At 66.1% G+C, this 55,322-nt stretch carries 52 protein-coding genes and 4 pseudogenes (2 of these 56 cut by a window edge); 23 read left to right on the forward strand and 33 right to left on the reverse strand.

Annotated features, from left to right (window positions below):
- Positions 1-2,587: the 3' portion of a double-strand break repair helicase AddA gene (gene addA, locus CLG85_RS04965; protein WP_260348520.1), read on the forward strand. It extends 788 nt beyond the left edge of the window; 2,587 of the gene's 3,375 nt are visible here — the last part of the coding sequence; the start codon falls outside the window, past its left edge; its stop codon occupies positions 2,585-2,587.
- 94 nt (positions 2,588-2,681) lie between these two features.
- A complete protein-coding gene (gene trxA, locus CLG85_RS04970; RefSeq protein ID WP_095881202.1) occupies positions 2,682-3,002 on the forward strand; it encodes a thioredoxin in 321 nt (106 codons plus the stop codon).
- A 73-nt stretch (positions 3,003-3,075) separates the two neighbouring features.
- Here trxA and CLG85_RS04975 read toward each other — a convergent pair whose 3' ends face one another.
- Together CLG85_RS04975 and CLG85_RS04980 are read right to left on the reverse strand one after the other, a co-directional pair.
- Positions 3,076-3,369 carry a hypothetical protein gene (locus tag CLG85_RS04975; RefSeq protein WP_260348522.1) on the reverse strand — a complete coding sequence of 98 codons (294 nt, stop codon included), beginning with the start codon at positions 3,367-3,369 and terminating at the stop codon, positions 3,076-3,078.
- Between the two features lie 88 nt (positions 3,370-3,457).
- Positions 3,458-4,054: pseudogene (locus tag CLG85_RS04980) on the reverse strand (phosphotransferase); the annotation flags it as partial.
- Between the two features lie 94 nt (positions 4,055-4,148).
- Between CLG85_RS04980 and hslV the strand changes: the two are divergent.
- The 3 genes from hslV (at position 4,149) to CLG85_RS04995 (ending at position 6,926) form a co-directional block, all read left to right on the forward strand.
- Positions 4,149-4,706: an ATP-dependent protease subunit HslV gene (hslV, locus tag CLG85_RS04985; RefSeq protein WP_095881204.1), complete on the forward strand. Its 558-nt coding sequence runs from the start codon at positions 4,149-4,151 to the stop codon at positions 4,704-4,706.
- 22 nt (positions 4,707-4,728) lie between these two features.
- Complete coding sequence (gene hslU / locus CLG85_RS04990; RefSeq protein WP_095881205.1) at positions 4,729-6,036, forward strand: ATP-dependent protease ATPase subunit HslU; 1,308 nt, start codon at positions 4,729-4,731, stop codon at positions 6,034-6,036.
- Between the two features lie 212 nt (positions 6,037-6,248).
- Positions 6,249-6,926: a D-lyxose/D-mannose family sugar isomerase gene (locus tag CLG85_RS04995; RefSeq protein WP_095881206.1), complete on the forward strand. Its 678-nt coding sequence runs from the start codon at positions 6,249-6,251 to the stop codon at positions 6,924-6,926.
- 18 nt (positions 6,927-6,944) lie between these two features.
- On the opposite strand, the gene CLG85_RS05000 is transcribed toward CLG85_RS04995, so the two are convergent.
- The 3 genes and pseudogenes from CLG85_RS05000 to pip form a co-directional block, all read right to left on the reverse strand.
- Positions 6,945-7,931 (reverse strand): ABC transporter substrate-binding protein, encoded by a 987-nt coding sequence (locus CLG85_RS05000; RefSeq protein ID WP_260348523.1) that lies wholly within the window; start codon positions 7,929-7,931, stop codon positions 6,945-6,947.
- An 83-nt stretch (positions 7,932-8,014) separates the two neighbouring features.
- Positions 8,015-8,254, reverse strand: a pseudogene (locus tag CLG85_RS05005) (ABC transporter substrate-binding protein); the annotation flags it as partial.
- Between the two features lie 336 nt (positions 8,255-8,590).
- Positions 8,591-9,589, reverse strand: coding sequence for a prolyl aminopeptidase (pip, locus tag CLG85_RS05010; RefSeq protein WP_095882490.1), 999 nt, complete (start codon positions 9,587-9,589; stop codon positions 8,591-8,593).
- Between the two features lie 51 nt (positions 9,590-9,640).
- On the opposite strand from pip, the gene ubiG reads away from it, so the two are divergent.
- Positions 9,641-10,381: a bifunctional 2-polyprenyl-6-hydroxyphenol methylase/3-demethylubiquinol 3-O-methyltransferase UbiG gene (gene ubiG / locus CLG85_RS05015; RefSeq protein ID WP_095882489.1), complete on the forward strand. Its 741-nt coding sequence runs from the start codon at positions 9,641-9,643 to the stop codon at positions 10,379-10,381.
- Positions 10,382-10,390: 9 nt separating this feature from the next.
- Here the strand turns inward: ubiG and CLG85_RS05020 are convergent, their stop codons facing one another.
- From CLG85_RS05020 to CLG85_RS05035, 4 genes are read right to left on the reverse strand one after another with little or no spacing between them, the layout of a single operon-like run.
- The gene (locus CLG85_RS05020) at positions 10,391-10,831 is read right to left on the reverse strand and encodes a MarR family winged helix-turn-helix transcriptional regulator (protein ID WP_092425730.1); all 441 of its coding nucleotides are present in this window, start codon (positions 10,829-10,831) and stop codon (positions 10,391-10,393) included.
- Positions 10,828-11,661, reverse strand: coding sequence for a carbon-nitrogen hydrolase family protein (locus CLG85_RS05025; RefSeq protein ID WP_095882488.1), 834 nt, complete (start codon positions 11,659-11,661; stop codon positions 10,828-10,830). The genes CLG85_RS05020 and CLG85_RS05025 overlap by 4 nt, the downstream gene beginning before the upstream one ends.
- A 12-nt stretch (positions 11,662-11,673) precedes the next feature.
- Positions 11,674-11,931, reverse strand: a complete 258-nt coding sequence (grxC, locus tag CLG85_RS05030) for a glutaredoxin 3 (protein ID WP_095882487.1) — start codon at positions 11,929-11,931, stop codon at positions 11,674-11,676.
- A 45-nt stretch (positions 11,932-11,976) separates the two neighbouring features.
- Entirely contained in the window at positions 11,977-12,708 is a 732-nt protein-coding gene (locus tag CLG85_RS05035; RefSeq protein ID WP_095882486.1) for a ComF family protein, read from the reverse strand.
- Positions 12,709-12,722: 14 nt separating this feature from the next.
- Between CLG85_RS05035 and CLG85_RS05040 the strand changes: the two genes are divergently transcribed.
- Entirely contained in the window at positions 12,723-13,595 is an 873-nt protein-coding gene (locus CLG85_RS05040) for a methyltransferase domain-containing protein (protein WP_095882485.1), read from the forward strand.
- Positions 13,596-13,646: 51 nt separating this feature from the next.
- The gene (gene hemH, locus CLG85_RS05045) at positions 13,647-14,711 is read left to right on the forward strand and encodes a ferrochelatase (protein ID WP_095882484.1); all 1,065 of its coding nucleotides are present in this window, start codon (positions 13,647-13,649) and stop codon (positions 14,709-14,711) included.
- 79 nt (positions 14,712-14,790) lie between these two features.
- Here hemH and CLG85_RS05050 read toward each other — a convergent pair whose 3' ends face one another.
- Both CLG85_RS05050 and CLG85_RS05055 read right to left on the reverse strand, forming a co-directional pair.
- Positions 14,791-14,985 (reverse strand): ferrochelatase, encoded by a 195-nt coding sequence (locus tag CLG85_RS05050; protein ID WP_095882483.1) that lies wholly within the window; start codon positions 14,983-14,985, stop codon positions 14,791-14,793.
- Between the two features lie 160 nt (positions 14,986-15,145).
- On the reverse strand, positions 15,146-15,745 hold the full coding sequence (locus tag CLG85_RS05055) for a L,D-transpeptidase (protein WP_095882482.1): 600 nt from the start codon (positions 15,743-15,745) through the stop codon (positions 15,146-15,148).
- A gap of 232 nt (positions 15,746-15,977) precedes the next feature.
- Here CLG85_RS05055 and dalA point away from each other — a divergent pair, with 232 nt between their 5' ends.
- Positions 15,978-16,535: a divisome-associated lipoprotein DalA gene (gene dalA, locus CLG85_RS05060; RefSeq protein WP_095882481.1), complete on the forward strand. Its 558-nt coding sequence runs from the start codon at positions 15,978-15,980 to the stop codon at positions 16,533-16,535.
- Between the two features lie 530 nt (positions 16,536-17,065).
- On the opposite strand, the gene CLG85_RS05065 is transcribed toward dalA, so the two are convergent.
- The 8 genes from CLG85_RS05065 to hslO all read right to left on the reverse strand — a co-directional run bounded on the left by CLG85_RS05065 (position 17,066) and on the right by hslO (position 26,065).
- On the reverse strand, positions 17,066-17,587 hold the full coding sequence (locus CLG85_RS05065) for a L,D-transpeptidase family protein (protein ID WP_095882480.1): 522 nt from the start codon (positions 17,585-17,587) through the stop codon (positions 17,066-17,068).
- Positions 17,588-17,684: 97 nt separating this feature from the next.
- Entirely contained in the window at positions 17,685-18,902 is a 1,218-nt protein-coding gene (locus tag CLG85_RS05070) for a class I SAM-dependent RNA methyltransferase (RefSeq protein WP_095882479.1), read from the reverse strand.
- 70 nt (positions 18,903-18,972) lie between these two features.
- Entirely contained in the window at positions 18,973-20,805 is a 1,833-nt protein-coding gene (locus CLG85_RS05075; protein ID WP_095882478.1) for an ABC transporter ATP-binding protein, read from the reverse strand.
- A gap of 27 nt (positions 20,806-20,832) precedes the next feature.
- Entirely contained in the window at positions 20,833-22,677 is a 1,845-nt protein-coding gene (locus tag CLG85_RS05080; RefSeq protein ID WP_095882477.1) for an ABC transporter ATP-binding protein, read from the reverse strand.
- Between the two features lie 42 nt (positions 22,678-22,719).
- Positions 22,720-23,301 (reverse strand): LysE family translocator, encoded by a 582-nt coding sequence (locus CLG85_RS05085; RefSeq protein WP_095882476.1) that lies wholly within the window; start codon positions 23,299-23,301, stop codon positions 22,720-22,722.
- 9 nt (positions 23,302-23,310) lie between these two features.
- Positions 23,311-24,474, reverse strand: coding sequence for a CCA tRNA nucleotidyltransferase (locus tag CLG85_RS05090; RefSeq protein WP_235865400.1), 1,164 nt, complete (start codon positions 24,472-24,474; stop codon positions 23,311-23,313).
- Positions 24,471-25,073: a CoA pyrophosphatase gene (locus CLG85_RS05095; RefSeq protein ID WP_095882475.1), complete on the reverse strand. Its 603-nt coding sequence runs from the start codon at positions 25,071-25,073 to the stop codon at positions 24,471-24,473. Before CLG85_RS05095 ends, CLG85_RS05090 begins: the two co-directional genes overlap by 4 nt.
- Complete coding sequence (gene hslO / locus CLG85_RS05100) at positions 25,070-26,065, reverse strand: Hsp33 family molecular chaperone HslO (protein WP_095882474.1); 996 nt, start codon at positions 26,063-26,065, stop codon at positions 25,070-25,072. The genes CLG85_RS05095 and hslO overlap by 4 nt, the downstream gene beginning before the upstream one ends.
- A gap of 76 nt (positions 26,066-26,141) precedes the next feature.
- Here hslO and CLG85_RS05105 point away from each other — a divergent pair, with 76 nt between their 5' ends.
- Positions 26,142-26,579 carry an NUDIX hydrolase gene (locus tag CLG85_RS05105; RefSeq protein ID WP_095882473.1) on the forward strand — a complete coding sequence of 146 codons (438 nt, stop codon included), beginning with the start codon at positions 26,142-26,144 and terminating at the stop codon, positions 26,577-26,579.
- 6 nt (positions 26,580-26,585) lie between these two features.
- Here CLG85_RS05105 and CLG85_RS05110 read toward each other — a convergent pair whose 3' ends face one another.
- On the reverse strand, positions 26,586-27,827 hold the full coding sequence (locus tag CLG85_RS05110) for a PP2C family protein-serine/threonine phosphatase (protein ID WP_235865399.1): 1,242 nt from the start codon (positions 27,825-27,827) through the stop codon (positions 26,586-26,588).
- 140 nt (positions 27,828-27,967) lie between these two features.
- Here CLG85_RS05110 and CLG85_RS05115 point away from each other — a divergent pair, with 140 nt between their 5' ends.
- Entirely contained in the window at positions 27,968-28,363 is a 396-nt protein-coding gene (locus CLG85_RS05115) for an Hpt domain-containing protein (protein ID WP_095882472.1), read from the forward strand.
- Positions 28,364-28,429: 66 nt separating this feature from the next.
- On the opposite strand, the pseudogene ilvA reads toward CLG85_RS05115, so the two are convergent.
- Positions 28,430-29,657, reverse strand: a pseudogene (ilvA, locus tag CLG85_RS05120) (threonine ammonia-lyase IlvA).
- A gap of 61 nt (positions 29,658-29,718) precedes the next feature.
- A complete protein-coding gene (locus CLG85_RS05125; protein WP_095882470.1) occupies positions 29,719-30,456 on the reverse strand; it encodes a hypothetical protein in 738 nt (245 codons plus the stop codon).
- A 133-nt stretch (positions 30,457-30,589) separates the two neighbouring features.
- On the opposite strand from CLG85_RS05125, the gene CLG85_RS05130 reads away from it, so the two are divergent.
- The 3 genes from CLG85_RS05130 to msrA all read left to right on the forward strand — a co-directional run bounded on the left by CLG85_RS05130 (position 30,590) and on the right by msrA (position 33,674).
- Positions 30,590-31,810 (forward strand): argininosuccinate synthase, encoded by a 1,221-nt coding sequence (locus CLG85_RS05130; RefSeq protein WP_095882469.1) that lies wholly within the window; start codon positions 30,590-30,592, stop codon positions 31,808-31,810.
- A 200-nt stretch (positions 31,811-32,010) separates the two neighbouring features.
- Positions 32,011-32,430, forward strand: coding sequence for a DUF1810 domain-containing protein (locus tag CLG85_RS05135; protein WP_095882468.1), 420 nt, complete (start codon positions 32,011-32,013; stop codon positions 32,428-32,430).
- Between the two features lie 599 nt (positions 32,431-33,029).
- Positions 33,030-33,674: a peptide-methionine (S)-S-oxide reductase MsrA gene (msrA, locus tag CLG85_RS05140; protein ID WP_095882467.1), complete on the forward strand. Its 645-nt coding sequence runs from the start codon at positions 33,030-33,032 to the stop codon at positions 33,672-33,674.
- Positions 33,675-33,739: 65 nt separating this feature from the next.
- On the opposite strand, the gene CLG85_RS05145 is transcribed toward msrA, so the two are convergent.
- Both CLG85_RS05145 and CLG85_RS05150 read right to left on the reverse strand, forming a co-directional pair.
- Positions 33,740-34,612 (reverse strand): ribokinase, encoded by an 873-nt coding sequence (locus tag CLG85_RS05145; protein ID WP_095882466.1) that lies wholly within the window; start codon positions 34,610-34,612, stop codon positions 33,740-33,742.
- A 65-nt stretch (positions 34,613-34,677) separates the two neighbouring features.
- Positions 34,678-36,933: an NADP-dependent malic enzyme gene (locus CLG85_RS05150; RefSeq protein WP_095882465.1), complete on the reverse strand. Its 2,256-nt coding sequence runs from the start codon at positions 36,931-36,933 to the stop codon at positions 34,678-34,680.
- A gap of 145 nt (positions 36,934-37,078) precedes the next feature.
- Here CLG85_RS05150 and mutS point away from each other — a divergent pair, with 145 nt between their 5' ends.
- Together mutS and CLG85_RS05160 are read left to right on the forward strand one after the other, a co-directional pair.
- A complete protein-coding gene (gene mutS, locus CLG85_RS05155) occupies positions 37,079-39,718 on the forward strand; it encodes a DNA mismatch repair protein MutS (RefSeq protein WP_235865398.1) in 2,640 nt (879 codons plus the stop codon).
- Positions 39,719-39,866: 148 nt separating this feature from the next.
- Positions 39,867-40,241, forward strand: coding sequence for a RidA family protein (locus CLG85_RS05160; RefSeq protein WP_095882463.1), 375 nt, complete (start codon positions 39,867-39,869; stop codon positions 40,239-40,241).
- 73 nt (positions 40,242-40,314) lie between these two features.
- Here the strand turns inward: CLG85_RS05160 and CLG85_RS05165 are convergent, their stop codons facing one another.
- Entirely contained in the window at positions 40,315-40,869 is a 555-nt protein-coding gene (locus CLG85_RS05165) for a nucleotide exchange factor GrpE (protein ID WP_095882462.1), read from the reverse strand.
- 9 nt (positions 40,870-40,878) lie between these two features.
- Positions 40,879-41,943 (reverse strand): heat-inducible transcriptional repressor HrcA, encoded by a 1,065-nt coding sequence (gene hrcA, locus CLG85_RS05170; protein ID WP_095882461.1) that lies wholly within the window; start codon positions 41,941-41,943, stop codon positions 40,879-40,881.
- 114 nt (positions 41,944-42,057) lie between these two features.
- Here hrcA and rph point away from each other — a divergent pair, with 114 nt between their 5' ends.
- The 3 genes from rph to hemW are packed head-to-tail and all read left to right on the forward strand — an operon-like array spanning position 42,058 to position 44,550.
- On the forward strand, positions 42,058-42,768 hold the full coding sequence (gene rph, locus CLG85_RS05175) for a ribonuclease PH (RefSeq protein WP_095882460.1): 711 nt from the start codon (positions 42,058-42,060) through the stop codon (positions 42,766-42,768).
- Positions 42,765-43,388, forward strand: coding sequence for an RdgB/HAM1 family non-canonical purine NTP pyrophosphatase (gene rdgB / locus CLG85_RS05180; protein ID WP_095882459.1), 624 nt, complete (start codon positions 42,765-42,767; stop codon positions 43,386-43,388). Before rph ends, rdgB begins: the two co-directional genes overlap by 4 nt.
- Positions 43,378-44,550 carry a radical SAM family heme chaperone HemW gene (gene hemW / locus CLG85_RS05185; RefSeq protein ID WP_095882458.1) on the forward strand — a complete coding sequence of 391 codons (1,173 nt, stop codon included), beginning with the start codon at positions 43,378-43,380 and terminating at the stop codon, positions 44,548-44,550. The genes rdgB and hemW overlap by 11 nt, the downstream gene beginning before the upstream one ends.
- A gap of 242 nt (positions 44,551-44,792) precedes the next feature.
- Here hemW and CLG85_RS05190 read toward each other — a convergent pair whose 3' ends face one another.
- The 6 genes and pseudogenes from CLG85_RS05190 to rho all read right to left on the reverse strand — a co-directional run bounded on the left by CLG85_RS05190 (position 44,793) and on the right by rho (position 51,621).
- Positions 44,793-45,701, reverse strand: a complete 909-nt coding sequence (locus CLG85_RS05190) for a ParB/RepB/Spo0J family partition protein (protein WP_095882457.1) — start codon at positions 45,699-45,701, stop codon at positions 44,793-44,795.
- Positions 45,702-45,728: 27 nt separating this feature from the next.
- Positions 45,729-46,539, reverse strand: a pseudogene (locus CLG85_RS05195) (ParA family protein).
- A complete protein-coding gene (rsmG, locus tag CLG85_RS05200; RefSeq protein WP_095882455.1) occupies positions 46,532-47,152 on the reverse strand; it encodes a 16S rRNA (guanine(527)-N(7))-methyltransferase RsmG in 621 nt (206 codons plus the stop codon). The pseudogene CLG85_RS05195 and the gene rsmG overlap by 8 nt, the downstream one beginning before the upstream one ends.
- Positions 47,149-49,026 (reverse strand): tRNA uridine-5-carboxymethylaminomethyl(34) synthesis enzyme MnmG, encoded by a 1,878-nt coding sequence (mnmG, locus tag CLG85_RS05205; protein ID WP_095882454.1) that lies wholly within the window; start codon positions 49,024-49,026, stop codon positions 47,149-47,151. The genes rsmG and mnmG overlap by 4 nt, the downstream gene beginning before the upstream one ends.
- A gap of 3 nt (positions 49,027-49,029) precedes the next feature.
- A complete protein-coding gene (gene mnmE / locus CLG85_RS05210) occupies positions 49,030-50,313 on the reverse strand; it encodes a tRNA uridine-5-carboxymethylaminomethyl(34) synthesis GTPase MnmE (protein WP_095882453.1) in 1,284 nt (427 codons plus the stop codon).
- A gap of 24 nt (positions 50,314-50,337) precedes the next feature.
- The gene (gene rho / locus CLG85_RS05215; protein ID WP_095882452.1) at positions 50,338-51,621 is read right to left on the reverse strand and encodes a transcription termination factor Rho; all 1,284 of its coding nucleotides are present in this window, start codon (positions 51,619-51,621) and stop codon (positions 50,338-50,340) included.
- Between the two features lie 539 nt (positions 51,622-52,160).
- On the opposite strand from rho, the gene CLG85_RS05220 reads away from it, so the two are divergent.
- From CLG85_RS05220 to dnaQ, 4 genes are read left to right on the forward strand one after another with little or no spacing between them, the layout of a single operon-like run.
- Entirely contained in the window at positions 52,161-52,760 is a 600-nt protein-coding gene (locus CLG85_RS05220) for a Maf family protein (protein WP_095882451.1), read from the forward strand.
- Positions 52,757-53,587, forward strand: a complete 831-nt coding sequence (locus CLG85_RS05225) for a shikimate dehydrogenase (RefSeq protein WP_095882450.1) — start codon at positions 52,757-52,759, stop codon at positions 53,585-53,587. Before CLG85_RS05220 ends, CLG85_RS05225 begins: the two co-directional genes overlap by 4 nt.
- Entirely contained in the window at positions 53,587-54,177 is a 591-nt protein-coding gene (gene coaE / locus CLG85_RS05230) for a dephospho-CoA kinase (protein WP_095882449.1), read from the forward strand. The genes CLG85_RS05225 and coaE overlap by 1 nt, the downstream gene beginning before the upstream one ends.
- Positions 54,170-54,862 (forward strand): DNA polymerase III subunit epsilon, encoded by a 693-nt coding sequence (gene dnaQ, locus CLG85_RS05235; protein WP_095882448.1) that lies wholly within the window; start codon positions 54,170-54,172, stop codon positions 54,860-54,862. The genes coaE and dnaQ overlap by 8 nt, the downstream gene beginning before the upstream one ends.
- A gap of 22 nt (positions 54,863-54,884) precedes the next feature.
- Here the strand turns inward: dnaQ and secB are convergent, their stop codons facing one another.
- Positions 54,885-55,322, reverse strand: partial view of a protein-export chaperone SecB gene (gene secB, locus CLG85_RS05240; protein ID WP_176476601.1) — the 3' portion only. Its footprint extends 81 nt past the window's final position; the window shows 438 of its 519 coding nt (coding positions 82-519); its start codon lies off the right edge, out of view; it ends in the stop codon at positions 54,885-54,887.

A 55,322-nucleotide genomic window follows, 5' to 3' on the forward strand; every position in this document is an offset into this window, starting at 1 on the left:
GGCCGGCATGCTGGCGCTCGAAGACGCGCTGCTCACCCAGAAGGGCACGATCAGCAGCCGCGTGCCGACCAAGGACAGCAAGCAGGCGCTCGGTCCCGACGCGCCGCGGCTGGAACAGCTGGCGCAGCGGGTCGAAAGTGCCCGCGAAAGCCGCCTCGCGGTCGAGGCGGTGAAGCGCGAGATCACCCTGCACCGCTTCGCGCAGGTCTTCCTGCCCGCCTACGAGGCCGAGAAGATGCGCCGCGGCTGGCTCGATTTCGACGACCTCGTGGTGCGTGCCCGCGACCTCCTGGCCGACGACCGGGTCGCCGACTGGGTGCTCTACCGGCTCGACGGCGGCATCGACCACATCCTCGTCGACGAGGCGCAGGACACCAGCCCGGTGCAATGGCAGGTGATCGAACGGCTCGCGCGCGAGTTCACCTCGGGCGAGGGCGCGCGCGGCGACGTGCGGCGGACGATCTTCGTGGTGGGCGACAAGAAGCAGTCGATTTACTCCTTCCAGGGCGCCGACCCGCGCGAGTTCGACCGCATGTGCGACGATTTCGCCGAACGGCTGCAGGGCACCGAGGCGCCGCTGTCACGGATGATGCTGGAATATTCCTTCCGCTCCGCCGGGCCGGTGCTGAAGCTGGTCGACGCCACCTTCGAGGGCCGCGAGGAGTCGGGCTTTTCCCCGGAACAGAGACACAAGGCGTTCAAATCCGAGATGCCGGGCCGGGTCGATCTCTGGCCCCATATCGAGCCCGCCAAGGAGGAAGAGGACGACGCCGAGTGGTACGAGCCGGTCGACCGGGTCGGCGCGCAGCATCACACGGTGCGGCTGGCCAACCGCATCGCGGGCTTCATTGCCGAGACCATCGGCAAGCCGCTGCCCGTCGAGATCGGCTTCTCGGGCCAGTACAAGGCCCGCCCCGCCCATGCCGGCGACTTCCTGATCCTCGTGCGGCGGCGCGGCACGCTCTTCACCGAGATCATCCGCGCCATCAAGGCGCGCGGGTTGCCCATCGCAGGGGCCGACCGGCTGAAGGTCATGTCGGAACTGGCGGTGAAGGACATCGGCGCGCTGCTGGCCTTCCTCGCCACCCCGGAGGACGACCTCTCGCTCGCCACCGCGCTGCGCTCGCCGCTCTTCGGGCTGACCGAGAAGGCGCTGTTCGACCTCGCGCACGACCGCAAGCCCGGCAGCTATCTCTGGGTCGCCCTGCGCGAGCGGCGCGAGGAGTTTCCCGCCGTGCTGCGGGTGATGGACGACCTGCTCGGCAAGACCGACTTCCTGCGCCCCTACGACCTGATCGAGCGCATCCTGACCCGCCACCGCGGCCGCCAGAAGCTGCTCGGCCGGCTTGGCGAAGAGGCCGAGGACGGGATCAACGCGCTGCTGCAACAGGCGCTGGCCTACGAGCAGAGCACCGTGCCCTCTCTCACCGGCTTCCTCGAGTGGATGCAGTCCGACGATCTCGAGATCAAGCGCGCCCCAGACAGCGCCGGGGCGCGGATCCGGGTGATGACGGTGCATGGCTCGAAGGGGCTGGAAGCGCCGATCGTGATCCTGCCCGACTGCGCCCAGCCCACCAAGACCATCCGCGAGCGCCTCCTGCCCGCCGGGGAGGGCGAGACCGCAGGCATGGTCTGGCAATCCAGCGCCGCGTCGCAGCCGCAGGTGCAGGCCGAGGCGCTGGAGCGTGCCAAGGCCGCCGCCGAGCGCGAGCGCGACCGGCTGCTCTACGTCGCCCTGACCCGCGCCGAGAAATGGCTGGTGGTCGCCGCCGCCGGGAACCTCGGCAAGGACGGCAGCGCCTGGTTCGACCAGGTGCAAAAGGGCATGGAGCGCGCCGGGGCGGAGACGGTCGGCTACGATTTCGGAAGGTGGGGCTCGGGCGAGGGCCTGCGGCTCGGTCAGGCGGACTGGTCGCACCTGCCCTTCGAGCAGGTCACGGCGCAGGCCCCGGTTCTGCCCGAGCTGGAGCCGCACCTGCTGACCCCCGCGCCCCTGCCCGCGCCGCCTCCCGAGAGCCGCTCGCCCTCGGACCTCGGCGGTGCCAAGGCGCTCTCCGGGATAGAAGGGCTCGACGAGGAAGAAGCCAAGCTGCGCGGCACGGTGCTGCACCTGCTGCTCGAACATCTCGCCCCGCTCGATGCCGCCGCGCGGGCCGAGGCCGTGCCGCATGTGCTGACGCTCGCCGAGGAGCTGCCCGAGGAAACCGAGACCATCGTCGCCGAGGCGCTCGCGGTGCTCGGCGCGCCGACGCTGACCCCCGTCTTTGCCGTCGACGCCCTCGCCGAAGTGCCGATTTCCGCCGAGATAGAGCCTTTGGGCCGCATTCACGGGGTCATTGACCGGCTGCTGGTCACCCCCGAAAAGGTCATCGCGCTCGACTTCAAGTCGAACCGCACCGTGCCCGGTTCCCCCGCCGATGTGCCCGAGGGCCTGCTGCGCCAGATGGGCGCCTATGCCGCCGCCTTGACGCAGGTTTTCCCGGGGCGCAGCATCGAAACCGGACTGGTCTGGACCGCCACGCAGGAACTGATGGTCCTGCCACACGATCTGGTGTCTGCGGCCCTTTCGAGAACTACACCAACTTGACGACTCCCCGGGGGGTGCCTACCTTCGCCCCCCGAACACCGGGTGCGCCTCTGCCGCGCGCCCTGCTGCCAAACCCCTGCCAAGGAGACCTCCCATGGCCACCGTCCCCGTCACCGACGCGACCTTCGACGAAGAAGTGAAGAACTCCGACATCCCCGTTGTGGTGGATTTCTGGGCCGAATGGTGCGGCCCCTGCAAGCAGATCGGCCCGGCACTCGAAGAGCTGGCCGCCGAGTATGAAGGCAAGATCAAGATCGCCAAGGTCGATGTCGACCAGAACCCGAACACCGCCGCCATGATGGGCGTGCGCGGCATCCCCGCGCTGTTCATCTTCAAGGACGGCCAGGTGATCTCGAACCGCGCCGGCGCCGCCCCCAAGGCCTCGCTGGCAAGCTGGATCAACGAGTCGATCTGAGCCTTCGGCACTTGCGAATTCGCGAAATGCGCCTCCCGAGCGGAGGCGCATTTTTCTTTGTGCCGCACCAAGCTCAGAGGCCGGGAAACACCCGCCCCGCCAGCGCCTGCACCCCGGCCCAGCGCCGCGCCTGTGCAGGGCCGCGGTCCTCGGCCTTCGCCGGCAGCCCCCACCATTCTGCCAACACCCGGTTGCGCAACAGGAGTTGGACCGAAGGGTCCTCCGCCGGGACAAGCCCGTAGCCCTCGAAGAAGGCACCTTGCACCTCGGGCGGCAGCACCTCGCCCTCGGGGATGGCTGCTTTCGGTGCATGCAGAATGGCGTAATCCCCCAGGAGCCGGGCGATGTCGTGCCCCACGGGCACCACGCGCCCCCCCGGCGAAATCGAGGCCCCAGCAGCGCCTTTCATCCATCACGACGTTGCGCAGGTGCAGATCGCCATGGGTCTGCGCGGTGATCGTCTCGCGCCCTTCGTACAGGGCCTGATCCGCGCAGAACGCCCCGGCGCAGGCGAGGAAGCGCTGCGGGTCCGCCACCCGCCGCTCGCCCGAAACAACCTCCGCGATCACCCCGCGCAGGAACCGCAGCGTGTGCCTCGGCTGGAACACCCGCCGCTCGCCGGAGAGCGCCCGATGGAAGCCGTCCATCCACGCCCCCGCCCGCGAAAGCAGCGCCCCCTGCGCGGCCAGCGGCGCGCCCTCCAGCAGCCCCGACAGCGGCCGGGCCTCGAGATACGCCATGACGCAGGCCCTCCGCGCGACATCAAACGCCAGTACCTCCGGCACGCCCCGCGCATAGACCTCCTGCACCGCCAGATGCGCGGCCATGGCGGCCGCGAACTTCTCCGGGTCCTCCGGCCGCGCCTCGTGCTTCATGACCAGTCGCGCGCCACCGGGCCCCTCCATCCTCAGCAGGATCCGCGCCACCCGCCCATCCTCGCGCCGGGCCAGCGGGGCGGCGCGCCAAGACGCGGGGTCAAGCCCCAGCTCCCGGGCAAGAACCGGCCAATGCGCCAGCGCCGCCGCCGCCAAATCCCCCGCGATCATTCCCATTTCCTGCCCCCTGCGCTATCTGCCCCAGCAAGGGCGGCGCCTTGCGGGGGGACATCTGAGCCCCCATATGGCGCCCAGCAAGAAAGGAAAGACAATGTCCGATCAGGAATTTCCGGGCTGGCACGGCACCACGATCATCGGCGTCCGCAAGGGCGGCCGGGTGGTCGTCGCGGGTGACGGGCAGGTGAGCCTCGGCCAGACCGTCATCAAGGGCACCGCGCGCAAGGTGCGTCGGCTGGCGCCCGGCGGTCACGAGGTGGTCTGCGGCTTCGCCGGCTCCACCGCCGATGCCTTCACCCTGCTCGAGCGGCTGGAGGGCAAGCTCGAGAAATCCCCCGGCCAGTTGCAGCGCGCCTGCGTCGATCTCGCCAAGGACTGGCGCACCGACAAGTACCTGCAGAAACTCGAGGCGATGCTGATCGTCACCGACGGCCGCGAGCTCTATGTCATCACCGGCGCCGGTGACGTGCTCGAGCCCGAGCATGACATCGCCGCCATCGGCTCCGGCGGCAACTTCGCCCTCGCCGCCGCGCGCGGGCTCTACGACTACGAGGAAGACGCCGAGAAGATCGCCCGCCGGGCCATGGCAATCGCCTCCGACATCTGCGTCTACACCAACGGCAAGCTGACCGTTGAGACCATTTCGGCTTGAAACAGAGCCTGAAAGGACGACCATGACTGACCTGACACCCCGGGAGATCGTCTCGGAACTCGACCGCTTCATCATCGGCCAGCAGGACGCCAAGCGCGCCGTGGCCGTGGCTCTGCGCAACCGCTGGCGCCGCAAGCAGCTGAGCGCCGACCTGCGCGACGAGGTCTACCCCAAGAACATCCTGATGATCGGCCCGACCGGCGTCGGCAAGACCGAGATCTCGCGCCGCCTTGCCAAGCTCGCTCGCGCGCCCTTCATCAAGGTCGAGGCGACCAAGTTCACCGAAGTGGGCTACGTCGGCCGCGACGTCGAGCAGATCATCCGTGACCTCGTCGATGCCTCGATCGTGCAGACCCGCGAGTGGATGCGCGAGGACGTGAAGGCCGCCGCCCACAAGAACGCCGAGGAGCGTGTGGTCTCTGCGATCGCCGGCGAGGACGCGCGCGAAGGCACCCGCGAGATGTTCCGCAAGAAGCTCAAGAGCGGCGAGCTCGACGACACGGTGATCGAGCTCGACGTGGCCGAGACCGCCTCGCCCTTCCCGATGATGGAGATCCCCGGCCAGCCCGGCCAGAACATGGGGATGATGAACCTCGGCGACATCTTCGGCAAAGCCTTCGGCGGGCGCACCACGCGCAAGAAGATGACCGTGGCCGAAAGCTACGAGGTGCTGATCTCGGAAGAAGCCGACAAGCTGCTCGACGACGAGCAGGTCAAGCTCGCCGCCATCGAGGCGGTGGAGCAGAACGGCATCGTCTTCCTCGACGAGATCGACAAGGTCGCGGCGCGGCAGGAAGCCCGCGGCGGTGACGTGTCGCGTGAGGGCGTGCAGCGCGATCTGCTGCCGCTGATCGAGGGCACCACCGTCAGCACGAAGCATGGCGCGGTGAAGACCGACCACATCCTCTTCATCGCCTCGGGCGCCTTCCACATCGCCAAGCCCTCGGACCTGCTGCCGGAGCTGCAAGGGCGCCTGCCGATCCGGGTGAACCTGCGGGCGCTGACCGAAGAGGATTTCGTCCGCATCCTGACCGAGACCGACAACGCCCTCACCCGCCAGTACACGGCGCTGATGGCGACCGAGGAGGTCACCGTCAGCTTCACCGAGGAAGGCATCCACGCGCTGGCGAAGATTGCCGCCGAGGTCAACGAGAGCGTCGAGAACATCGGCGCGCGGCGGCTCTACACGGTGATGGAGCGGGTTTTCGAAGAGCTGAGCTTCACGGCACCCGACCAGCCGGGCACCTCGATCACCGTCGACGAGGGTTTCGTCGAGAAGCACCTCGGCGAGCTCACCCGCTCGACGGACCTCAGCCGCTACGTGCTCTGACACGCCGGATGCGGGGGGTCCGGTCCCCCGCACCGAACATCCCTGCGGGGGGCCAGCCCCCCGCACCCCCCGGCGTATTTTCAAAGAGAAGAAGGGCGGCGCACCCGCGGCTTCTTCTCTTTCCAAATACGCCCGCCGGAGGCCTCCGGCCTCTACCGCCCCGCGCCTTCCCCGGATATGTTCGCGCCAACATTCCAAGGAGGACGCCCCCGATGAAACGCTCCCACGTCAACGAGATCCTGCGCGCCAGTGACGCGTTCATCCGCAGCCACGGCTACACCCTGCCGCCTTTCGCCTACCTCACACCCGAGGGGCTGAAGAAATCCGAGCACGGCGAGATCAAGCGCCGCCGCATGGGCTGGGACGTGACGGATTACGGCGGCGGGAACTTCGATGAGCTGGGGCTCTTCCTCTTCACCACGCGCAACGGGCTCAATGCCGATCTCGGCCAGCGCAGCGCCATGCTCTACGCCGAGAAGATCATGATCTCGCGGCAGAACCAGCTCAGCCCGATGCACCGGCACGACCTCAAGGTCGAGGACATCATCAACCGCGGCGGCGGCACGCTGGTGCTCGAGCTCTTCACCGCCACCCCGGGCGGCGAGATCGACCGCGACGCCGAGGTCACCGTGCTCTGCGACGGCATGGAGCGCACCCTGCCCGCGGGCGGCCATCTGAAGCTGGACCCGGGCGAGTCGGTGACACTCTTCCCGACCACCTGGCACGCCTTCTGGGGCGAGGGCAGCGACGTGCTGATTGGCGAGGTCTCCACGGTGAACGACGATCTTACGGACAATATCTTCGCCGAGCCGCTGGGGCGGTTCTCGCAGATCGAGGAAGACGAGGCGCCGCTGCACCTGCTGGTGTCGGATTACGACGACAGGCTCTGAACCGGGGCCAAGGCCACCTCAGGCCATCCACCACCGCTCGGCCATGCGCGAATCGTCCATCGCGCGCATGGCCCCCACGCGCTTCGGCGTGGAGATGCGCGCCGAATGCGCCTGCAGGTGGTTGGCGTACATCGGCAGGATCAGTCCGCCCTCGTCGCGGCTGATCTGCTGCATCTCGGCGTAGAGCTCGGCGCGACGGGCAGAGTCGAACTCGGCACGCGCCTCGCGCAGCAGCGCGCCGAAGCGGCCCGAGCCGCCACGGGTGGCATTCCACGGCGCCGCTTCGGTCAGAACGGTCGAGAAGGCCCAATCCTCGGTGGCCCGGCCGGACCAGCCACCGGGCCGGAATGCGGCGCTGTCACGCGGCCAGCTCGTCTCGGACGGCAGCTGGCGCAGCTCCAGCGTGATGCCTGCCTGCGCCGCGCTCTCGCGGTAGAGCACGGCGGCGCGGGTCGCGCCGTCGAAGGCCGCCTCGGAGACCAGCATCGGCAGGGCGATTCCCTCGTGGCCCGCCTGCGCGAGGTGCCAGCGGGCGCGGTCCGGATCGAAGCCCCGCGGCTCCAGCGCGGCGAAATAGGGGTTGGCGGGGCCGATCGGGCTGTCCTGCCCGATGCTGCCGTGACCATGGAGGATCTCCGCCACCATCGCCTCGCGGTCCACCGCGGCCTTCAGCGCCTGCCGCAGGTGCGGATCGGCGAAGGGCGCGAGGTCGGTGCGCAGCGCAAAGCCGTAGTGCTGGTTGCCGGCGAGGCTCTGCACCGTGAAGCGCGGCTCGGCCTGCAGTGCCGCGGCGTCAGCGGCGGGCAGGCGGTCGATGGCGTCGACGCGGCCCGAGCGCAGGGCCTCGAGCCGTTCGCGGGGGTCGTTCATGGCGAGGAAATCCACCCCGTCGAACCAGCCCGCGCGACCGTCCTTGTAGTGCTCGGCGACCCGGCGACCGATGAAGCGGCGGCCCGGCTCGAAGCGCTCGACCCGGTAGAGCCCGGTGCCGATGCCGCGCGCCATGGCCTCGGCGATCTGCCGGCGGGGTAGATCAGCAGGTGGTAGTCGGCGAGCAGGTAGGGGAAGTCGGCGTTGCCGGTGGCGAGGGTGAACTGCACCTGATGCGGCGCAGTGGCCCGCATCTCCTCGATCTCGGCGACGATGGGCCGGGCCGGAGAGGCCGCGTCCCGGTGCAGCGCCAGCGAGGCCAGGACATCCTCGGCGCCAAACGCCTTGCCATTGTGGAAGCGCACGCCGGGGCGCAGGTCGAAGGTCCAGACGCGCGCGTCGGGCGAGGCGCTCCAGCCGGTGGCCAGCTCGCCGCGCAGCGCGCCGCCCGCCGCCACCCTCGGTCAGCGTGTCGAAGACCGCGCCCTGCGCCGCGGCGCTCATGAAAAGCCCGGCGTGGCCGCGCGCATCCCAGCTGTCTGTGCCGCGCGCGCGCCAAGCGCGGCACGGAAGTAGCCGCGCGCGTGGCCCCTGCCACGGCCGCGGCCCCGGCCAGTCCCGACGCGCCGAGAACGGCGGCGGCGAGGGCCGATTGCAGCACGCGGCGGCGGCGGATGACGGTCATGATGCGGGGCGCTCCCCTCTGCGGATGTCTCTTTCGGCACCCACTCTGCACGGTGGCCCGTCCGGGTGCAACAGCGGGCCGCTCAAACCTGCGCCATCTCGCGGCACGGTCAGTAGCCGTGACGGTTCGGCAGGCTTTCGAGCAGGGCGATCTGGTCCATCACCCGCACCAATTCGGCGCTGATGCCCGGCTCCGACAGGGCATGTCCGGCGTTGCGCACCATGCGAAGCTCGCCCTCGGGCCAGGCGCGCGACAGCTCCCAGGCACGGCGCGGCGGGCAGATCATGTCGTAGCGGCCCTGCACGATGACCCCGGGGATGCCGCGCAGCTTGTCGACGTTCTTCAGGATCCAGCCGTCCTGCTCGAGGAAGCCCGCGTTGACGAAATAGTGGTTTTCCAGCCGGGCGAAGGCGCGGGCGTATTCCGCCGGGGCCTCGCCGCCATGACCGTTGGAATAGACCGAGGCCAGGGCGTTCTCCCAGCTCGACCAGGCGCGGGCGAAACGAATTTCCTCGCGCAGGTCGCCGGAGAACAGCCGCCGGTGATAGGCACCGACGAGATCGCCGCGCTCCTCCTCGGGAATCAGGCTCTCGAACCGCGCCCAGGTCTCGGGCCAGAACTGGCCGGCGCCACCGCCGTAGAACCAGTCAAGCTCGGCCTGGGTCATCATGAAGACGCCGCGCAGCACCAGCTGGCGCACCCGCTCGGGGTGGCTGATGCCGTAGACCAGCGAAAGCGTCGCGCCCCAGCTGCCGCCGAAGACGATGAATTTCTCGATCTCCAGCGTCTCGCGGATTTTCTCGATGTCGGCGACGAGGTGCCAGGTGGTGTTGTTCTCGACGCTGGCATGGGGTGTGGAGCGCCCGCAGCCGCGCTGGTCGAAGAGCACCACGCGGTAGACATCCGGATCGAAATAACGCCGCATCGCCGGGCTGCAGCCGCCGCCGGGGCCACCGTGCAGCACGATGACCGGAATGCCGGAGGGGTTACCGCATTGTTCGATATAGAGCTTGTGCCCGTCGCCCACGTCGAGCATGCGCTGGTCGAACGGGTCGATCGCGGGATAGAGATGTTGCACTGCGCTCTTTTGGCCCGGGTATTTGTCCATGGAACCTCTATATTGGCTAATGAGCCCAAAAGAAAACGGGATACCTGCACTATGACCCTGACCGTCGATCCGTCCGAAGTCGCCAAGTTCGAAGCCATGGCGGCAGAATGGTGGGACCCGAACGGAAAGTTCAAGCCTCTGCACATGATGAACCCCGTGCGTCTGGAGTATATCACGACGCAGATTGCCGGGGAGTTCGACCGCGACCTTGCGACGCCGCGTCCCTTCGAGGGGCTGCGCATCCTCGACATCGGCTGCGGCGGCGGGCTGCTCTGCGAACCGATGGCGCGGCTCGGCGCCGAGATCGTCGGCGTCGATGCCGCCGAGCGCAACATTCCCGTGGCACAGACCCATGCCGAGCAGTCGGGGCTCGAGATCGACTACCGCTTCTCGACCGCCGAAGCTCTGGCCGAGGCGGGCGAGCAGTTCGACGTGGTGCTGAACATGGAGGTGGTCGAACACGTGGCCGACCCGCAGGTCTACCTGAACGCCTGCCACGACCTGCTGAAGCCTGGCGGGCTGCATCTCTGCTCGACGATCAACCGCAATGCCAAGAGCTTCGCCATGGCCATCGTCGGCGCCGAATGGGTGATGCGCTGGCTGCCCAAGGGCACCCACGACTGGGCCAAGTTCATCACCCCCGACGAGCTCTACGGGCTGATGCGCAAGGCCGGGCTCGAGCCGGTGGACCGCAAGGGCTACGTGTTCAACCCGGTGAGCTGGCGCTGGTCGATCTCGGACCGGGACCTGTCGGTCAACTACGTGACGGCGGCGCTGAAGCCCAAGGGCTGAGCCCGGGCGTCAGTCCGCCTCGAGCTTCAGCCGCAGCTCGCGCAGCACCGGCAGCGCCGCGCGCACCTTGTCGACCCCGAGGTCCTTGACCATCTCCGAGATCACCGGCGCCATGGCGGCGAGCGCCGCCTCGCGGGCGCGCTTGCCGGCGGGGCTGATCGCCACCATCTTGCGCCGCGCGTCGTCCCAGTCGGGGCGGATGTGCACGTAGCCGGCAATCTCGAGCTTGGTGAGCGTGTTGGTCATCGCACCTCGGGTGACGTGAAAGCTGCGCGCCAACTGCGCCGGGCTGCGCTCGTTCTGCACCCGGGCAAGGTGGTTGAGAACAGAGAAATGCGAGATTTCCATGCGGTCGGGCAGCACGCGGGTCAAGCGGTTGCGCAGCAGCTGGTCAGCAGTAAGCAGCTCGCTGAAGAGCGAGATGGCCAGCGCGTCGGCGGGGGAGCTCATGCCGGTCCCTCGAATTGGCGGTCGTGGGTCAGCACCGGGATCTGTGCCCGCGCCTTGTCGGATTGCGCGAGGTCGATCTCGGCATAGATGATGCCCGGCTCGGTGCCGCCGTCGGCGATGACCTCGCCCCAGGGCGAGACGACCAGCGAATGGCCGTGAGTTCGGCGCGGCTTGCCCTCGGAGATCTTGTGAGAGCCGCATTGCGCCGGGGCCAGCACCCACGATCCGGTCTCGATGGCGCGGGCGCGCAGCAGCGGCTCCCAGTGGCCGGGACCGGTGGCGGGCGAGAAGGCGGCGGGCACGGTCAGGATCTGCGCCCCGGCGTGGGCAAGCGCCCGGTGCAGGTAGGCAAAGCGCACGTCGTAGCAGATGGTCATGCCGATGGTGCCGAAGGGTGTCTCGACCGCCACGGCGCGGTCTCCGGGGGCAAAGCCGTCGGATTCGCGGTAGGTCTCGGTCTCGGTCACCTGCACGTCGAACATGTGGATCTTGTCGTAGCGCGCAGCGATCTCGCCCTCGGGTGTGATCAGGAAGCTGCGGTTGGCAAATCGCTGCTCCGGCGGCTCGGATTTCACGCCGAGCGAGCCGATCAGCAGCCAGACGCCAAGCGCCTTCGCCTCGGCGCGCAGCCCCGCAAGGGTCTGGTCCTCCGCCTCCGGCTGCAGCACCGCCCTCTGGTGGCTGCGGCTCGAGGAGACGCAATTGGTCACTTCCGGCGTCAGGATGAATCCCGCGCCCTGCCCGGCCGCCTCGCGCATCATGGCGCGGACGGTCTCGAGATTCTCCGCCGGATCGTCCGACGAGCTGATCTGCAGCAGCGCGGCCTTCATCACCTTCCTCCGTCAGCTCGCAAGCAGCGGATCGAGCTTGCCGTCGCGCTCCATGGCATAGAGGTCGTCGCAACCGCCGACGTGGAAATCCCCCACGAAGATCTGCGGCACGGTGCGACCGCCGTTGGCACGCTGGGTCATCTCGGCGCGGCGCTCGGGCGCGGCGGCGACGTTGATCTCGGTGAACTCGGCACCCTTCTGGGTGAGCAGTCGCTTGGCGGCGACGCAGAAGCCGCAGGTGGGCGTGGTGTAGATCTCGATCGGTTTCATGCAGGTTTCCCTTTCCGGCGGGCTGGCAGCCCATCTTTCAGGGATTTAGGTATCCTTTGCAACGCGCGCCAGTACCGAGACCCTCACCTGTGCCGCGCCGGCCCCCTTGCAGGCCAAGGACGCTGCGGAAAGCGTCGCACCAGAGGTCATCACGTCATCCACCAGCAGCAAACTGCGCCCCTTGAGGTCTACCCGTCCAGTAACGCTGATCGCGCCGTCGAGCGTCGCAAAGCGTTCCTCTGCCCCTTTTCCGTCAAGCGAAGGCGTGGCACGGGTTCGGCGCAGGGCATCGGGGGCATGCCGCAGTCCCAGCTCGCGCGCCAGCGCCGCGCCCAGCAGCGCCGACTGGTTATACCGGCGGCGCAGGTGGCGGCGCAGGTGCAGCGGCACCGGCACCACCAGCGTCTCGGCATCGAGCCCCCGCAGCCCGCGCGACATCCAATGCGCCGCGGGCCGCGCGATGTCGGTGCGATCGGCGTGTTTCAGCATCAGCACCAGCTTGCGCCCGTTGCCCTTGTAGAGCAGCGCCGCCCGCCCCTGCTCCCAAGGGCGCTCCTGCGTGCGGCAGTCGTCGCAGAGCTCGGCCAGCTCTGACTGGCCGGGCAAGGGCACCCCGCAGAGATCGCAGCAGAGGCCGTCAAGAAAGGAGGTGTCGCGCCAGCAGGGCCCGCAGAGCCCGTGATCGCTTTCGACCAGCCCGCCGCAGGTCAGGCAGCGCGGCGGGTAGACAAGCCGCAGCGCCCCGCGCAACAAGGTTTGCAACCGCTCCTGCCGCATCTTATCTAGCCTCCATGTCCAGCCAGAGTTCCGGCCCGCGTCCCGGCCAGCCAGCCCCCCAGAGCCCGCAGCTCATCGACCGCACCGCCCTCGCCCGGAACCGGGCCCGGGCGCGCCGCGCAGAGACTTTGCACAGGTCCCTCTTCCTGCACGAGGCCGCGCGGGACGAGGCACAGGATCGGCTGATAATGGTTAACAGGGAGTTCAAATCCCCGGTCATCGTCACCCCCTTCCCCGAGATCTGGGACGGCGCCCTGCCCGGCGCGAAGATCATCCACGACGACGAGGTCCTGGATCTCGAGGTCGGCGCGCATGACCTGGTGATCCACGCGCTTGCCCTGCACTGGGCGAACGACCCGGTGGGCCAGCTCATCCAGTGCCGCCGCGCCTTGAAGGCCGACGGGCTCTGCCTGACCATCGCCTTCGGCGGCGAGACGCTCTCCGAGCTGCGCGCGGCCCTCGGGCAGGCCGAGATCGACGTGACCGGCGGGCTGTCACCCCGCGTACTGCCGATGGGCGAAATCCGCGACCTCGGCGCGCTGCTGCAACGCGCCGGGCTGGCGCTGCCGGTGGCGGATTCGCTGCCGCTCGACGTCAGCTACGAGAGCGCGCTGCACCTGATGCGCGACCTGCGGGCCATGGGCGAGGCCAACGCGCTTTCGGCCCGGCTGCGCCGTCCCACCCGCCGCGCCGTCCTGCTGCGCGCCGCCGAGCTCTACGCCCAGAACTACGCACGCCCGGACGGCCGTCTCTCGGCCACCTTCGAGCTCGTCACCCTGACTGGCTGGGCCCCCGACGAGAGCCAGCAAAAGCCGCTGCGACCGGGATCTGCGGCGCATCGTCTCGCCGACGCTCTGGGCGCCAAGGAAACCCGGCTCAAGGATTGAATCATTCTAAATTCGCGTTAACTAGCGCGTGACTTTGAGGGAACAGAACGCATGAACGACATGACCACCGACCCGATCCGTCCCGCTCAGGCCCCCGCCGATCACCCGGCGCTCCCACGCGAAAAAGTCGGTATCCTGCTCGCCAACCTCGGCACGCCCGATCACTACAGCTACTGGCCGATGCGCCGCTACCTCTCCGAGTTCCTCTCGGATCAGCGCGTGATCGACTACCCGAAGTGGAAATGGCAGCCGCTGCTGCAGCTGATCATCCTCAGCAAGCGGCCTTTCGCCTCTGGCAAGAACTACAAGTCGATCTGGAACGAGGCGCTCAACGAGAGCCCCCTCATGACCATCACCAAGGCGCAGACCGCCGCCCTCGCGGCGTCGATGAAAGAGCGTTACGGCGATCAGGTCATGGTCGACTTCTGCATGCGCTACGGCAACCCCTCGACCAAGTCCAAGGTCAAGGCGATGACCGAGGCAGGCTGCCGCAAGATCCTCTTCTTCCCGCTCTACCCGCAATACGCGGGGGCAACCTCGGCCACCGCCAACGACGCGTTCTTCAAGGCACTGATGGACGAGCCATGGCAGCCCACCGCCCGCGTCGTCGATCCCTATTTCGAGAACCCGGCCTATATCGAGGCGCTGGCCCAGTCGGTCGAGCGCGCCTATGCCGCCAAGGACGAAAAGCCCGAGATGCTGGTGGTCTCCTACCACGGCATGCCGAAGCGCTATCTGATGCAGGGTGATCCCTATCATTGCCAGTGCCAGAAATCGACGCGACTGCTGCGCGAGCGGCTCGGCTGGGACAAGACGCAGATTTGCACGACCTTCCAGTCGGTCTTCGGTCCCGAGGAATGGCTCAAGCCCTATACCGTCGAGGAGGTGGCGCGATTGGCCAAGGAAGAGGGCAAGAAGCGCATCGCGGTGATCGCCCCGGCCTTCTCCGCCGATTGCATCGAGACGCTCGAGGAGATCAACGAAGAGATCAAGGAGAGCTTCGAGCACGCCGGCGGCGAGGATTTCACCTATATTCCCTGCCTCAACGACGAGCCCGCGCATATCGCGGCACTGAGCGGCGTGATCGAGGAAAACCTCAGGGGCTGGCTGGACTGAACCCGGCGCTCCGGCGATGTTCCAAAGGAAAAGGCGGTGCCGGGGCACCGCCTTTTGCATGTCTGGCTGAAGCGTCCGGTCAGTCGGTCGCAGAGGCTGCGGCCACGACGGCGATCAACAGCAGCGGGATCAGGATGCCGCCATAGGAGGACGACGCTTCGGTGCCGTCAACCACGACGACCGGTTCGGAAACCGGTGTGGCGCTGTCGTAGGACCCGGCCATGACCGAGGTCGCGGATACTGCGAGCACGGCGGCGAGTGCAAATTTCTTCATGCTGTTCTCCAGATCAACGCCTGCCGCGGCATGGTGAATTCCAAAGCTGAATTCCGCCCCGGCAAGCCCAGGACTTACCTCGTGTCTCTGGTCTAAGCAGCAAATTCCGAAGATTGCAAACTCTGGCTGACGCAACGTCCGCCGCGCCGCCCGGCCGCCGTCAAATGAGCAACACCTGCGTGCCGACCTGTGCCATCTCGTAAAGCGCTTCGATATGCTCGTTGTAGAGCCCGATGCAGCCGTTCGACGAGCGGCGCCCGATCTTCCGCGTGTCGTGTGTGCCGTGGATGCGGTAGTACTGCCAGCTCAGGTGCAGAGCGCGGGTGCCGAGCGGGTTGTCGGGGCCCGGCGGCACGTAGTCCGGCCACTCCGGGTTGCGCTGCTTCATCGAGGGTGTCGGACGCCAGTCGGGGCTCGGATCCTTCAGCACCACCTGCGTGCGGCCCTTGCGGGTCAGGTCGTCGGTCAGCGGCACCGAAGAGGGGTAGAGATGGTATGTGCCGTTCTGTTCCCAGAAGTGCAGCGCGCGCGAGGAAATATCCACCAGCACCGCGCCCTTGTTCAGGTTGCTGAAGTAGGGCTGCCAGTCGAGCGTGCGGAAGCTCGAGATGTTGTGGCGGATGACCTTCGAGATATCATTCTCCATCTCGACCGTGCCCGCGCCATTGTAGCTCTGCGCAAGGGCCGGGGTCGCCGCAGCGCCAGCCAGCGCGGCCGATCCGGCGAGGAAGGCGCGACGGGAGTAGGGGGATTTTGCCATGGCAGAGATGTCCTTTGGAGCCACGAAAAACGAAAAAGCCAGTACGAGGCGTCTGAGGCCTTACGCCCGACAACCGTTAAGAGTTCCCTAATCATATGGCGAGAGCGCCGCAGTCGCAAATCAAACGCAGGTGTACACGTACGATCACATGTATGTGGGTTTGATCAGTCCGCCTGCGCGAGCTATGTGTGTGCCGCAATAGTGAACCAGCGGTACGCGAAGGCCAGCCAACATGAACAGACGCACGTTTCTCCTGCTCTCCTCCGGGCTTCTCGCGGCGGCTTGTGCCTCCACGGTGACCCCGCCGCAGATCGGGCCGGATGGAAAACCCCTGCCGCGCGTCTATCGGATCAACGAGGGTGACAGCGGCCGGATCGAGTACTCGATGCTCGATTCCGTGAACGCGCTGCGCCAGGCGCGCGGAGTGCCGGCCGTGACGCTCGACAGCAAGCTCAACGCCGCCGCTGCGACCCATTCGCGCGACATGTCGGTGCAAAACCGCCCCTGGCATTTCGGCTCGGACGGCTCCTCGCCGATCGACCGGGTGCAGCGCGTCGGCTACACCGGCCGCCTGCTCGGCGAGAACATCTCGGAGACCTACGAGTCCGAGCTCGAGACCCTCGCCGCCTGGATGGAAGAAGCGCCGACCCGCGACGTCATCCTCGACCCGGGTGCGCGCCAGATGGGCTTTTCCTGGTTCCAAGAGCCGGGCGGCAAGATCTGGTGGACCCTGGTCATGGGGGCGCCCGACCTCGCCCCGACACCGGGCACGCAGATGGCAGGTTTCTGAAACTCGCTGCATCGGCCTGATGAAAAGACCGCCCCCGGGCGGTCTTTTTCGTTTCGACAAGGGCGCGGAGCGGACCGTCTTGTTGGCATGACACCCTTTTTGATCACGGTTCCCGAAGAGATTTTCGGGCGGCATGGTCTCTAGAAGTCGGCTTTGCGGACTGTGCCTCCATTCGACTCGGGCGCTCGGGAATTCCAGTTGATGCCGAACCAATTCGACAATACCTGAAACCTGCCGGTAATAGAGTTGCAGGGTGGTGTCTCCTGAGCCTGTCTTGCGACAGGTTCTTCTTCGCCACCGCGTCAAACCTGAATTGATCAGGGGGGCGCTTCGACGTGGTTCACGGCCTTTCCTGATCGTCACGAAATGACGGACCGTTGAACTTCGGCCGGGAAAGCGAGAGCGCAATGCATCCCTGCCTCACCTCCTATTTTGCCCTTGGCGGCACTCAACTGCGCCACGCCATGCAAAAGGCCGCCCCGGGGGCGGCCTGTCGGTCGGCTCTCCACGACGGCCCTTGGGGGGCAGGATCAGGGCATGATGAGAATCGGCGTCGGCTTGTCGGTGCGGATCATCGCGTAGATGTCCTCCATCTCGCGGTCGGTCACCGCGATGCAACCCCAGGTCCAGTCCCAGACCCCGTTCTGATATGGCGCCGGACGACCGTGAATGAAGATGTCGCCACCCGGGCTCTTGCCGAGATAGCGTGCCTCGGCGCGGTCGGCGGCATTGGGATAGTCGATCCCGAGACTCAGGTGGAACCGCGAGTTCGGGTTGCGCCGGTCGATCATGTAGAGACCCTCGGGCGTCTTGCCGTCGCCCTCGATCTTCTTGTCGCCGATGGGGTCGAAACCGAGCCCGACGTTGTAGATCTTCACGATCGAATCATGGTGAAGCAGGTACATCTTGCGAGCCTGCTTGTGGACCACGACATGGGTAACCGTCGGCCCGCTATAGGACCTGAATTTCATGCTCGGTTGCTCGCGCCCACCGCCGCAGGCGGCAAGCAGCAACACCGCTGCCAGCACGAAAACGTGCCTGCCAATAAACATCTTGCCTGTCTCACTCGTTCTTATTTTGCCACAGTTATACATGACTGCGGGGCATCGCGATAGGAGGAGATGGCAGGAAGCTGTCGGAATCTCGGCATTATTGCCTTTTGAATCCTGCAACGAGCTCGATGTGGGTCGACCAGCGGAACTGGTCCACCACGCGCAGCCCGTCCAGCACGTAACCGGCCCGCAGCAGCGCCGCAGCGTCGCGGGCAAAGGTCACCGGGTTGCAGGAGACAAAGGCAATGCGGGGGATCTTCGCCTCGCAGAGCTGCGCCACCTGCGCCTCGGCCCCGGCGCGCGGCGGGTCGATCACCGCGGCGTCGAAACGCGCAAGCTCGGCGGGCAACAGCGGGTTGCGGAAGAGATCGCGCGCCTCGGTGGTCACGTGGCGCAGACCCTGCGCATGGCGCCAGCCATGGTCGAGCGCCTGGGTCATCGCCCGGTCACCCTCGACCGCATGCACCCGCGCCGTCTCTGCGATCGGCAGCGCGAAGGTGCCGCAGCCGGCGAAAAGGTCGACCACTTGGCTCGCGCCTTCGATGTGGTCCAGCACGTCGGCCAGCAGCGCCGCCTCGCCCTGCGGCGTCGCCTGCAGGAAGGCGCCCGGCGGCGGAGAAACCTCGGCCCGGCCCAGCTTCTGCATCGGCGGGCGTCGGGTCAGCACAACGTCTTCGCCCCAGGCGATACGCGCGCAATCATGCTGACGCGCCAGCTCGGAGAGCTGCTGCTGCATCTGCGCATCGGCCTCCTTGCCACCCTTGGCGACAACGTCGAGCCCACCTTGGCTGGTGGTGAGCATGACCGAAAGCTCGGCCTTGCGGCTCGCCCCGAGCACGGCCAGCGCCTCGACCAGCGGCAGCGCGGCGGCCAGTTTCGGATCGATCACCCGGCAATCGGGGACTTCGACGATGACGTCCGAGCGCTTGCGGTGGAAGCCGACCTGCGCGCCCTTCTTCGTGCGCTTGGCCGAGAAGCCGGCGCGGCGCCGGGTCTGCTCGGGCGACGTGGCAATCTCGCGGAACGCGGCCTCGATGCCATGGGCAGCAAGCGCGTGGCGCACCACCGTTTGCTTCCACTCGGCGACGAAATCCGCCCGCGCGTGCTGCAGCTGGCAGCCGCCGCAGGTCTTGGCGTGGCGGCAGGGCGGGCTGACCCGCATCTCCGAGGGCGTGAGGATGCGCGGCGCGTCCATGACGCCACCGGTGATCTCGCCCTCGACAACCTCGCCGGGCAGAGTGCCGGGCACGAAGACGGGACCGGCGGCGATGCCGTCCCCCTGGTGCCCGAGCCGTTCGATCGTGACCTGTTCCATGCGCCGCCTCATGCCCCCAACGGACCTTCCGCGCAAGCCTGTTAAACCGGGCGCATCGCCCCTGGAGAGCCTATTCCGCCGCTTCCCGCGGGTCGATCACCCCGCCGCTCTGGCGGTTCCAGTACCGCGCGTAGAGCCCGTCCTGCGCCAGCAGCGTCTCGTGGCTGCCCTGCTCGACGATGCGGCCCTGATCGAGGACGACGATCCGGTCCATGCTGGCAATGGTCGAGAGCCGGTGCGCGATGGCGAGTACCGTCTTGCCCTCCATCACCCTTTCGAGCGCGCGCTGGATCAGCGCCTCGACCTCGGAGTCGAGCGCCGAGGTCGCCTCGTCCATGACGAGGATCGGCGCATCCTTGAGGATCGCCCGCGCCAGCGCCACGCGCTGCCGCTGCCCGCCCGAGAGCTTCACCCCACGCTCGCCGAGATGCGCATCATAGCCGGTGCGCCCCATGTGGTCGCGCAGGTGCAGGATGAACTCATGCGCTTCGGCCTTCTCGGCGGCGGCGATCACCTCCTCCATCGTGGCACCCGGGCGGCCGTAACGAATGTTGTCCAGCGCCGAGCGGTTGAACATCGCGGTCTCCTGCGTGACCATGCCGATCTGCCGCCGCAGGCTCTCCTGCGTGACGCCCGCGATGTTCTGCCCGTCGATGTAGATCCCGCCCTTTTCCGTGTCGTAGAGCCGCAGCAGCAGCGCTACGAGGGTCGACTTACCGGCGCCCGAGGCACCGACGATGCCCACCTTCTCGCCCGGCGCGATGTCGAGCGCGATATGCTCGACGCCGCCTTCCTTGCGGCCGTAGGCGAAGCCGGCGTCACGGAATTCGACCCGCCCCTCGGGCACCTGCAGCGCCGGGGCTCCCGGTGCATCGAGCAGCGTATGATCGGGGGTCAGCGTGCGGATGCCATCCTCGATCTCGCCGATATTGGCGTAGATTCCCATCAGCGTGAAACTGACCCAGCCGGTCATCTGGTTGAGCCGGATCGCCACCGTGCCCGCCGCGGCGATGTCGCCCGCGGTGACATAGCCGCGCGACCAGAAGACCAGCGCCCCGCCGATCAGCAGCACCGGCAGCGTGCCGGCCAGCGCCATCAGCCAGAAACGAAAGGCCGAGGCGATATGACCGAAGGCGATGAACCGTTCCCGGTAGGTCGACATGGCGTCGAGCGCGGCCTGGTCCTCGAACTCGTCATGAGCGAAGAGCTTCACCGTCTTGATGTTGGTGACCGTGTCGACGAGCTGGCCGGTGACCATCGCCCGCGCCGCCGCCCGCGCCTTGGAGCGCGTCCGGATGCGCGGCATGAAATGCCGCAGCAGCAGCGCGTAGACCACAATCCAGGCCACCAGCCCCATCCCGATACGCCAGTCAATCGCGCCGACCAACCAGACTGAGCCGATCACCGAGGCCAGCGCGAAAAGTACCGCCTGGATGATTTCGGAAATAACGTCGTTGAGCGCCCGGGCGGTCTGCATCTCCTTCTGCGAGATGCGCCCGGCGAAATCATTGTCGAAGAAGGTGACCGAATGGCCCAGCGTGTAGCGGTGCACCCTGCTGAGGATCAGGTTGAACACGTTGGGCTGCATGATCACCGACTGCACGTAGGCCGAGAGCCCCGCCATCCCCGGCCGAAGCACCACGAAGAACAGCGCGCAGACCAGCAGGAACACCCAGTTCTCCGAGATCATCTCGCTGGCCGGGCTGTTCAGCGCCCGGTCGATCACATCGCCGAGCAGCTTGGCCGACACCACCTCGAAGGCACCGCCGAGGATCGACAGGATCCCCGCCGGGATCACCACCGGCCAGGCCCCGCGCAGGGCCCAGAGCACGAAACGTGCCAGCGTCTGCGGTGGGGGCCGATCGGCGGGGGAAAACGGGTCTATCATGTCGGAAAGGCTCATGCCTCGTCCTCTCGCGTTCGGTCTAGATCATGTGGGATCCTGCGCATCCGGGTCGAGGAACCCGCCGGATTGGCGCGCCCAGAATCCTGCATATAGGCCAGCTTGGGCCAAAAGCGCGTCATGTGCACCCTCCTCGACGATGCGCCCGTCGTCCATCACGAGAATGCGATCCATGGCGGCGATGGTCGACAGCCGGTGCGCGATGGCGATCACCGTCTTGCCCTCCATCATGCCATAAAGCGTGTCCTGGATGGCGGCCTCGACCTCGCTGTCGAGCGCCGAGGTGGCCTCGTCGAGAATAAGGATCGGCGCATCCTTGAGGATCACCCGCGCCAGCGCGATGCGCTGCCGCTGCCCGCCCGAGAGCTTCACGCCGCGCTCGCCCACATGGGCGTCATAGCCGCGCCGGCCCTGCCCATCTTCGAGCGTCAGGATGAACTCATGCGCCTGCGCCTGCTTCGCGGCCTCGATCATCTGTGCCTCGGTCGCCTCGGGGCGGCCGTAAAGCAGGTTCTCGCGGACCGAGCGGTGCATCAGCGCGCTGTCCTGCTGCACCATTCCGATCTGCCGCCGCAGGCTGTCCTGCGTCACCCGGGTGATGTCCTGGCCGTCGATCTCGACCCGGCCCGCTTCGGGGTCGTAGAAGCGCAGAAGCAGCTTCACGAGGGTCGATTTTCCGGTACCCGAGCGGCCCACGAGACCGATCTTCTCGCCCGGCTTGATGGTCAGCGTCACCCGGTCGAGCCCGCCCGAACCGCGCCCGTAATGGTGCGACAGCTCCGAGACGGCGATCTCGCCCTGCGAGACCACCAGCGGTTTCGCCTCTGGCGAGTCCACCAGTTCGATCGGCTGAGCGATGGTCTCCATCCCCTCGGCCACCACGCCAAGCTGGCGGAAGAAGGTGGTCAGCGCCCACATGATCCAGCCGGTCATCGCGTTGAGCCGGAGCGTCAGCGCGGTTGCCGCCGCCACCGCGCCAACACTCGCCTGCCCCTGCATCCAGAGCGCAACGGCCCAGCCGACGACCCCCACGATGAGCAGCCCGTTGAGCACCATCAGCCCCAGGTCCATCAGCGTGTAGATCCGCATCTCCGCCTGGAAGGTCTGCCGGGCCTGCTCGATCGCCTCCTTGGCATAGTCGAGCTCCTGCCGGTCATGGGCGAACATCTTCACCGAATGGATGTTGGTATAGGCATCGACGACCCGGCCCGTCACGAAGCTGCGCGCATCCGAGGCGGCCTTGGAGGCCGGACCGACCCTCCGGATCGTCCAGCGCATCAGCCCGGCGTAGAGCGTTAGCCAAAGCAGCATCGGGATCACCAGACGCACGTCGGCATCGCCGAGCAGCACCAGCGCGCCGACGAGGTAGGAGAGCGCGAAGGTGATCGCGTCGAAGACCTGGAACACCGCCTCGCCCGCCGCCGGCGGGGTCTGCATGATGCGGCCCGCGATGCGCCCGGCGAAGTCGTTTTCGAACCAGCCGATCGACTGGCGCAGCACCTGTTTGTGCGCGCGCCAACGCACCAGCGTGCCGAAGTTGGGCATGATCGCGTTGTTCAGCAGCAGGACGTCCAGCGCCTGGAAGAGCGGTCGCAGGAAGAGGATGAAAAGCGCAAGTGCGATCAACTGCCCGCCGTGCTCGTCCCAGACCTGCGCGGGCTCACCGCCGAGGATGTCGACGACCCAACCCATGGCCCAGATCAGCCCGACCTCGACACTGGCGACCACGACCGAGAGCAGCCCGGTCCAGACGAAGACCCGGCGGAACGGCCGGGAGTAGTCCAGCATGAAGGGCAGCAGCCTGGTCGGGGGCCGGTCCGTCTGCGGATAGTCCACATAGGGATCGACCATGCTTTCGAAACGGCGGAACATGGGTCAGGTCCTGAAATTAAGACACAAGTTCTTGGTCAGGCCTTACAGGAACACCATGACGGAAAAACTTGCCAGTGCGACGGCCATGGTCCGGTTGAACCAGCGCCAGGCCGCCGGGGTCGACAGCAGATAGGTTAGCAGCGCCCCCGCCGACGTCCAGAACAGGCACACCACCAGGTTCAGACCTGAAAAGGCCGAGCCCAGCCGCAACGCCTCGCCCAGCGGGCCGAAAGCCGAGGGGTAGGCCGAGACCGCCGCCAGCGCCACCGCCCAGACCTTGGGGTTGACCCATTGGAAGAGCACCGCCTCGATCAGCGTCATCGGGCGCGCCGCCTCGGCCTTCTTGCGGCGCTCGGAGTGCCAGAGTCCCCAGGCCATGTAGAGCATCCAGAGGCTCGCTGCGATGCGCAACACGAACTCCAGGCGCGGCATCTGTTGAAGCAATGCCGCGATGCCGAGCCCGGTAAGCCCCGCGGTGATGCCGACGCCGATCACCACGCCGAAAAGATGCGGCAGGGTGCGCTTCACGCCGAAGCGGGCGCCCGAGGCAGTAAGGAGGATGACATTGGGACCCGGCGAGAAGAGCCCGAAGAAGACAAAGGCGTAGAGCGGGTCGAGAGTCATGTAGTGCGCTTACTCGTCAGACAGAAGTTCCGCCTTGGTAAGCGTGAAACCCGATCCGATCCAGAGTTTCTCTGCCGCGCGCAGCGCCTCGCCCAGCTCGGGGCCTCTGAGCGCGGGCATGAAATCCTTTGCCGAGAGCGGAAAACTCACCTCGGTGCCCTTGGCCACCTGGAAGAGCGCCTCTTCCGTCACCGGCTGTTGGAAGCTTGCCGCACGCAGCAGGAGCACGCTCTGCGCGATCTCGGCGCCGTGGCGATAGGAGAGCTCCGCCGGGCCCTGCGGCTCGCCGATCAGGCTCTGATAGGAGGAAAGCTGTCTCTGCTGCGCCTTCGACAGCCGCAGGTCGGGTTCTTCCACGCCGAGGCTGGCGAGCCTGCGCAGCGCGTCCGGGGCGACGGACAGTCTCTGTTCCTCGGCCACCAGTGGGCCCAGCGCGATCACCGAGGCCCCGGGCAGCACATGCGCCAGCACTCCGACCTGCGCCATGACCGAGACGGCGGGAACCGGGTCAGGCGCGGCCAGCAGGCGCAGCATCTCCTGCCCGACCCGTTCGCGCGACAGGGTGTCGAGCCCGTCCAGCGTCTCGGCGATCCCTGCCAGCGCCTCGGGATCGAAGCCCCGCTCGGGATCGCCGTACCAGGCCGAGAAGCGGAAGTAGCGCAGCGTGCGCAGGTAATCCTCGCGGATACGGTCCGTCGCCTCGCCGATGAAGCGCACGTGGCGGGCCTTGAGGTCCGGCAGGCCGTTCAGCGGATCGAGGATCAGCCCCCGCGCATCGGCATAGAGCGCGTTCATGGTGAAGTCGCGCCGCGCCGCATCCTCGGCGATGTCGTCCGAGAAGCGCACCACGGCGCGGCGGCCATCTGTCTCTGTATCGGCGCGGAAGGTGGTGATCTCGTGGCCGATGCCGCCCGCGACCACCGTCACCGTACCGTGCTCGATGCCGGTAGGCACCGGCTTCAGCCCCGCCGCCTGCGCCAGCTCGACCACCCGCTCGGGGCGGGCATCGCTGGCGATGTCGACGTCGCTCACCGCCACGCCCATCAGCGCGTTGCGCACGCAGCCGCCGACCACGTACCCCTGATGACCGCCGCCCTCGAGCATGGCGAGCACCTGCTGCGTCTCGGGTCGGGTCAGCCAGTCGCCGGTTACCGTGGTTTTTCCAAGGCTCATGCCATGCGCTCCGCCAGCCCGCGCAGCATCCGTGCCGTCGCGCCCCAGATGTAATAGGGGCCGAAGGGCACCGTCCAGTAATGCCGCGTCGCGCCGCGCCAGCGCCGCCCCTGGATGCTGTAGCGGTCGAGGTCGGCAATATGCGCGAAGGGCACGCGGAACACCTCGGCGACCTCGCCAGGCTCCGGAACAGGCTCGAAATCGTACATGACAAGACCAATGACCGGGGTCACCTGGAAGCCGGTGACTGTCTCGTGCGCGGCCAGCGTGCCCAGCACGTCCACCCGGCTTTCCGACAGGCCCACCTCCTCGCGCGCCTCGCGCAGGGCGGCGGCAACCTCGTCCTCGTCGCCGGGATCGACCTTGCCGCCGGGAAAGGCGATCTGGCCAGGGTGGTGCTTGAGCCGCGAGCTGCGCTTGGTCAGCACGAGCTCTAGCCCCTGCTCGCAGGCGACGAACCCAGCGAGAACGCCGGCGGGACGCAGCTTGCGCCCCTCCGGCAGAACCGTGCCCGGGTTCAGATCGAAATCCGAGGATGCGCCGGAGGTCGACTCCAAGGCCCGTTTCAGCAGATCGATCTGTTCCCGGACCTGGCTCACTTCTTGGCCTCGAATCCGACCGTTTCCGGGTCGAGCTCGTAATGCGCGCCGCAGAATTGGCAGTCCGCGGTGACCTTGCCGTCCTCGGTGGTCATCTTCTCGATGTCCCGGGCCGAGTAGATCGACAGCGACTGGCGCACGCGGTCTTCCGAGCAGGTGCAGCCGAAGCGCACCGGCTGGGCGTCGAACACCCGCGGATTTTCCTCGTGGTAGAGACGCACCAGCAGGTCGGTCGGCGCCAGATCCGGGCCGATCAGCTCCAGCTCGTCCACCGTATCGAGGTGGAAGTTCACGCGGCGCCAGTTCTCACCGTCGTCCGTGTCGCCGAGCAGATCCTCGGGGCGCAGAACGCCGTTCTCGCCGGTACCGCCCTCGCCGTCGACTTGCGGCTTGGCGAAGGGCGAGGCTTTCGGCATGTGCTGCAGCATCACGCCACCGGCGCGCCAGTGCGAGCTGCCATCCGCCTGTGGCACATTGCCGAAGTTGAGCATGAAACGGGTCGGGATCTGCTCGGACTGGGCGAAGTAGCTCTCGGCGCAGCGCGCCAGCTGGCCACCCGCGAGCGGGGTGATGCCCTGATAGGGCGTGGTGCCTTTGCCCTGGTCAATGAGCACGGCGAAGTAGCCATCCTCGAGCTGATCGTAGGCCGGGGCGTCGGTGACCTGGTCGCGGTCGAAGCTGGCATAGGCGCGCAGGCGGGCCGGCTCGCCCTCCTTGGTGGGGGCGAAGTAGTCGGTCGCGATCATGCGCAGCGCGCCACGGGTCTGCACCTGCAGCGAGAGCTTCCAGCGCAGCTTCATGGTCTGGCCGATCAGCGCGGTCAGCAGGGTCATTTCCGCGATCAGCGCCTCGACCGGCTCCGGATAGTCGTGTTGACTGAGGACCCCGTTCAGCACCCCGTCGAGCCGCGCCACGCGGCCCCGGATGTCGGCGTGATCCAATTGAAATGGCAGGACGGTATCGTCCCAGGCGAGTTTGCTGCCGATGGTCATGGGGTTTCCTTATCTGCCGGATCTTGGCATATCGGCCCCATATAAGCAGCAAGAACACGGGAACCAAGGGGGACCGATGACTGCAAGATACGGCGAGCCGCCCGAATCCGGGCGCAGGTACACCCTCCGTCCCGGCGCCTATGCCATCCTGCCGCGAAACGGGGCAGTGCTGGTCACGCATCAGGCAGATCCCTGGCCCGAGTACCAGCTGCCCGGCGGCGGCATCGACGCGGGCGAGTCGCCGATCGCGGCCCTGCACCGGGAAGTCTTCGAGGAAACCGGCTGGAAGATCGCGCAGCCGCGCCGGCTCGGGGCCTTCCGCCGCTTCACTTACATGCCCGAATACGACCTCTGGGCCGAGAAGCTCTGCATCATCTACGCTGCCCGCCCGGTGCGCCCGCTCGGCGCCCCCAGCGAGCCCGGCCACCAGGCGGTGTGGATGGACCCGGTGCTGGCCTCGGAGATCCTCGGCAACCCGGGCGACCGCGACTTCCTGCGCCGAGCCTTGGCCTGACAAGGGTCAAGTCCCGCCGAATTCCAGCAACGCGGCCGAGACGTCGTCCTCCAGCCGCACGCCGCTGCGCGTGCGCTGGGTAAACCTCCAGAAGAGATCGTCAAGATACTCGGTGCCCTGCCCCTGCACCTCGAGCGCCAGCGCCCGCAACCCCGCGAAATCGAGCTGCGTGCCATCGGGCAGCAGCGCCTCGGTCAGCCCGTCTGAATAGAGCAGCAGCCGGTCGCCGGGCTGCATCTGCAGGCGTAGCCGCTCGTAGCGCGCGCCGGGGATCAGCCCGACCGGCAGGCCGCCCTGCCCGATGAACTCGGCCCCGCCGCCAGCGCGCAGCAGCAGCGGCGGAGGGTGCCCGGCCTGCACCAGCTCGACCTTGCCGGAATCGAGATCGGCCACGGCGTAGGCCATGGTCATATACTCCGCGACCCCCGGATCCGCCGCCAGCCGCTCGTTGAGGCGCCGCACCACCTCCTCGGGCGGGCGGAAGAGCGTGCCATGCACGATCCGCTCGAGCGCGATGTTCTGGTCAGGGAAATCCCCACCCAGCAGCCCGGCCACCCGCGCGGTCATCAGCGCCGAGGTGATGCCGTGGCCCGAGACGTCGATGCTGTAGACCCCGACGCTGCGCTCGCAATGCGAAAAGCTGCCCACCAGATCGCCGCCCACATGACCGCAGGGCTTGAGCAGCAGGCTCACCTGCGATGCGCCGATGCGCCGGCTGCGGCGAGGCACCAGCGCCTGCTGGATGGTGCGGGCCTGCTGCAGGTCCCGGTCCACCGCATCATAGGCCGCCTGCAGCCGTCCCAGCGTCGCCGAAAGCTGGCGCTGCATCTGCAGAATCCGCGCCCCGGCGTTGATCCGCGCGCGCAGCTCGCTCGCATTGACCGGCTTGGTCAGGAAATCATCCGCCCCGGCGTCGAGCCCGCGAGCGATCTCGGCCTTGTCGCTCTTGCTGGTGAGCAGGATGAAATAGCCGTAACGGTCGCCGCATTGGGCCCGGAACAGGCGACAGAACTCCAGCCCGTCCATGCCCGGCATCATCCAGTCCGAGAGCACCGCGTCGGGGCGCATCTGGTCGCAGAGCAGCAGTGCCTCGGCGCCGCTCTGGGCCTGAAAGACCTCGAGGCCCCAGCGCTGCAGCATCGACGAGAGGATCTTCAGTTGCAGCGGGCTGTCGTCGACCACCAACACGCGCCGGATCGGGGCCTGCCCCCACCTTGGTTCGAAACTCTCGGCGGTGTTCGGGATCACCCTGCATCCTTTCTAGCTACGCCTGACCGGGATGCAGGCTAGAGCCCGCGCGTTAATGCATGCTTTCGTCCGAGTCGGGCCGGGACCGCGAAACACTTCGTTCAGCTTTCTCTGTCACGCTCTTCCGAGGAGGTACCAAGATGACCGAAGCCCCGACATCTCCCGCCGCACTTTCCCCCGGATCAGAGCCGGGTGGCCCCCTCATCGACTGGCTCAGGGTTGCCGAGCTACGGGACGAAATCGGGGGCGAGGATTTCGATGAGGTGGTCGCGCTCTTCCTGACCGAGGTGCAGGCCACGCTCGATCGTTTGCCCGCGCATGCCGAGTCGCTGCAGGATCTCTCCGAGCAGCTGCATTTCCTGAAGGGCAGCACGCTGAACCTCGGCTTCGCGCGGCTCTCGACCCTCTGCGAGGCGGGGGAACTCGCGATCACAGCCGGGCTCGGCGCGCCGCTCGATCCCGAGCTTCTCCGCCGCTGCTACGCCCGCTCACGCGAGGAGTTTCTCGCGCAGCTGCCCGAGCTTCGTGCCGCCTGAAGCCACTGGACAAGGCTCTGCGCCGGGCAGATCGTGCCCAGCGCCCCAAGTGGCACCACGTCGCGATCAGATCACGAATTGCGCCAGAACCTCGTCGTCGGTGATGTCGCGATAGGCGTAGCCATGGGCGTCGAGATCGCCGAAGAGCCGGTCGAAATTCGCCGGGTTCGCAGTCTCGATTCCGATCAGCACCGAGCCGAAGTTGCGCGCCGACTTTTTCAGGTACTCGAAGCGCGCGATATCATCTTCCGGGCCGAGGAAGTTCAGGAAATCCTTCAGTGCCCCGGGGCGCTGCGGCAGCCGCAGGATGAAGTACTTCTTCACCCCCGAGTAACGCTGCGCCCGCTCCTTCACCTCGGGCAGGCGTTCGAAGTCGAAGTTCCCCCCCCGAGGTGATGCAGACCACGGTCTTGCCGCGGATCGCCTGGCCAAGGTCCTTCAGCGCGTCGATCGACAGCGCCCCGGCGGGCTCCAGCACCACGCCCTCGACGTTCAGCATCTCGAGGATGGTGGTACAGAGCCGGTCCTCATTCACCGCCAGCGTGTTTGCCAGCCCGACGCCCTTGAGCACCTCGAAGGTTTTCGCCCCAATCCGCGCCACCGCCGCACCGTCCGCGAAAGTGTTCACCGACGGCAGGGTCACCGGCTTGCCCGCCTCGAGCGCGGCGCGCAGGCAGGCGCCGCCCAGCGGCTCGACAAAAGTGTAACTGGTGGCCGTGCCGAAATAACTCAGCAGCCCCGAGCCGAGCCCGCCGCCGCCCACCGGGATCACCAGGTGATCGGGCACGCGGCCCAGTTGCGCCTCGATCTCGACCGCCACGGTGGCCTGCCCCTCGATCACGTCCTCGTCGTCGAAGGGCGACAGGAAATGCCCGCCGATCTCGGCGCAATAGTCCTGCGCGGCGCTGAGGCATTCGTCGAAATAGTCTCCGACAAGGCGGATTTCGACATTCTCGCCACCGAACATCCGGGTCTTCTGGATCTTCTGCTGCGGCGTGGTCACCGGCATGAAGATCACCCCGGTCTTGCCGAACTGGCGGCACATATAGGCCACACCCTGCGCGTGGTTGCCGGCACTGGCGGCGACAAAGGTCTCGACCTCGGGACGCTTGCGCATGGCGTTGAAGGCCCCACGCAGCTTGTAACTGCGCACCGGGCTCAGGTCCTCGCGCTTGAGCCAGATCTCGGCGCCGAAGATCGCCGAGAGGTGATCGTTGCGCAGAAGCGGCGTCTCGGGGAAGACCGAGCGCATCTCCTGCGTGGCGGCGCGGGCGTGAGCGAGAAAATCATCCATGCCCTAGGCATGTGGCGCATCGGCGCGTTTTGCGCAAGGCCGCTGAGCGCCCGGGAGGCGCTCAGTCGATCGGGCGTTTCTCGATGAAATGGCCGTAGAGCGAGGTCAGCACCGAGATGCCGATCATCGTGGCAAACCAGTTGATCACCAGCCCGTAGACAAGGTTGACGATCGAGCCCGCGCTGTCGTCGATCAACGCCGGAAGCTCGACCAGCAGCGAGCCGCCGATCACCAGCATGGCCAGGGTCACCACCGCGCCCTCGTCCTCGGCCGTGGCGCGCCAGGCCTGCTTCAGCGTCAGCTTCTCGCCCAGCGCCGAGGCCGGCAGGATCAGCCCGAGCCGGAAGAAGAGGTAGCCGCCCAGCCCGACCAGGCCGAAGACCAGGATCGGCGCCAGCCCCGGCACCGCCGCGCCGACCAGCGCCACGGGGATGGCCGAGACCATCATGCCGAGGAAGATCACCAGACCGATCAGGATCGAGCGGCCGAAATAGCCGAGGATCTCGCCGCCGTGCCATTGCGGCAGCCAGCCGCGCGGCTCTTCTCCGGTCAGCACGAAACGGTGCCAGGCCACGGCGATCCACAGGCTGGCGAGCACCGCCAACACCACCAGCGCCAGCGCCGGAAGGCCGATCACCGGCACGGGCAGCCCGCCCGGACCGCCATCATCTGCATGCAGGTAGGTGGCAATCTGGCTGGCGGCCTGCACGAGGTAGAGCACGAGTGACACGCGCAGCGCGGTGCCGATATTGTCGACCACCATCCGCAGCGAATGCACGAAAATGCGCCAACCCTTCATGAGACCCTCGCCCCGTTTTCCTCAGACATCGCCGACGGCTAGCATATGAGCCCGGAAGGTCAACGGGCGATCCTTGATACCGGGAACAAAACCCAGTAATGCGCGAGGCCAGTTCATACGTGAGGGAAAGCCCATGTCCGCGCCCAAGAAAGTCGTCCTGGCCTATTCCGGGGGCCTCGACACCTCGATCATCCTGAAGTGGCTCCAGACCGAATACGGCTGCGAGGTCGTCACCTTTACCGCCGATCTCGGCCAGGGTGAAGAGCTCGAGCCGGCCCGCGCCAAGGCAGAAATGCTGGGCGTGTCCAAGGTCTATATCGAGGATCTGCGCGAAGAATTCGTGCGCGATTTCGTCTTCCCCATGTTCCGCGCCAATGCCCTCTACGAGGGGCTCTACCTGCTCGGCACCTCGATCGCCCGTCCGCTGATCTCGAAGCGGCTGGTCGAGATCGCCGCGGCCGAGGGTGCCGACGCGGTCGCTCATGGCGCAACCGGCAAGGGCAACGACCAGGTGCGTTTCGAACTGGCCGCCTATGCGCTGAACCCCGACATCAAGGTGATCGCGCCCTGGCGCCTCTGGGACCTGACCTCGCGCACCCGCCTGCTGGAGTTCGCCGAGCAGAACCAGATCCCCGTCGCCAAGGACAAGCGCGGCGAGGCTCCCTTCTCGGTCGACGCCAACCTGCTGCACACCTCCTCCGAGGGCAAGGTTCTGGAAAACCCGGCCGAGGAAGCGCCCGAATACGTGCTGCAGCGCTCTGTTCCCGTCGAGCAGGCGCCGAACGAGCCGGAATACGTTGAGGTGACCTTCGAGAAGGGTGACGCCGTGGCGATCAACGGCGAGGCCATGTCGCCCGCGACGATCCTCACCAAGCTCAACGAACTCGGCGGCAAGCACGGTATCGGCGTGCTCGACCTTGTCGAGAACCGCTTCGTCGGCATGAAGTCGCGCGGCATCTACGAGACCCCGGGCGGCACCCTCCTTCTGGAAGCGCACCGCGGCATCGAGCAGATCACGCTCGACAGCGGCGCCGGCCACCTCAAGGACTCGATCATGCCGCGCTACGCCGAGCTGATCTACAACGGCTTCTGGTTCTCGCCCGAGCGCGAGATGCTGCAGGCGCTGATCGACAAGAGCCAGGAGCACGTCAGCGGCACCGTCCGCCTGAAGCTCTACAAGGGCTCCGCCCGTACCGTGGCGCGCTGGTCGGATCACTCGCTCTACTCCGAGGCCCATGTCACCTTCGAGGATGACGCCGGCGCCTACGATCAGCAGGACGCGGCGGGCTTCATCCAGCTCAACGCCCTGCGCCTCAAGCTGCTGGCCGCGCGGAACCGCCGCCTGAAGGGCTGAGCCCTTTCCCAGCGCTGCACGTCATGATCCCCGCCGGAGACGCCTCCGGCGGGGATATTTGTACCTAGAAGAAACCCCGCGCCCTTCTTCTCGGCACAAATATCCCGGGGAGTCCGCGCGCAAGCGCGGGCGGGACAGCGCCCGGCTTCGCCTCCGACCCGCCCCGCGCTAAACTGGCGTGCGAAACGGAGGGCGCTCTCATGGCCGAACTTCAGGAATTTCTCGACGCGCAGGCCCAGGTCTGGCCCCAGGTCGTGCGCGAATTGCAGGCCGGGCAAAAGGTGAGCCATTGGATCTGGTGGGTCTTTCCGCAGCTCGAGTCGCTTGGCCGCTCGCCGCGCGCGCGGCATTTCGGGATGCGCGATGCCGCCGAAGCCCGCGCCTATCTCGCGCATCCGGTGCTGGGGCCGAGGCTGGCCGAGGCCTCGGGCTGGCTGCTGGAGCATCCGGGGCGGAGCCCCGAGGCGATGCTCGGCCCGGTCGATGCGCTGAAGGTCCGCTCGAGCATGACGCTCTTCGAGGCGGTGCCAGGCGCGCCAGAGGTGTTTTCGCAGGTGCTTGAGCGTCTCTATGGCGGGGTGCGTTGCCCGGTGACACGCGCCGCGCTGGAGGCGCCCTGAGCTGCGGCTCGAAACGACCTGAGCTGCGGCTCGAAACGATCAGGCCCAAAATAATGAACGCCGCCTCCGGTCACGACACCGGAGGCGGCCCAGAGCGCGCCGAGGTGGGGATACGCAAGCACGCCCTAGCCTTGAAGCGCCCGCCGCCGTCCCTGTCGGGACTCGTTTCCTGCGGCTGGCGCCATGGCCCGTCGTTGTCGAGGCTCTTTTGGGCCCCCTTCGACAAGCCTCTGTTCAGTCCTTTTTGAGTGACCCTTCGTCCAAAAGATCCGCCTCTTCGGAGAGTGGCGGCAAATCGTTAAAAACACCTCTAGGCCGGACCAGGATCGAACATCATCCACTCGTTACCCTTCCCGCCGCGACACCGGAGGCAGGAGCGACAGCCTCCGAACACCGCGGTATTCCCTCAGTCACGCAACCACGCCGCGAAGAGTTTCACCCGCGTGCAACTTTTTTTTGCGTTTTCGGGCAGAGCATCTGCCTCCCGGTCTTCACAGCGCACGCGGGCGCCTCGCTCACCAACCGGTGAGACCGATGCAAAACCGTTGATCGGACGCCGCGAGGCGCGCAGGCTTGTCGGGAATGAGAAGGGAGGAGAGATGAAACACCTTGTTTCGGGACTGTTCCTGGCCGCGCTGGTGGCGGTGAGCGCTGCCGGACCCGTTGCGTCAGAGACGCGCGAGATCATCGTCGCCGGTGGCTGCTTCTGGTGCGTCGAGGCGGATTTCGAGAAGGTCCCCGGCGTGCGCGAGGCGATCTCGGGCTACACAGGCGGCACGCTGGCGAACCCCAGCTACAAGCAGGTCAGCCGCGGCGGCACCGGCCATTACGAGGCGGTGCGCATCCTCTACGACGACAGCCGCGTTTCGGCCGAAGACCTCTATGCGCTGTTCTTCCGATCCATCGACCCCACCGACGCAGGCGGGCAGTTTTGCGACCGCGGCGACAGCTACCGCACGGCGATTTTCGCCAATGGTCCGGCGCAGAAACGCGCGGCGATGGCAGCCAAGGCGCAGGCACAGGCGGCGCTTGGGCAGACCATCGTCACCCGGGTTCTGCAGGCGAGCCGCTTTTGGCCCGCCGAGCCCGAGCATCAGGACTATTACAAGGGCACGGGGCTCGTGCTGACCCGTTTCGGCCCGCTGAAGCAATCCTCGGCCTACAAGCGTTACCGCAAGGCCTGCGGGCGGGATGCGCGGGTGCGCGCGCTCTGGGGCAGCGCCGCAGCCTTTGCCGGAGGGTGATGGGGGCGCTTCCCCCGCCCAGCCCAGGCGGGTGCGCCCGGGATATTTGACCCCGGAAGAAGCGCTCAGAAGCGGTATTCGGTGACGTCCTTGAGGTCGGGGATGACGTCGGCCGTGCCCTGTCGGGTGACCATGATCGCGGCGGCGCGTTGCGCCATCTCGATCGAGGTGGCCATGGGAAGTCCCCGGTCGAGACCCGCGAGCAGGTAGCCGGTGAAGGTGTCGCCCGCGCCGGTGGTGTCCACCGGGGTCACCGGCAGCGCGGCGAAATCGCGGCTGTCGCCGGAATCCGTGTTGATCCAGCGGCAGCCACGCGCGCCGAGCGTCACCACCACGTCGCGCACCGGAATGCTGTCGATGCCCTGCCCGGTTGCCGCCTCGAGCTGGGCGGCCTCGATCTCGTTCAGCACCAGCAGGTCGAGCAGCGGCAACACCAGCGTCACCGCGTCGGCATCGAAGGGCGCGGCGGCGTAGGCCACGCGCAGCCCGCGGGCCGAGGCCAGCTCGGCCGCCTCGCGTTGCGCGTTGGTCTCGTTCTGGAAAACGAAGATATCCTCGGGCGAGGCCTCGGCCAGCCCTGCCTCGATGCGCTCGACCGAAAGCGCGCGGTTGGCGCCGGGGTAGATCAGGATGCAGTTCTCGGCATCGCTGTCGAGCATGATGATGGCATGGCCCGTGGCCTCGGAGAGCACGGCGATCTGCCGCGTGTCGACGCCATATTCGGTGAGCCGCTCGATCGCCCAGCGCCCGTCGTCACCGACCGCCCCGAGGTGCCGCACCTGTGCCCCGGCCCTTGCGGCCGCGACCGACATGTTGGCGCCCTTGCCACCCAGCCCGCGGGTCAGCGAGCTCGTCGCGAGGGTCTCTCCCGGGGCCAGAAGATGCGGCACGCGGTAGGTCATGTCCGCGTTGATGGACCCGAGGTTGTAGATCGCCATGCGCGCGCCTTTCAATGTCTGGGCAGATGCGCCCGCCGGACCAGCCCGGCAGGCGCAAAATCGTGTCAGCCGACCTTGCAGGCCGCCAGCACCGCCATGTTCAGAATGTCATTGGCGGTCATCGTCGTCGAGCAGATCTGGATCGAGCTGTCGATGCCGGCGAGGATCGGGCCGATCACCGTGGCACCCGCCATCTCCTGCATCAGCTTGACCGAGATCGAGGCCGAGTGCCGCGCCGGCACCACGAGAATGTTCGCCGGGCCGGTCAGGCGCTGGAAGGGGTAGCTCTCCTGTGCCTTGCGGTTCAGCGCGACGTCGACGGTCATCTCGCCCTCGTATTCGAAGTCGACGCCGCGCTGGTCGAGGATCACCGGCGCGCGGTGCATCTTCGAGGCGCGCTCCGACACCGGGTAGCCGAAGGTCGAGAAGGACACGAAGGCAACCCGCGGCTCGAGGCCGAGGTGCCGGGCAATGCCCGCGGCGCGCTCGGCGATATTGGCGAGGTCTTCTTCCTCGGGCCATTCATGCACCAGCGTGTCGGTGATCAGCACGATCCGGCCCTTGTGCATGAGCGCGGTGACCCCGGCGGCGCCGTGCTGCGTGTCGGCGTCGAAGACGTGGTTGATCGCCTCGAGCACATGCGCCGACTTGCGCGTCGCGCCGGTGATCAGCCCGTCGCCATGGCCATGCGCCAGCATCAGCGCGGCAAAGACATGGCGGTCACGGGCGGCGAGACGGTGCACATCCTGCCGGTCGTAGCCCTTGCGTTGCAGGCGCTGGTAGAGGAACTCCTTGTAGGTCTCGAGATGCTCGGTGTTGGCGGCGTTCACCACCTTGATCTCGCGCACCGCGTCGGCGAGGCCGCTGGCCTCGAGCTTCTCTTTCACATCCGCCTCGCGGCCGACGACGATCGCCTTGCCGAAGCCGTTGCGCTGGTACATGACCGCGGCGCGCAGAACGCGCGGATCGTCGCCCTCGGCGAAGATCATCCGCGACTGCGCCGCGCGGGCGCGGTTGTTGATTCCGCGCAGCACCGAGGCGGTGGGATCCATGCGGCCGCGCAGACCGGCCTCATAGGCCTCCATGTCGATGATCGGACGGCGCGCCGCGCCGGTGTCCATGCCGGCACGCGCCACGGCGGGCGGGATACGGTGGATGAGGCGCGGATCGAAGGGCGTGGGGATGATGTAGTCGCGGCCGAAGGTCAGCGACTTGCCATAAGCCAGCGCCACCTCGTCGGGCACGTCCTCGCGCGCCAGCTCGGCCAGCGCGTTGGCGCAAGCGATCTTCATCTCGTCGTTGATCGCACGGGCGTGGATGTCGAGCGCGCCGCGGAAGAGATAGGGGAAGCCGAGGACGTTGTTCACCTGGTTGGGATAGTCGGAGCGACCGGTTGCGACAATGGCGTCGACGCGGACCTCATGCGCCTCTTCCGGGGTGATCTCGGGATCGGGGTTGGCCATGGCGAAGATCACCGGGTTGTCGGCCATGCTCTTGACCATGTCCTGGGTGACCGCGCCCTTGGCCGAGACGCCGAGGAAGACGTCGGCACCGACCATCGCCTCTTCGAGGGTGCGCAGCTTGGTGTTGGCTGCATGGGCCGACTTCCACTGGTTCATGCCCTCGGTGCGGCCCTGGTAGATCACACCCTTGGTGTCGCACATGATGCAGTTGTCATGCCGCGCGCCCATGGACTTCAGCAGCTCGAGGCAGGCGATGCCCGCCGCCCCCGCGCCGTTGAGCACGATGCGCACATCCTCGATCTTCTTGCCCGAGAGATGCAGCGCGTTGATCAGGCCGGCGGCACAGATCACCGCCGTGCCATGCTGGTCGTCGTGGAAGACCGGGATGTCCATCTCTTCCTTCAGGCGCTGCTCGATGATGAAGCATTCGGGCGCCTTGATGTCCTCGAGGTTGATGCCGCCGAAGGTCGGGCCCATCAGCTTGCAGGCCTTGATGAATTCTTCGGGGTCCTCGGTGTCGAGCTCGATGTCGATCGAGTTCACGTCGGCGAAGCGCTTGAAGAGCACCGACTTGCCCTCCATCACCGGCTTGCCGCCGAGCGCGCCGAGGTTGCCGAGGCCGAGGACCGCGGTGCCGTTCGAGATCACCGCGACGAGGTTGCCCTTGTTGGTGTAATCGTAGGCCAGCTCGGGGTTGGCGGCGATCTCCTCGCAGGGCACCGCTACGCCCGGGGAATAAGCCAGCGACAGGTCGCGCTGCGTTGTCATCGGGACTGTCGCCTGGACCTCCCATTTGCCGGGGGTCGGGTCGAGGTGGAAGGCAAGCGCCTCTTCACGGGTGAATTTTGTTTTTGTCATTGGCTTGCGGTCCTCCGGTATGAGCGGCGTTTCTCTTAGCGCAGCGGAAGCCGCGGCTCAACTGCGCTCGACTGGGGGTGCATTTCGCCTTTCACCGCCCCTGCGCGCTTTGATATGTCTGCCCCAAGCAGCACTGGGGGACTAGATGACGGCAGTCACGCCGATGATGGCGCAATATCTTGAGATCAAGGCGCAATATCCGGACGCGCTCCTCTTCTACCGGATGGGCGACTTCTACGAGATGTTCTTCGACGACGCGGTGGCGGCGTCCGAGGCGCTGGACATTGCCCTGACCAAGCGCGGCAAACACGCAGGCGACGACATTCCCATGTGCGGCGTGCCCGTCCATGCGGCCGAGGGTTACCTGCTGACACTGATCCGCAAGGGATTCCGCGTTGCCGTTGGCGAGCAGCTGGAAAGCCCGGCCGAGGCGAAGAAGCGCGGCCACAAGTCGGTGGTGAAGCGCGACGTGGTGCGGCTGGTGACCCCCGGCACCCTCACCGAGGAGTCGCTGCTCGAAGCCCGCCGCCACAACTACCTCGCCGCTCTGGGCCGTATTCGGGACGATTGGGCGCTGGCCTGGACCGACATTTCCACCGGCGCACTGCACGTCATGCCGCTGAGCCGCGCCCGGATCGGGGCCGAACTGGCGCGGCTGGCGCCCTCGGAGGTGCTGGTCTCCGACAGCACCGATGACGAGCTGCGCCCGGTGCTGAGCGATCTCGGCATCTACCCCACCGTACTCGGCGGCGCCTCTTTCGACAGCGCCGGTGCGGAAGAGAGACTGAAACGGCTCTTCGGCGTGCAGACGCTCTCTGGCTTTGGCGCCTTCGAGCGGCCCGAGCTCTCCGCGCTCGGCGCGCTCGTCGACTATCTCGACATCACGCAGAAGGGCCGCCTGCCCCTGCTCCGCCCGCCGCAGCGCGACGCGGTGTCGAACCTGCTGCAGATCGACGCCGCCACCCGGCGCAATCTCGAGTTGACGCATTCGATGAACGGTGGTCGCGCGGGTTCGCTGCTTTCGGTGATCGACCGCACGGTGACACCCGGTGGCGCGCGCCTGCTTGAAAGGCGCGTTTCCTCCCCTTCGCGCAACCTTGGTATGATCGAGGCCCGGCTTCAGGCTCTGGACTGGGCGATGGAGAGCGGCGAGGCAAACACCCTGCGCGACAGCCTGCGCAAGGTCCCGGACCTCGACCGTGCGCTCTCGCGGCTTGGCCTCGACCGGGGCGGTCCGCGCGATCTTGCCGCCGTGCGCAACGCGCTGGCGCAGGCCGAGGAGATCGCAGAGACCCTTGATAGGGCCGAATTGCCGCCGCTTCTGGCTGATGCACGTGAAACATTGACCGGGCATGACGAGCTCATCGCCCTGCTCGAGGCCGCGCTGGTCGCCGAGCCGCCGCTGATGGTGCGCGACGGCGGCTTCATCGCGCCGGGCTACGATGCGCAGCTCGACGAGGCGCGCACCCTGCGCGACCAGGGGCGCGGCGTGATCGCCTCTATGCAGGCGAAATACGTCGAGCTCGCCGGGGTGAATTCGCTGAAGATCAAGCACAACAACGTGCTCGGCTACTTCATCGAGACCACGGCGACCCATGCCGAGAAGATGATGTCTCCGCCGCTGAACGAGACCTTCATCCACCGCCAGACCACCGCCAACCAGGTGCGCTTCACCACGGTCGAACTGACCGAGCTGGAGACCCGTATCCTGAACGCCGGCAACGAGGCGCTGGAGATCGAAAAGCGGCTCTACGAAAGCCTGAAGGGCGCGATCCTCGAGTGCGCGCCGCAGGTCTCCGAGACCGGCCAGTCGCTGGCCGAGGTCGACGTGGCGCTGGGGCTCGCCGATCTGGCGAAGGCGCAGAAATGGACCCGTCCGCAAGTGGATGGCAGCCGCGCCTTCGAGATCGAGGCGGGCCGCCACCCGGTGGTGGAACGCGCGCTGCAGCAACAGGGCGGCGCGCCCTTCATCGCGAATGATTGCGCCCTGAACGCCAATGGCGAGGGTGCCGCCGTGACCCTGCTCACCGGGCCGAACATGGCCGGTAAGTCGACGTACCTGCGGCAGAACGCGTTGATCGCCCTGCTGGCGCAGATGGGGTCGTATGTCCCTGCCGACCGCGCGCATCTGGGTGTTGTCAGCCAGATCTTCAGCCGCGTCGGCGCCTCGGACGATCTGGCGCGCGGGCGCTCGACCTTCATGGTCGAGATGGTCGAAACTGCCGCCATCCTCAACCAGGCCGACGACCGGGCGCTGGTGATCCTCGACGAGATCGGCCGCGGCACGGCCACCTACGACGGACTTTCGATCGCCTGGGCGACGCTCGAGCACCTGCACGGGGTCAACCGCGTGCGCGGGCTCTTCGCCACCCACTACCACGAGCTGACCCAGCTCGCCGCCAAGCTGACCGGCGTCAGCAATGCCACTGTCGCGGTGAAGGAATGGGAAGGCGAGGTGATCTTCCTGCACGAGGTGCGCGAGGGCGCGGCAGACCGATCCTACGGTGTGCAGGTGGCGCAGCTGGCGGGCCTGCCCGCCGCCGTCATCGCCCGCGCCCGCGACGTGCTGAGCGCTCTGGAAGAAGGTGAACGCGGCCGCACCTCACCGAAGGCCTTGATCGACGACCTGCCGCTCTTCTCGGCGGCAGCGAAACCAGAGCCTGTTGCGGTGAAAAAGGGCCCTTCGGTGATCGAGGAGCGGCTGGAGACCCTGCTGCCCGACGAGATGTCCCCGCGCGAGGCGCTGCAGGCGATCTACGATCTGAAGGCTCTGTTGAAGGGATAGCGGCGTTTCACGTGAATCCATCCGCCGGGGTCGGATTCACGTGAAACGGAAGCCGGATGGGTTCAGCGGAATCCCAGCCCCCGGCCGTGACACGAGAAAGGTAACGACCATGGCATCAGAAGTCCTCGAGATCCCTGCAGGAAACCAAATGTTCGACGGCTACCGGGCCGCGTTCGAGACCTACGGCTTTTCGCCGGCGGTCAAGTCGCGGGGGTTCCTTTTCATTTCCGGCCAGGTTGGCGCACGCCCCGATGGCAGCGCCCCCGACAGCGTCGCAGAGCAGACCGAATGGGCGCTGAAACGCGTCGCCGAACTGCTGCGGATCGCCGGGCTGGACCTGACCGATCTGGTCGATGTCACCAGTTACCACGTCGATATCGAGACCACGCTTCCCGAGTTCATGGCGGTGAAAAAGAAGTTCATCCAGAGCCCCTATCCCGCCTGGTCGATCATCGGAACATCGGGACTGAGCCGCCCGGAGCTGAAAGTCGAAATCAGGGCGGTGGCCGCGTTGCGCGACTGACGGGCGACCGGCAGACCGAACAAAAAACCCCCGGTCTCGCGACCGGGGGTTTTGCATTTCCGTCCTGACAGGGTCAGCCCACCATCGAGCTCACCCCGACCTGCGCCGGACGCAGCAGGCGGTCGTAGAGCATGAAGCCCTCTGCCGAGACCTGGATGATCTCGCCGGCCTTGGTGCCGGGCACCGGGGCCTCGAACATCGCCTCGTGCTGCTTGGGATCGAACTTGTCGCCGACCTCGGGCTTGATGGTGGTCATGCCGTGGCGCGCGAAGACGTTGGTCAGCTCGCGCAGGGTCAGTTCCACGCCCTCGATCAGCGCCTCGCCCGCCTCGGCCTCGCGCGCCGCGTTCAGCGCGCGGCTCAGGTTGTCATAGACCGGCAGCAGGTCACGGGCGAGCTTCGAGCCGCCGTACTGCTGCGCCTCGCGGCGGTCCTTGTCGGCACGCTTGCGGGCGTTCTCGGCATCGGCCAGCGCCCGCATGAAGCGGTCCTTGTACTCGTCGCGCTCGGCGCGCAGCGAGTCGAGCTCGATCGCCTCGTTGTCGATCTCTTCCATCTCGTCGGCGAAAGCCTCTGCCTCTGCCGCCTCGATGTCGTCGAGGAATTCGTCTTTCTTCGCGTCTGCCATGTCTAACCTCTAGCTCCGCTCGGCAATCAGCCTGCCGACCAGCTGTGCCGTGTAGTCCACGATGGGTACGATCCGCCCGTAGTTGAGCCGCGTGGGTCCGATGACCCCGACCGCACCGATTATCTTTCGATCCGCGTTCATATATGGAGAGACCACCAGAGAGGAACCCGAAAGTGAGAAAAGTTTGTTCTCGGAGCCGATAAAAATTCGCACCCCGTCGCCGCTTTCGGCAAGCTGCAGGAACTCGGCGATATCCCGCTTGCGCTCGAGGTCGTCAAACAGCGAGCGGATGCGGTCCAGCTCCTCTGCCTCGCCCTCCTGACCAAGCAGATTCGACGTCCCGCGCACGATCAGCCGGGCGGAATTGTCGGCGTCCTTTTCCCAGGCGGCCATGCCGGTCTCGATCAGCTCGGCAGCCAGCGTGTCGATCTCGCGCCGGCGGGTCGCGATCTGGCGGGAGATCTCGCCACGCAGCTCCGAGAGGGTCTTGCCCTCGATCAGCGCATTGAGGAAATTCGCCGCCTCGCGCATCGAGCTGGGCGTCTGCCCCGCGGGCGGGCGGAACAGCCGGTTCTCGACGGTCCCATCGGCAAAGACCAGCACCACAAGCGCCCGGTCATGGCCGAGCGAGACGAACTCGATGTGCTTGACCGGGGCTTCGTGCTTGGGCGTCAGAACCAAGGAAGCGCCGTGGGTTACCCCCGAGAGCGCCGCACCGACCCGGTCGAGCAGACCGCCCATGTCGTCGCCGCCCTGCGCGGTGGTCGCCTCCAGCGCCAGCCGGTCGGAGGTATCGAGATCGCGCACCTCGAGCAACCCGTCGACGAACATCCGCAGACCCACCTGCGTCGGCACACGACCGGCCGAGACATGCGGGCTGTCGAGCAGGCCGAGATACTCGAGATCCTGCATCACGTTGCGGATCGTCGCCGCCGAGACCTTCTCGGACAGGCTGCGCGTCAGGGTGCGCGAACCCACCGGCTCGCCCGTCTCGAGATAGGATTCAACCACGCGGCGGAACACCTCGCGCGAGCGATCGTTCATCTCTTCGAGAAGACGGCTACCCTCTTTCATGCACAAACTCCGACTGTTCAGGGTCATTAAAGGCCCCCTTCCGCAGCCGTCAATCGGGGTTGCGAGACAGCATCAGCCCCAGTATCCCGGCAGCAACCGAGAAGAGAGGCACTCATGAGACCTTCTGGACGAAATCTAAGCGATATGCGCAGCGTTTCAATCGAAACGGGCGTCACGAAACATGCCGAAGGCTCCTGCCTGATCAAGATGGGCGACACCCACGTGCTGTGCACCGCCACGCTTGAGGACCGCGTGCCGCCCTTCGTGAAGGGCAGCGGCCTGGGCTGGGTCACCGCCGAATACGGCATGCTGCCGCGCTCCACCGGCTCGCGCATGCGCCGCGAGGCGACCGCCGGCAAGCAGGGTGGTCGCACCGTCGAGATCCAGCGGCTGATCGGCCGTTCGCTCCGCGCCGGGGTTGACCGCGTCGCGCTCGGCGAGCGCCAGATCACCATCGACTGTGACGTGATCCAGGCCGACGGCGGCACTCGCTGCGCCTCGATCACCGGCGGCTGGGTCGCTCTGCGCCTCGCGGTGAACAAGCTGATGAAGACCGGCGCCATCACCACCGACCCGCTGACCCCGGTCGCGGCGGTGAGCTGCGGCATCTACGCCGGCCAGCCGGTGCTGGACCTCGACTACGCCGAGGACAGCGAGGCGGGCGTCGACGGCAACTTCATCCTCCGCGGCGACGGGCAGCTGATCGAAGTTCAGATGTCCGCCGAGGGCGCGACCTTCAGCCGGGACCAGATGAACAAGCTGATGGATCTGGCCGAGGCCGGTGTCTCGCAGCTTGTCGAAGCGCAGCTGGCGGCCTGCAAATGACCCGGGTGTTCAGCGACAAGAAGCTGCTGGTCGCGACCCACAACGCGGGCAAGCTCGAGGAGATTACCGAGCTGCTCGCGCCCTACGGGGTCGAGGTCGTGGGAGCGAAGGAGATGAACCTTCCCGAGCCCGAGGAAACCGGCACCACCTTCGTCGAGAATGCCCGCATCAAGGCCCATGCCGCCGCCACGGCCACCGGCCTGCCGGCACTCGCCGACGACAGCGGCATCTCGGTGGATGCGCTGGACGGCGCCCCCGGTGTCTATACCGCCGATTGGGCCGAAACCCCCAACGGTCGGGACTTCGTCATGGCGATGGGCAAGACCCATGACGCCCTGCTGAAGACCGGCGCCGGACAGCCGTGGACCGCGCGCTTCAACTGCACGCTGGTCCTGGCCTGGCCCGACGGCAGCGACGCCGTCTTCCCCGGCGTGATGGAGGGCAAGGTGGTCTGGCCGATGCGCGGCGACAATGGCCACGGCTACGACCCGATTTTCCAGCCCGAAGGCTACGAGATCACCTTTGCCGAGATGACCAGCGACGAGAAGAACCGCATCAGCCACCGCGCCGATGCCTTTGCAAAATTCGTGAAAGGCTGCTTTGCCCGCGATGACGCCTGAAGCCGGGTCCGGAACCTGGCGAGAAGGAGGTTTCGGCCTCTACGTGCACTGGCCTTTCTGCGAGGCCAAATGCCCCTACTGCGACTTCAACAGCCATGTCGTCCGGTCGATCGACCAGACCCGCTGGGCAGACGCACTGAGCTCCGAGGTCCGCCGCTACGGCGAGATGACCTCGGGGCGCATCCTCAACTCGATCTACTTTGGCGGCGGCACGCCCTCGCTCATGGAACCGGCCACGGTTCAGGCGGTGCTCGACGCTGCAAAGGAACATTGGACCTGGGCCAACGACATCGAGATCACCCTCGAAGCCAACCCGCGTTCGGTCGAGGTCTCGAAGTTCGAAGGCTTCCACGAAGCCGGCGTAAACAGGGTCTCCATGGGCATTCAGAGCCTGAGGCCGGACGATCTGCGCCGCCTCGGGCGGCTGCATGACGTGGATGAGGCGATCGTTGCGCTCGAAACCGCCAAGTCGGTCTTCAAGCGGGTCAACTTCGACCTGATCTACGCGCGCGAGAACCAGACCCTGAAAGGCTGGGAAACCGAGCTGCGCGAGGCGCTCGACCTCGCCGCCGACCACCTGTCCCTATACCAGCTGACCATCGAGGAAGGCACGATGTTCTGGGAGCGCGCGCAGCGCGGCCAGATGAAGAAGCTGCCCGACGAGGATCTCGCCGCGGACATGTTCCTCGCGACGCAGGAGATCACCTCCAACGCGGGCTATGCGCCTTATGAAGTGTCGAACCATGCCCTGCCCGGCGCGCAGTCGCGCCACAACCTCGTCTACTGGCGCGGGGGCGACTACGTTGGCGTCGGTCCCGGCGCCCATGGCCGCGTCACGGTGAACGGCATCCGCCATGCCACAGAGGCCTGGAAGATGCCCGGCGCCTGGATCGAGAAGGCCGAGGCCGGACGCGCGGACAGCGTCTTCGACCCGCTCGGCAGTGAGGACATCATGACAGAATTTGTCATGATGGGATTACGCCTGAGCGAGGGGATCTCGCTCTCTCGCCTAGCCGAGATTTCCCCGAAGCCACTGCCCGCCCATAAGCTCACCGAACTTCGGGATCTGGGTCTAATCTGGCGCAACCGGGATCTCATCGGCGCCACAACCGAGGGCCGGCTTGTGCTCAACGGCGTGATCTCCGAGCTTCTGACAAACTGATCCCAGACAGTTTCATGTGAAACGTTACCCACAGGATCCGAGCGGATCCTGTGGAGATCTCTCCCTCTCGCCAAACGCCAAAAACAAGAAGGCCGAGCCACAGGGGCTCGGCCTTGTCAATTCGAACAAGATCTGCCGGATCTGGTCGGATCTGGTGAACAAACACCCCTCCCCGAACCTACGCCTTTTGCTTCATGTGAAACGGCGAGAGATCTCTCCACAGGATCCTGTGGAGAGATCTCTCAGCGGGCGGCGCTCAGGATTGCACAGAGCTTATCCAATTCCTCGAAGCTCTCGTAGCTGATCACCAGCTTTCCGCTCTCGGCGCCCGGCGCATTCTGAATCGCGACCTTCATGCCGAGCGCTGCCGAGAGATCCCCCTCGAGCGCCCGCGTGTCGGCGTCTTTCTGCGCGCCGCCAAAGCCATTAAGACCCTGTTTCGGGGTCTTCTGTGTCTGTGGTTTCGCAAGCTGCTCGGCTTGGCGGACCGACAGCTTGCGCCTGACGATCTCTTTTGCCAGTTCCTCGGGGTTCTCCGAGGTGATCAGCGTGCGCGCATGGCCGGCGGTCAGCTCGCCCTCGACCACCATCGTCTGCACCGACTCCGGCAGGTTCAGCAGGCGCAGCAGGTTGGCGATATGACTACGGCTCTTGCCAAGCGCCTCGGCGATCTTTTCCTGCGTGTGGCCGAAGCGGTTCATCAACTGCTTGTAGCCCGCCGCCTCTTCGATGGCGTTCAGATCCGCGCGCTGGATGTTCTCGATGATCGCGACCTCGAGCACCTCGATGTCGTCGAACTCACGCACCAGCGCCGGCACTTCGTGCAGCTGCGCCATCTGCGCCGCACGCCAGCGGCGTTCACCCGCGACGATCTCGAACTCACCCTCGGCCCCGGGCCGTGGCCGCACGATGATCGGCTGGATAATACCCTTGGTTCGGATCGATTCCGAAAGCTCGTTCAGCTGGTCAGGAGTGAAAGTCCGGCGCGGCTGATCCTTGTTCGGAAACAGCTTCTCGATCGGGATCATCCGGTCCGGCTGGCGCGGCGCCGCCTCTTCCTCAGCGACCACCGCGGGACGCACATCCACATCCGACATCAGAGCCGACAGACCCCGCCCGAGTCCCCGACGCATTTCGCGCTTCTCTGCCATAACTGCCCTCTCGTCTCGATTTCGGTCTTATGCCGCCATCTGCGCATTGTTGCGCAGCAGCTCGTCAGCCAGCGCGCGATAGGCCAGCGCGCCCTTGGAATTGGTGTCATAGGTCAGCACCGGGCAGGCATAGGACGGTGCCTCGCTGACCCGGACGTTGCGCGGGATCACCGTGTTGAACACCAGATCTCCGAGGTTGGCACGGGCGTCTTCCTCGACCATCCGCGACAAGTTGTTGCGCGCGTCGAACATGGTCAGAACCACGCCTTCGATCCGCAGTTCGGGGTTGGCGCTCTGGCGCACTTCGCGGATCGTCAGCATGAGCTGCGACAGACCCTCCAGCGCAAAAAAACTCGCTCTGCAGCGGCACCAGGATCGAATGCGCCGCGACCATGGCGTTCACCGTCAGCAGGTTCAGAGACGGCGGGCAGTCGATCAGGATGAAATCAAACCCGAATTGCGCCATCTCTGCCTGGCGCAGCGCGTCATGCAGCAGGAAGCTGCGCTTCTCGTTCGCCACGAGCTCGATGTCAGCCGACGCCAGATCCACCGTCGCCGGGATCAGTTTCAGGTTTTCGGTTTCCGTCTTGAGGATCATGTCCGACAGGGGCGCATCCTCGAGAAGCAGCTCGTAGGCCGTATATTCCCGCGCCTCAGGCTCGATTCCCAGCCCGGTCGAGGAGTTCCCCTGCGGATCGAGATCGACGATCAGCACCTTCAGACCGCGCTCTGCCAGCGCGGCACCGAGGTTTATCGTGGTCGTGGTCTTGCCCACCCCGCCCTTCTGGTTGGCAATGGCAACGATCTTGGCCGCGCCGGGCCGGATGGAATCAGACATGAGTCAGCGCTCCGATTTGCAAGACAACCGCGTGAGGATCCGTAAGACTTGTATGCCGTATCAGATCAAACTGCCACATCTTGCGTGCCTCTGCGATTTCTTTTTCGGCCTGCGCGCCCTTGGGAAAGAGCGCGACGCCATTGTCGCACAGGTGACGATCGGCAAAGCCCAAAAGTTTATCGAGCGACGCCAGCGCGCGAGCGCTCAACAGGCCCGCACCAAGCGGCGGGATTTCTTCAATTCGGCGCGCCTCGATCTTGGCCTCGACGCCCGTTTCGCGAAGCACAGTGCGCAGGAAGGCGCATTTGCGCTGGTCACTCTCGACCAGCGTCACCGCCATTTCAGGAGCAAATTCAGCCCGCAGGATGGCGACCACCACACCGGGAAAGCCTCCGCCGACGCCGAGGTCCGCCCAATGCTGGGGATATTCCTGTGGAATACCCCAGATCTGCGCGGAGTCCACGATGTGCCGCGTCCAGGCTTCTTCGAGCGTTGTAGGCGAAACAAGATTGATACGCGGATTCCACTTCTTAAGAAGATCCGTGTAGTGCTCGAGGCGGTCCCATGTTTCACGTGAAACACTGAGCCCGCCTCCAAGATCAAACTGACTCATGCGCTGCGCGCCCTGTCGTTCCGGCGCAGCCGGATCAGCAGCAGAGAGAGGGCTGCCGGCGTCATTCCGTCGACTTTTGCGGCCTGCGCAAGCGTCGAGGGTTTCGCACGGGCGAGCTTCTGCTTCAATTCTGTCGAAAGGCCTTCGATGGTCGAGAAATCGAAATCAGCCGGGACTTGATAGGTCTCGTCGCGCTTCAGAGCTTCAACGTCGCGTTTTTGCCGGTCGATATAATTGGCGTAGAGAGCGTCCTTCTCCAACTGATCGCCGATTTCTGTCGCTATTGACGAGAGACCCGGCACATGATCACGCAGGAACTCCATTGAGATGTCGGGGAAGGACAGAAGCTGGAACAGGCTACGCCGGGCGCCATCCGCGTTCATCTTGCGGCCGAGATCGCCTAGTTCTCGAGGGGTCATTGTGATCTCGCTGAGGATCCCCCTGCCCTCTTCGAGCTTTTCCGATTTCTCAAGGAAGGCCGCCTTGCGCGCTTCGGAAACGCAGCCGAGCGTCATCGCCATGGGCGTCAGCCGCTGGTCCGCATTATCAGCGCGAAGCGAGAGCCGGAATTCGGCGCGCGAGGTGAACATCCGGTAAGGTTCGGTGACGCCGCGCGAGGTGAGATCGTCGATCATGACGCCGATGTAGCTCTCGGCACGGCTGAAGGTGACTTCTTCACGGCCGAGGCTCTGCGCCGCGGCGTTCAGACCCGCGACCATGCCCTGGGCGGCGGCTTCTTCGTACCCCGTGGTGCCGTTGATCTGCCCTGCGAGGTAAAGCCCCGAGCAGGACTTGATCGAGAGACGAAGATCCAGCGCCCGCGGATCGACGAAATCATATTCGATTGCGTAGCCAGGCTGCAGGATCGTCGCCGCTTCTAGTCCCACAATGGAATGGACATAAGCCTCCTGCACGTCTTCGGGCAGCGAGGTAGATATCCCGTTCGGATAGACCGTGTGGTCGTCAAGTCCTTCTGGTTCAAGGAAAATCTGGTGAGATTCCTTGTCCGCAAAGCGCACGATCTTGTCTTCGATCGACGGGCAGTAGCGCGGGCCGATCCCCTCGATATGCCCGCCGTACATCGCGGATCGCGAGAGGTTATCCCGGATCACCTCGTGCGTGCGCGTGTTGGTATGTGTGATCCCGCAGGAAATCTGCCGGGCGAAGGGCGCCTTCGACAGGAAGGAGAACATGGCGGGATCCTCGTCGCCAGGCTGGCTGTCGAGGATATCCCAGTTGATCGTCCGACCGTCGAGTCGCGGTGGCGTGCCGGTTTTCAGACGCCCCAGCGGCAGAGCCATTTCATCGAGGCGCTCAGCCAGCTTCACCGCCGGCTTGTCGCCCATGCGACCACCCGGGCGCTTCTGATCGCCAATGTGAATGACGCCGCGCAGGAACGTGCCGGTGGTGAGCACCACGGCACCGGATCTGAGCTCGGATCCGTCGGCAAGTATCACGCCTTGCACCAGGTCGCCGGTTTTCAAGAGATCCGTGACCTCCCCTTCCACGATGGAAAGGTTCGGCGCGGCTTCCATCTCGCGAAGCATGGCTTCGCGATAGAGTTTCCGGTCGGCCTGGGTGCGCGGGCCCTGAACCGCTGGGCCCTTGCGCCGGTTCAGAAGGCGGAACTGGATGCCCGCCTGATCCGCAACGCGGCCCATCACGCCGTCCATGGCGTCAATTTCGCGCACCAGATGGCCTTTTCCGAGCCCGCCGATGGCCGGATTGCACGACATGACCCCGATCCCGCCTCGGGTCAGGGTGACAAGCGCTGTTCTCGCGCCCATTCGCGCCGAAGCCGCGGCGGCCTCGGTGCCGGCATGTCCGCCGCCCACGACGACGACGTCTAAATCGAGTTGTTTCACGTGAAACACTCCTTACTTACCCAGGCAGAAGCTCGAGAAGATCTTGTCCAGTAGATTTTCCACATCGACGCGGCCGATCAGGGCTTCGAGGCGTCGAATCGCGACCCGGATTTCCTCTGCAGCGATATCGTACCGCTCGGGTCCGAAATCAAGCAATTCCAGTGCGGTTGTTAGAGCATCGGCACCTTCCTGAAAAGCGATCCTATGCCGTTCTCGCGTCGCGAGCCCGCTGGACTGCACACGTTCGGACAATGTACCACCGATTTCCGAAATCAGGCCCTCAATCCCCTGCCCGGTCGCGGCGGAGATCGCCTGCGCGTCGCCCGAGAGATCTCCCTTGGAGCGGCGGACGATATCGCCTTTGCGCGGAACGACCTCGAGCGTCTCGGCCGCCTCAAGCAGAAAAACGCGAAGGTCCGCCAGTTCAGCGCGGTTCCGGGCACGTTGGATGCCGATTCTCTCTACAGGATCCGCTGCCTCGCGCAGACCAGCCGTATCAAGAAGCGTGACCGGAAGACCCGCGATCTCCATGCGCACCTCGATGACATCCCGGGTCGTCCCCGCGTGTTCCGAGGTAATGGCCGCTTCGCGCCCGGCTAAAGCATTGAGAAGAGTTGATTTCCCAACGTTTGGGCGACCAATGATGGCGACTTCGAAGCCGGATCTGATACGTTCCGCTGCGTCAACGCCCGCGAGTTCGCGCTCCAGTTGTGCCTTCACCTTGATGAGGGCGGACCGCACATCGTCGCTGACGTCGACCGGAACCTCTTCATCGGCAAAATCGATGGTCACCTCGAGCAGAGAGGCGGCGAAAATTAGCTCTTCACGCCAGATCTCGACCTTTTCGCCGAGTGCGCCGGCGAAAACCGTCATCGCCTGGCTCCGCTGGCTTTCGGTTTCAGCCTCGATCAGGTCCGCAAGTGCTTCAACCTGGGTGAGATCCAGCCGGTCATGCTCGAGCGCGCGGCGCGTGAACTCGCCGGGTTCGGCTTGGCGCAGGCCTTCCATCGCCGCGAGTTCGCGAAGCACCGCGCGCAGGATGGCGATACTGCCGTGCAGGTGGAATTCGACAACCTGCTCGCCGGTGAAACTCTTGCCGTCCTCGAAGGTCAGAACCAGCGCTTCATCAAGCACCTGCCCTGCCCCGTCGGTCAGCTTGCGCAGCGCGGTCCGGCGCGGCGCGGGCACATCGCCGCAAAGACGAGAACAGGCGTCCCATGCGGAGGGTCCGGAGACCCTCACCACGGAAACGCCTGCTTTGCCGACCGCGCTGGCAAGTGCGAAGATCGTATCCATCCCCGCCTCCTTTGCGGATTATCCTTAGCTGTTCATCGAGTCGAAGAACTCGCCGTTCGTCTTTGTTTGTTTGAGCTTGGACAGCAGGAACTCGATCGCGTCGGTCGTGCCCATCGGGTTGAGGATGCGGCGCAGCACGAAGGTCTTCTGCAGGTCGACCTTATCGGTGAGCAGGTCCTCTTTCCGGGTGCCCGACTTGAGAATGTCGATCGCCGGGAAGACGCGCTTGTCGGCGACCTTGCGGTCGAGCACGATCTCCGAGTTGCCGGTGCCCTTGAATTCTTCGAAGATCACCTCGTCCATGCGCGAGCCGGTGTCGATCAGCGCGGTGGCGATGATGGTGAGCGAGCCACCCTCTTCGATATTGCGCGCGGCACCGAAGAAACGCTTCGGACGCTGCAGCGCGTTCGCATCGACACCACCGGTCAGGACCTTGCCCGACGACGGCACTACGGTGTTGAACGCCCTACCAAGTCTTGTGATCGAGTCGAGAAGAATCACAACATCTCGTTTATGCTCAACGAGACGCTTGGCTTTCTCGATGACCATTTCCGAGACGGCCACGTGGCGGGTTGCCGGTTCGTCGAAGGTCGAGGAGATCACCTCGCCCTTCACCGAACGCTGCATGTCGGTGACTTCCTCGGGACGTTCGTCGATCAGCAGGACGATCAGATAGCACTCTGGGTGGTTCTTCTCTATCGAGCTGGCGATGTTCTGCAGCAGCACCGTCTTACCGGTGCGCGGCGGCGCCACGATGAGCGACCGCTGGCCCTTGCCGATCGGCGCGACCAGGTCAATGATCCGGGCCGACTTGTCCTTGATCGTCGAATCCTCGATTTCCATCTTCAGGCGCTCGTCGGGATAGAGCGGCGTCAGGTTGTCGAAGGCGATCTTGTGGCGGGCGCGGTCCGGATCCTCGAAGTTGATCGCCGAGACGTCGACCAGCGCGAAGTAGCGCTCTTCGTTGTCGGGCGCGCGGATCTCGCCTTCGATGGTGTCGCCGGTGCGCAGCGAGTACTTCCGGATCATGTCGGGCGAGACATAGATGTCATCGGGGCCCGGCAGGTAGTTTGCCTCGGGCGAACGCAGGAAGCCGAAGCCGTCCTGCAGCACTTCGAGAACGCCGTCTCCGAAGATGGTCCAGCCTTCGTCCGCGCGCTCGCGCAGGATCTGGAACATCATCTCGCCCTTGCGCATCGTCGATGCGTTTTCGATCTCGAGCTCCTCGGCCATCGCCAGGAGATCCTTGGGGCTCTGCGCCTTGAGATCGGACAGGTTCAGACGCTCGACGATATCGGCATCAGTCATGAATTCCTCCGGGCCGCGGTCGGCCGTCGTTTCGCAGGTCTCTGCGTGTGTCTTTTGGGAAGGTCCCACCAGAACAGGTGTTGAGAAGATGCCTATCCCCTCCCCCGGTCGAAGTCAATTCCCGGAGCCGTACCGAGCGGCCCGGCTTAGATTCCAAAAAATTAAATAAAGAAAAGAAGAGATGATTTTGATTTTAGGTAACCCGACTCCGGTGGATCAAATGTTTCACGGAGCTCTGTCCACGGCGGATCCCTCTGTGGATAGATCTGCGGAGATCCTTCGGATCCGCTTTGGGCGAATCCACGTTTGGATCATATAAATAAGCCTTTATATCGCACGGTACGCCATTGTGGACAGATCTTGGAGAGATCCGGTCGGATCCGCTTCTCCACAGCCGGGAGTTATCCAAACCCACAGACTCAGGAATCACCGCGACTCAACGTGAACCTTGAGAGATCTCCCCAGCCTTGAAACCGGAGGCGATTTTCCCCAGAAGCTTCCCCTGACAAAGGCCCAAGTCTGCGAACAGGTTTATCCCCATGAGTCTTCCGCTCGTCCTCGCCTCCGGCTCCCAGATCCGCGCCGAACTGCTGCGCGCCGCGGGCGTTCCCTTCGGAATCGAGGTCGCGCGCGTCGATGAATGCTCGATTCGCGACTCGCTCCTTGCCGAGGGCGCGGCGCCGCGCGACGTGGCGGACGCGCTGGCCGAGTACAAGGCGCGCAAAGTCTCGGCGCGCAATCCCGGCGCGCTGGTGCTTGGCTGCGACCAGGTGCTGAGCTGCAACGGCAAGCTCTATTCCAAGCCCGAAAGCCCCGAGGAGTCCCGCGCTCAGCTCATGGAGCTGCGGGACCAGCGGCTGCACCTGCTGTCGGCGGCAGTTATCTATGAGTCTGGCGAGCCGGTCTGGCGTCACGTCGGAGTCGCGCGCCTGAAGATGCGCGCCTTCTCCGAAGCCTATCTTGATGACTATATAGAGCGAAACTGGGAGAGCCTGCGCACGTCCGTGGGCGGTTTCAAGCTGGAGGAGGAAGGCGTGCGGCTGTTTGCGAGCATCGAGGGGAGCCATTTCACAATTCTGGGGCTGCCCCTGCTGGAGCTTCTGGGGTTCCTGCAAGTGCGCGGGGTCATTGCCGGATGAGCGGCGATCGGATCCCTCTTGCGGGCGTCATCGGCTCGCCCGTCGCGCATTCCCGCTCTCCGCGGCTGCACGGGCACTGGCTGAAGACCTACGACTTGCCCGGCCATTACATTCCGATGGACGTGCCGGCGGCCAAGCTGGCCGAGACGCTGCGCCTGCTGCCCGAGATCGGCTTTGTCGGGGTGAACATCACCATTCCGCACAAGGAACGGGTGATGGAAATCGCAGACGTGGTCTCGGACCGGGCAACGCTGATCGGCGCGGCCAACACGCTGACCTTCCGCGAGGGCGGCAAGATCTATGCCGACAATACCGACGGCTACGGTTTTCTCGAGAACCTCAAGCAGGGCGCACCCGACTGGCGCGCCAATGCGGGCCCGGCCGTGGTGCTGGGCGCGGGCGGTGCCTCGCGCGCGGTGATCACCTCGTTGCTCGAGGCGGGGGTGCCGAAGATCTACCTCAGCAACCGCACCCGTCTGCGGGCCGAGAAGCTGCGCGAGGATTTCGGCCAGCGCATCCATGTCATCGACTGGGTGCACGCGGGCAACGTGCTGGAAGAGGCCAATACCGTGGTCAACACCAGTTCGCTCGGCATGGTCGGCAAGCCCGAGCTGCGGGTGCCGCTGGACGGGCTGCGCCCGGGCGCGCTGGTGACCGACATCGTCTACACGCCGCTGGAGACCCGCCTGCTGCGCATCGGGCGCGAGCTGGGCTGCACCTGCGTCGACGGGCTCGGGATGCTGCTGCACCAGGCGGTTCCGGGCTTCGAGCGCTGGTTCGGAAAGCGCCCGGTGGTGGATCAGGCGACCCGCGACGCGGTGCTCTGATGCGCTTCAAGCTCGGTCTCACCGGATCCATCGGCATGGGCAAGTCGCAGACCGCGGCTTTCTTCGCCGAGGCGGGCTGTCCTGTCTGGGACGCAGATGCGGCGGTGCATCGTCTCTATGGTGCGGGCGGCGCCGCGGTGGCCGCCATCGGCGCGATGTTCCCGCAGGCCATCGTAGACGGCGCGGTTTCACGTGAGGCACTGCGCGCGGTCATCGCTGCCGATGCCACCGCTCTGAGCCGCATCGAGGCTATCGTGCACCCTCTGGTGCAGGCGGACCGCGCCGAGTTCGCCAAGACCCATCCCGAGGCCATCGGCGTCTTCGATATCCCTCTGCTCTACGAGACCGGATCAGAGGGCGAGTTTGACGCCGTGGCCTGCGTCACCATTCCCGAAGAGATCCAGCGCGAGCGGGTGCTGGCGCGGGGCACGATGAGCGCGGCGGATCTGGATCGCATCCTTGCCCGCCAGCTGCCCGCTGCCGAGAAACGCGCCCGCGCGGATTTTGTCATCACGACGGACACGCTGGACCACGCCCGTGCGCAGGTTCAGGATGTGCTGAAGAAAATCGAAAGGCGGATCGATGCGTGAGATCGTTCTCGACACCGAAACCACCGGCTTTGAGCCGGAACAGGGCGACCGTATCGTCGAGATCGGTGCGGTCGAGCTCTACAACCACGTGCCGACGGGCAAGGTCTACCACCAGTACATCAACCCCGAGCGGTCGATGCCGCAGGAGGCCTTCGAGGTGCACGGGCTGGGCGACGACTTCCTGCGCGACAAGCCGGTCTTCGCGAAAATCGTCGACGAGTTCATCGCCTTCATCGGGACGGACGCCAAGCTGGTGATCCACAACGCCAGCTTCGACGTGAAATTCCTCAATGCAGAGTTGAAGTGGGCTAATCGTCCGCAACTTCCGAAAGATTGCGCCATCGATACGCTGATGATCGCGCGCAAGAAGTTTCCCGGCTCTCCCGCCTCGCTGGACGCGCTCTGCCGCCGCTTCGGTATCGACAATTCCAGCCGGACGCTGCACGGAGCATTGCTCGACAGCGAGATCCTGGCAGAGGTCTACCTCGAGCTGATCGGCGGCAAGCAGCCCGACCTGGTGCTGGCGCCGGTCTCCGCGGGGCGCAACAGCAGCGGCGGAGAAGAGGAATGGCGTCCGTCTCGGCGGCCCGTGGCCCTGCCGTCCCGGATCACCGAAGAAGAAAAGGCGGCTCACGCCGCCTTTGTCGAGAAACTCGGAGAGAAGGCGCTTTGGTCGCGGGGCTGAGGCCCCGCCACCTCGCAAGCGCTTACGCGTCGAGCTTGCGCTCTTCGCCTGCCGGGGCGGTTGCCTGCTGACGGCGCGCGATCTCGTTGCGGTACAGCGCGACGAAATCGATGGTCTCGAGGTTCAGCGGCGGGAAGCCACCGTCGCGGGTCACGTCCGACACGATGCGGCGCACGAAGGGGAAGAGCATCCGCGGGCATTCGATCAGCAGGAAGGGGTGCAGCTGCTCTGCGGGCACGCCCTCGATGTTGAACACGCCGGCGTAGTCCAGTTCCAGCAGGAACAGCATGTCGCCGGTTGCCTTCGACTTCGACTCGACCTTCAGCTTCAGCACGACTTCGTACTGGTTCTCTGCCGAACGCTTCTTGGCGTCGAGGTTCACCTGCACCTGGACGTCGGGCTGGACTTCGCCGGTCACGCCCTTCTGCGCGAGGATGTTCTCGAAGCTCATGTCGCGCAC

It is taken from the genome of Alloyangia mangrovi, assembly GCF_002300555.2.
Lineage (GTDB): Bacteria > Pseudomonadota > Alphaproteobacteria > Rhodobacterales > Rhodobacteraceae > Salipiger > Salipiger mangrovi.

Coding starts and splice junctions, on each gene's coding strand:
- rho (WP_095882452.1), bottom strand. CDS start 51,621: ATGACTGATGCCGATATCGTCGAGCGTCTGAACCTGTCCGATCTCAAG.
- msrA (WP_095882467.1), top strand. CDS start 33,030: ATGAAACACCTTGTTTCGGGACTGTTCCTGGCCGCGCTGGTGGCGGTG.
- CLG85_RS05115 (WP_095882472.1), top strand. CDS start 27,968: ATGACCGAAGCCCCGACATCTCCCGCCGCACTTTCCCCCGGATCAGAG.
- CLG85_RS05080 (WP_095882477.1), bottom strand. CDS start 22,677: ATGTTCCGCCGTTTCGAAAGCATGGTCGATCCCTATGTGGACTATCCG.
- hslO (WP_095882474.1), bottom strand. CDS start 26,065: ATGACCATCGGCAGCAAACTCGCCTGGGACGATACCGTCCTGCCATTT.
- grxC (WP_095882487.1), bottom strand. CDS start 11,931: ATGAAACCGATCGAGATCTACACCACGCCCACCTGCGGCTTCTGCGTC.
- coaE (WP_095882449.1), top strand. CDS start 53,587: ATGCGCTTCAAGCTCGGTCTCACCGGATCCATCGGCATGGGCAAGTCG.
- CLG85_RS05065 (WP_095882480.1), bottom strand. CDS start 17,587: ATGTTTATTGGCAGGCACGTTTTCGTGCTGGCAGCGGTGTTGCTGCTT.
- CLG85_RS05190 (WP_095882457.1), bottom strand. CDS start 45,701: ATGGCAGAGAAGCGCGAAATGCGTCGGGGACTCGGGCGGGGTCTGTCG.
- CLG85_RS05070 (WP_095882479.1), bottom strand. CDS start 18,902: ATGGAACAGGTCACGATCGAACGGCTCGGGCACCAGGGGGACGGCATC.
- rsmG (WP_095882455.1), bottom strand. CDS start 47,152: ATGAGTCAGTTTGATCTTGGAGGCGGGCTCAGTGTTTCACGTGAAACA.
- CLG85_RS05225 (WP_095882450.1), top strand. CDS start 52,757: ATGAGCGGCGATCGGATCCCTCTTGCGGGCGTCATCGGCTCGCCCGTC.
- CLG85_RS05055 (WP_095882482.1), bottom strand. CDS start 15,745: ATGGCAAAATCCCCCTACTCCCGTCGCGCCTTCCTCGCCGGATCGGCC.
- hemH (WP_095882484.1), top strand. CDS start 13,647: ATGAACGACATGACCACCGACCCGATCCGTCCCGCTCAGGCCCCCGCC.
- hrcA (WP_095882461.1), bottom strand. CDS start 41,943: ATGAAAGAGGGTAGCCGTCTTCTCGAAGAGATGAACGATCGCTCGCGC.
- CLG85_RS05220 (WP_095882451.1), top strand. CDS start 52,161: ATGAGTCTTCCGCTCGTCCTCGCCTCCGGCTCCCAGATCCGCGCCGAA.
- rdgB (WP_095882459.1), top strand. CDS start 42,765: ATGACCCGGGTGTTCAGCGACAAGAAGCTGCTGGTCGCGACCCACAAC.
- hslU (WP_095881205.1), top strand. CDS start 4,729: ATGACTGACCTGACACCCCGGGAGATCGTCTCGGAACTCGACCGCTTC.
- CLG85_RS05135 (WP_095882468.1), top strand. CDS start 32,011: ATGGCCGAACTTCAGGAATTTCTCGACGCGCAGGCCCAGGTCTGGCCC.
- CLG85_RS05145 (WP_095882466.1), bottom strand. CDS start 34,612: ATGGCGATCTACAACCTCGGGTCCATCAACGCGGACATGACCTACCGC.
- rph (WP_095882460.1), top strand. CDS start 42,058: ATGAGACCTTCTGGACGAAATCTAAGCGATATGCGCAGCGTTTCAATC.
- CLG85_RS05090 (WP_235865400.1), bottom strand. CDS start 24,474: ATGAGCCTTGGAAAAACCACGGTAACCGGCGACTGGCTGACCCGACCC.
- CLG85_RS05160 (WP_095882463.1), top strand. CDS start 39,867: ATGTTCGACGGCTACCGGGCCGCGTTCGAGACCTACGGCTTTTCGCCG.
- CLG85_RS05165 (WP_095882462.1), bottom strand. CDS start 40,869: ATGGCAGACGCGAAGAAAGACGAATTCCTCGACGACATCGAGGCGGCA.
- dalA (WP_095882481.1), top strand. CDS start 15,978: ATGAACAGACGCACGTTTCTCCTGCTCTCCTCCGGGCTTCTCGCGGCG.
- trxA (WP_095881202.1), top strand. CDS start 2,682: ATGGCCACCGTCCCCGTCACCGACGCGACCTTCGACGAAGAAGTGAAG.
- CLG85_RS05050 (WP_095882483.1), bottom strand. CDS start 14,985: ATGAAGAAATTTGCACTCGCCGCCGTGCTCGCAGTATCCGCGACCTCG.
- CLG85_RS05040 (WP_095882485.1), top strand. CDS start 12,723: ATGTCCAGCCAGAGTTCCGGCCCGCGTCCCGGCCAGCCAGCCCCCCAG.
- CLG85_RS05035 (WP_095882486.1), bottom strand. CDS start 12,708: ATGCGGCAGGAGCGGTTGCAAACCTTGTTGCGCGGGGCGCTGCGGCTT.
- CLG85_RS05105 (WP_095882473.1), top strand. CDS start 26,142: ATGACTGCAAGATACGGCGAGCCGCCCGAATCCGGGCGCAGGTACACC.
- CLG85_RS05025 (WP_095882488.1), bottom strand. CDS start 11,661: ATGAAGGCCGCGCTGCTGCAGATCAGCTCGTCGGACGATCCGGCGGAG.
- ubiG (WP_095882489.1), top strand. CDS start 9,641: ATGACCCTGACCGTCGATCCGTCCGAAGTCGCCAAGTTCGAAGCCATG.
- pip (WP_095882490.1), bottom strand. CDS start 9,589: ATGGACAAATACCCGGGCCAAAAGAGCGCAGTGCAACATCTCTATCCC.
- CLG85_RS05020 (WP_092425730.1), bottom strand. CDS start 10,831: ATGAGCTCCCCCGCCGACGCGCTGGCCATCTCGCTCTTCAGCGAGCTG.
- CLG85_RS05150 (WP_095882465.1), bottom strand. CDS start 36,933: ATGACAAAAACAAAATTCACCCGTGAAGAGGCGCTTGCCTTCCACCTC.
- CLG85_RS05000 (WP_260348523.1), bottom strand. CDS start 7,931: ATGGCGCGCGGCATCGGCACCGGGCTCTACCGGGTCGAGCGCTTCGAG.
- CLG85_RS05075 (WP_095882478.1), bottom strand. CDS start 20,805: ATGAGCCTTTCCGACATGATAGACCCGTTTTCCCCCGCCGATCGGCCC.
- CLG85_RS04995 (WP_095881206.1), top strand. CDS start 6,249: ATGAAACGCTCCCACGTCAACGAGATCCTGCGCGCCAGTGACGCGTTC.
- mutS (WP_235865398.1), top strand. CDS start 37,079: ATGACGGCAGTCACGCCGATGATGGCGCAATATCTTGAGATCAAGGCG.
- hemW (WP_095882458.1), top strand. CDS start 43,378: ATGACGCCTGAAGCCGGGTCCGGAACCTGGCGAGAAGGAGGTTTCGGC.
- dnaQ (WP_095882448.1), top strand. CDS start 54,170: ATGCGTGAGATCGTTCTCGACACCGAAACCACCGGCTTTGAGCCGGAA.
- CLG85_RS05085 (WP_095882476.1), bottom strand. CDS start 23,301: ATGACTCTCGACCCGCTCTACGCCTTTGTCTTCTTCGGGCTCTTCTCG.
- mnmE (WP_095882453.1), bottom strand. CDS start 50,313: ATGGATACGATCTTCGCACTTGCCAGCGCGGTCGGCAAAGCAGGCGTT.
- hslV (WP_095881204.1), top strand. CDS start 4,149: ATGTCCGATCAGGAATTTCCGGGCTGGCACGGCACCACGATCATCGGC.
- CLG85_RS05130 (WP_095882469.1), top strand. CDS start 30,590: ATGTCCGCGCCCAAGAAAGTCGTCCTGGCCTATTCCGGGGGCCTCGAC.
- CLG85_RS05125 (WP_095882470.1), bottom strand. CDS start 30,456: ATGAAGGGTTGGCGCATTTTCGTGCATTCGCTGCGGATGGTGGTCGAC.